Annotated in this window: 51 protein-coding genes, 1 other RNA gene, 1 pseudogene and 1 other annotated feature (1 of these 54 cut by a window edge); of the genes and pseudogenes, 26 read left to right on the top strand and 27 right to left on the bottom strand. The window is 49.7% G+C overall.

Annotation, left to right across the window (positions count from 1 at the left end):
* Positions 1–75: 75 nt before the first annotated feature.
* Positions 76–936 (bottom strand): acyl-CoA thioesterase II, encoded by an 861-nt coding sequence (tesB, locus tag LVQ76_RS02280; RefSeq protein WP_232920871.1) that lies wholly within the window; start codon positions 934–936, stop codon positions 76–78.
* A gap of 214 nt (positions 937–1,150) precedes the next feature.
* Between tesB and LVQ76_RS02275 the strand changes: the two genes are divergently transcribed.
* Positions 1,151–1,726, top strand: coding sequence for a YbaY family lipoprotein (locus LVQ76_RS02275; protein WP_232904163.1), 576 nt, complete (start codon positions 1,151–1,153; stop codon positions 1,724–1,726).
* A 34-nt stretch (positions 1,727–1,760) separates the two neighbouring features.
* Here LVQ76_RS02275 and LVQ76_RS02270 read toward each other — a convergent pair whose 3' ends face one another.
* Positions 1,761–2,069 (bottom strand): MGMT family protein, encoded by a 309-nt coding sequence (locus LVQ76_RS02270; RefSeq protein ID WP_232920870.1) that lies wholly within the window; start codon positions 2,067–2,069, stop codon positions 1,761–1,763.
* Between the two features lie 171 nt (positions 2,070–2,240).
* Here LVQ76_RS02270 and ffs point away from each other — a divergent pair.
* An RNA gene (gene ffs, locus LVQ76_RS02265) (signal recognition particle sRNA small type) lies at positions 2,241–2,337 on the top strand.
* A gap of 151 nt (positions 2,338–2,488) precedes the next feature.
* On the opposite strand, the gene LVQ76_RS02260 is transcribed toward ffs, so the two are convergent.
* Positions 2,489–4,465: an alkyl/aryl-sulfatase gene (locus tag LVQ76_RS02260; RefSeq protein WP_232864120.1), complete on the bottom strand. Its 1,977-nt coding sequence runs from the start codon at positions 4,463–4,465 to the stop codon at positions 2,489–2,491.
* Positions 4,466–4,699: 234 nt separating this feature from the next.
* On the opposite strand from LVQ76_RS02260, the gene LVQ76_RS02255 reads away from it, so the two are divergent.
* Complete coding sequence (locus tag LVQ76_RS02255) at positions 4,700–5,338, top strand: helix-turn-helix domain-containing protein (RefSeq protein WP_232904160.1); 639 nt, start codon at positions 4,700–4,702, stop codon at positions 5,336–5,338.
* Between the two features lie 59 nt (positions 5,339–5,397).
* Here LVQ76_RS02255 and yczR read toward each other — a convergent pair whose 3' ends face one another.
* Positions 5,398–6,828, bottom strand: coding sequence for a MocR-like transcription factor YczR (yczR, locus tag LVQ76_RS02250; RefSeq protein WP_232920869.1), 1,431 nt, complete (start codon positions 6,826–6,828; stop codon positions 5,398–5,400).
* Positions 6,829–6,918: 90 nt separating this feature from the next.
* Here yczR and yczE point away from each other — a divergent pair, with 90 nt between their 5' ends.
* The 3 genes from yczE to LVQ76_RS02235 all read left to right on the top strand — a co-directional run bounded on the left by yczE (position 6,919) and on the right by LVQ76_RS02235 (position 8,836).
* Positions 6,919–7,533 (top strand): membrane protein YczE, encoded by a 615-nt coding sequence (gene yczE / locus LVQ76_RS02245; protein WP_232920919.1) that lies wholly within the window; start codon positions 6,919–6,921, stop codon positions 7,531–7,533.
* Between the two features lie 34 nt (positions 7,534–7,567).
* Positions 7,568–8,386, top strand: coding sequence for a GNAT family N-acetyltransferase (locus LVQ76_RS02240; RefSeq protein WP_232904158.1), 819 nt, complete (start codon positions 7,568–7,570; stop codon positions 8,384–8,386).
* A gap of 96 nt (positions 8,387–8,482) precedes the next feature.
* The gene (locus LVQ76_RS02235) at positions 8,483–8,836 is read left to right on the top strand and encodes a DUF1428 domain-containing protein (protein ID WP_232864124.1); all 354 of its coding nucleotides are present in this window, start codon (positions 8,483–8,485) and stop codon (positions 8,834–8,836) included.
* 53 nt (positions 8,837–8,889) lie between these two features.
* Here the strand turns inward: LVQ76_RS02235 and norW are convergent, their stop codons facing one another.
* Both norW and norV read right to left on the bottom strand, forming a co-directional pair.
* A complete protein-coding gene (norW, locus tag LVQ76_RS02230; RefSeq protein WP_232864125.1) occupies positions 8,890–10,023 on the bottom strand; it encodes an NADH:flavorubredoxin reductase NorW in 1,134 nt (377 codons plus the stop codon).
* On the bottom strand, positions 10,020–11,459 hold the full coding sequence (gene norV, locus LVQ76_RS02225; protein ID WP_232864126.1) for an anaerobic nitric oxide reductase flavorubredoxin: 1,440 nt from the start codon (positions 11,457–11,459) through the stop codon (positions 10,020–10,022). Before norV ends, norW begins: the two co-directional genes overlap by 4 nt.
* A 218-nt stretch (positions 11,460–11,677) precedes the next feature.
* Here norV and norR point away from each other — a divergent pair, with 218 nt between their 5' ends.
* Complete coding sequence (gene norR, locus LVQ76_RS02220) at positions 11,678–13,192, top strand: nitric oxide reductase transcriptional regulator NorR (protein ID WP_232920868.1); 1,515 nt, start codon at positions 11,678–11,680, stop codon at positions 13,190–13,192.
* Between the two features lie 5 nt (positions 13,193–13,197).
* On the opposite strand, the gene pdeB is transcribed toward norR, so the two are convergent.
* Positions 13,198–14,769 carry a cyclic di-3',5'-guanosine monophosphate phosphodiesterase PdeB gene (gene pdeB, locus LVQ76_RS02215; RefSeq protein ID WP_232864128.1) on the bottom strand — a complete coding sequence of 524 codons (1,572 nt, stop codon included), beginning with the start codon at positions 14,767–14,769 and terminating at the stop codon, positions 13,198–13,200.
* 145 nt (positions 14,770–14,914) lie between these two features.
* Here pdeB and LVQ76_RS02210 point away from each other — a divergent pair, with 145 nt between their 5' ends.
* Positions 14,915–15,637, top strand: a complete 723-nt coding sequence (locus tag LVQ76_RS02210) for a GntR family transcriptional regulator (RefSeq protein WP_232904153.1) — start codon at positions 14,915–14,917, stop codon at positions 15,635–15,637.
* Here the strand turns inward: LVQ76_RS02210 and LVQ76_RS02205 are convergent.
* Positions 15,625–16,824: an enolase C-terminal domain-like protein gene (locus tag LVQ76_RS02205; protein ID WP_232904152.1), complete on the bottom strand. Its 1,200-nt coding sequence runs from the start codon at positions 16,822–16,824 to the stop codon at positions 15,625–15,627. The two genes, LVQ76_RS02210 and LVQ76_RS02205, sit on opposite strands and share 13 nt — an antisense overlap.
* Positions 16,825–17,128: 304 nt before the next feature.
* Here LVQ76_RS02205 and LVQ76_RS02200 point away from each other — a divergent pair, with 304 nt between their 5' ends.
* The gene (locus LVQ76_RS02200; RefSeq protein WP_151994764.1) at positions 17,129–18,499 is read left to right on the top strand and encodes a PTS transporter subunit EIIC; all 1,371 of its coding nucleotides are present in this window, start codon (positions 17,129–17,131) and stop codon (positions 18,497–18,499) included.
* 51 nt (positions 18,500–18,550) lie between these two features.
* On the opposite strand, the gene LVQ76_RS02195 is transcribed toward LVQ76_RS02200, so the two are convergent.
* From LVQ76_RS02195 to LVQ76_RS02180, 4 genes and pseudogenes are all read right to left on the bottom strand, one after another.
* A complete protein-coding gene (locus tag LVQ76_RS02195; RefSeq protein WP_232920867.1) occupies positions 18,551–19,222 on the bottom strand; it encodes a methionine ABC transporter permease in 672 nt (223 codons plus the stop codon).
* Complete coding sequence (locus LVQ76_RS02190) at positions 19,207–19,998, bottom strand: methionine ABC transporter ATP-binding protein (protein WP_232864131.1); 792 nt, start codon at positions 19,996–19,998, stop codon at positions 19,207–19,209. Before LVQ76_RS02190 ends, LVQ76_RS02195 begins: the two co-directional genes overlap by 16 nt.
* A complete protein-coding gene (locus tag LVQ76_RS02185) occupies positions 19,995–20,804 on the bottom strand; it encodes a MetQ/NlpA family ABC transporter substrate-binding protein (protein WP_232864132.1) in 810 nt (269 codons plus the stop codon). Before LVQ76_RS02185 ends, LVQ76_RS02190 begins: the two co-directional genes overlap by 4 nt.
* Before the next feature lie 18 nt (positions 20,805–20,822).
* A pseudogene (locus LVQ76_RS02180) lies at positions 20,823–21,859 on the bottom strand (isopenicillin N synthase family dioxygenase).
* Positions 21,860–22,171: 312 nt separating this feature from the next.
* Here LVQ76_RS02180 and LVQ76_RS02175 point away from each other — a divergent pair.
* Together LVQ76_RS02175 and ykgO are read left to right on the top strand one after the other, a co-directional pair.
* On the top strand, positions 22,172–22,429 hold the full coding sequence (locus LVQ76_RS02175) for a type B 50S ribosomal protein L31 (protein WP_064516693.1): 258 nt from the start codon (positions 22,172–22,174) through the stop codon (positions 22,427–22,429).
* Between the two features lie 3 nt (positions 22,430–22,432).
* Positions 22,433–22,573 carry a type B 50S ribosomal protein L36 gene (gene ykgO / locus LVQ76_RS02170; protein WP_232920866.1) on the top strand — a complete coding sequence of 47 codons (141 nt, stop codon included), beginning with the start codon at positions 22,433–22,435 and terminating at the stop codon, positions 22,571–22,573.
* Between the two features lie 43 nt (positions 22,574–22,616).
* Here the strand turns inward: ykgO and LVQ76_RS02165 are convergent, their stop codons facing one another.
* From LVQ76_RS02165 to acrA, 6 genes are all read right to left on the bottom strand, one after another.
* On the bottom strand, positions 22,617–23,075 hold the full coding sequence (locus LVQ76_RS02165; RefSeq protein WP_134183996.1) for a YlaC family protein: 459 nt from the start codon (positions 23,073–23,075) through the stop codon (positions 22,617–22,619).
* Positions 23,076–23,176: 101 nt separating this feature from the next.
* Positions 23,177–23,743: a maltose O-acetyltransferase gene (maa, locus tag LVQ76_RS02160; RefSeq protein WP_232864135.1), complete on the bottom strand. Its 567-nt coding sequence runs from the start codon at positions 23,741–23,743 to the stop codon at positions 23,177–23,179.
* Between the two features lie 322 nt (positions 23,744–24,065).
* Entirely contained in the window at positions 24,066–24,284 is a 219-nt protein-coding gene (gene hha, locus LVQ76_RS02155) for a hemolysin expression-modulating protein Hha (RefSeq protein ID WP_034458066.1), read from the bottom strand.
* Between the two features lie 30 nt (positions 24,285–24,314).
* The gene (tomB, locus tag LVQ76_RS02150; protein WP_034458068.1) at positions 24,315–24,689 is read right to left on the bottom strand and encodes an Hha toxicity modulator TomB; all 375 of its coding nucleotides are present in this window, start codon (positions 24,687–24,689) and stop codon (positions 24,315–24,317) included.
* A 554-nt stretch (positions 24,690–25,243) separates the two neighbouring features.
* Entirely contained in the window at positions 25,244–28,393 is a 3,150-nt protein-coding gene (gene acrB, locus LVQ76_RS02145; protein WP_232864136.1) for a multidrug efflux RND transporter permease subunit AcrB, read from the bottom strand.
* A 22-nt stretch (positions 28,394–28,415) separates the two neighbouring features.
* Positions 28,416–29,615, bottom strand: coding sequence for a multidrug efflux RND transporter periplasmic adaptor subunit AcrA (gene acrA, locus LVQ76_RS02140; protein ID WP_034458072.1), 1,200 nt, complete (start codon positions 29,613–29,615; stop codon positions 28,416–28,418).
* Between the two features lie 143 nt (positions 29,616–29,758).
* On the opposite strand from acrA, the gene acrR reads away from it, so the two are divergent.
* Both acrR and mscK read left to right on the top strand, forming a co-directional pair.
* On the top strand, positions 29,759–30,400 hold the full coding sequence (gene acrR / locus LVQ76_RS02135) for a multidrug efflux transporter transcriptional repressor AcrR (RefSeq protein ID WP_151994773.1): 642 nt from the start codon (positions 29,759–29,761) through the stop codon (positions 30,398–30,400).
* 129 nt (positions 30,401–30,529) lie between these two features.
* Positions 30,530–33,910, top strand: a complete 3,381-nt coding sequence (mscK, locus tag LVQ76_RS02130; protein WP_232864137.1) for a mechanosensitive channel MscK — start codon at positions 30,530–30,532, stop codon at positions 33,908–33,910.
* Positions 33,911–33,913: 3 nt separating this feature from the next.
* Here the strand turns inward: mscK and rsmS are convergent, their stop codons facing one another.
* Both rsmS and priC read right to left on the bottom strand, forming a co-directional pair.
* Positions 33,914–34,069 carry a pleiotropic regulatory protein RsmS gene (rsmS, locus tag LVQ76_RS02125; RefSeq protein WP_064516707.1) on the bottom strand — a complete coding sequence of 52 codons (156 nt, stop codon included), beginning with the start codon at positions 34,067–34,069 and terminating at the stop codon, positions 33,914–33,916.
* A gap of 38 nt (positions 34,070–34,107) precedes the next feature.
* Positions 34,108–34,644 (bottom strand): primosomal replication protein PriC, encoded by a 537-nt coding sequence (gene priC, locus LVQ76_RS02120; RefSeq protein WP_232920865.1) that lies wholly within the window; start codon positions 34,642–34,644, stop codon positions 34,108–34,110.
* 45 nt (positions 34,645–34,689) lie between these two features.
* On the opposite strand from priC, the gene LVQ76_RS02115 reads away from it, so the two are divergent.
* The 4 genes from LVQ76_RS02115 to LVQ76_RS02100 all read left to right on the top strand — a co-directional run bounded on the left by LVQ76_RS02115 (position 34,690) and on the right by LVQ76_RS02100 (position 38,393).
* A complete protein-coding gene (locus LVQ76_RS02115) occupies positions 34,690–35,067 on the top strand; it encodes a DUF454 family protein (protein WP_232864139.1) in 378 nt (125 codons plus the stop codon).
* A gap of 149 nt (positions 35,068–35,216) precedes the next feature.
* Positions 35,217–35,768, top strand: coding sequence for an adenine phosphoribosyltransferase (gene apt, locus LVQ76_RS02110; RefSeq protein WP_034458083.1), 552 nt, complete (start codon positions 35,217–35,219; stop codon positions 35,766–35,768).
* A 163-nt stretch (positions 35,769–35,931) separates the two neighbouring features.
* Entirely contained in the window at positions 35,932–37,851 is a 1,920-nt protein-coding gene (gene dnaX / locus LVQ76_RS02105) for a DNA polymerase III subunit gamma/tau (protein ID WP_232920864.1), read from the top strand.
* Positions 37,181–37,245, top strand: a sequence feature (DnaX frameshifting element). It overlaps the preceding gene by 65 nt.
* A 212-nt stretch (positions 37,852–38,063) precedes the next feature.
* Complete coding sequence (locus tag LVQ76_RS02100; protein WP_034458087.1) at positions 38,064–38,393, top strand: YbaB/EbfC family nucleoid-associated protein; 330 nt, start codon at positions 38,064–38,066, stop codon at positions 38,391–38,393.
* 287 nt (positions 38,394–38,680) lie between these two features.
* Here the strand turns inward: LVQ76_RS02100 and LVQ76_RS02095 are convergent, their stop codons facing one another.
* The gene (locus LVQ76_RS02095) at positions 38,681–39,592 is read right to left on the bottom strand and encodes a LysR family transcriptional regulator (protein ID WP_232920863.1); all 912 of its coding nucleotides are present in this window, start codon (positions 39,590–39,592) and stop codon (positions 38,681–38,683) included.
* A 104-nt stretch (positions 39,593–39,696) separates the two neighbouring features.
* Here LVQ76_RS02095 and LVQ76_RS02090 point away from each other — a divergent pair, with 104 nt between their 5' ends.
* The 8 genes from LVQ76_RS02090 to LVQ76_RS02055 all read left to right on the top strand — a co-directional run bounded on the left by LVQ76_RS02090 (position 39,697) and on the right by LVQ76_RS02055 (position 48,464).
* Positions 39,697–40,566 carry a pirin family protein gene (locus tag LVQ76_RS02090; protein WP_232904146.1) on the top strand — a complete coding sequence of 290 codons (870 nt, stop codon included), beginning with the start codon at positions 39,697–39,699 and terminating at the stop codon, positions 40,564–40,566.
* A gap of 107 nt (positions 40,567–40,673) precedes the next feature.
* On the top strand, positions 40,674–41,279 hold the full coding sequence (recR, locus tag LVQ76_RS02085) for a recombination mediator RecR (RefSeq protein WP_034458095.1): 606 nt from the start codon (positions 40,674–40,676) through the stop codon (positions 41,277–41,279).
* A gap of 117 nt (positions 41,280–41,396) precedes the next feature.
* Positions 41,397–43,271: a molecular chaperone HtpG gene (gene htpG, locus LVQ76_RS02080; RefSeq protein WP_232920862.1), complete on the top strand. Its 1,875-nt coding sequence runs from the start codon at positions 41,397–41,399 to the stop codon at positions 43,269–43,271.
* Positions 43,272–43,478: 207 nt separating this feature from the next.
* Entirely contained in the window at positions 43,479–44,123 is a 645-nt protein-coding gene (gene adk / locus LVQ76_RS02075; RefSeq protein ID WP_232920861.1) for an adenylate kinase, read from the top strand.
* A 183-nt stretch (positions 44,124–44,306) separates the two neighbouring features.
* Positions 44,307–45,269, top strand: coding sequence for a ferrochelatase (hemH, locus tag LVQ76_RS02070; protein ID WP_232904144.1), 963 nt, complete (start codon positions 44,307–44,309; stop codon positions 45,267–45,269).
* Positions 45,270–45,332: 63 nt separating this feature from the next.
* Positions 45,333–46,637 carry an inosine/guanosine kinase gene (locus tag LVQ76_RS02065; RefSeq protein WP_151994783.1) on the top strand — a complete coding sequence of 435 codons (1,305 nt, stop codon included), beginning with the start codon at positions 45,333–45,335 and terminating at the stop codon, positions 46,635–46,637.
* Between the two features lie 261 nt (positions 46,638–46,898).
* Positions 46,899–47,147, top strand: coding sequence for a helix-turn-helix domain-containing protein (locus LVQ76_RS02060; protein ID WP_232920860.1), 249 nt, complete (start codon positions 46,899–46,901; stop codon positions 47,145–47,147).
* A complete protein-coding gene (locus tag LVQ76_RS02055) occupies positions 47,148–48,464 on the top strand; it encodes a type II toxin-antitoxin system HipA family toxin (protein WP_232920859.1) in 1,317 nt (438 codons plus the stop codon).
* A 39-nt stretch (positions 48,465–48,503) separates the two neighbouring features.
* Here LVQ76_RS02055 and ybaL read toward each other — a convergent pair whose 3' ends face one another.
* Positions 48,504–50,165, bottom strand: a complete 1,662-nt coding sequence (gene ybaL / locus LVQ76_RS02050; protein WP_232920858.1) for a YbaL family putative K(+) efflux transporter — start codon at positions 50,163–50,165, stop codon at positions 48,504–48,506.
* Positions 50,166–50,380: 215 nt separating this feature from the next.
* Positions 50,381–51,589, bottom strand: a complete 1,209-nt coding sequence (locus LVQ76_RS02045; RefSeq protein ID WP_232920857.1) for an MFS transporter — start codon at positions 51,587–51,589, stop codon at positions 50,381–50,383.
* Between the two features lie 189 nt (positions 51,590–51,778).
* Here LVQ76_RS02045 and ushA point away from each other — a divergent pair, with 189 nt between their 5' ends.
* Positions 51,779–53,431: a bifunctional UDP-sugar hydrolase/5'-nucleotidase UshA gene (ushA, locus tag LVQ76_RS02040; RefSeq protein ID WP_232920856.1), complete on the top strand. Its 1,653-nt coding sequence runs from the start codon at positions 51,779–51,781 to the stop codon at positions 53,429–53,431.
* Positions 53,432–53,516: 85 nt separating this feature from the next.
* Here the strand turns inward: ushA and LVQ76_RS02035 are convergent, their stop codons facing one another.
* The 4 genes from LVQ76_RS02035 to copA form a co-directional block, all read right to left on the bottom strand.
* The gene (locus LVQ76_RS02035; protein WP_232920855.1) at positions 53,517–54,404 is read right to left on the bottom strand and encodes an AraC family transcriptional regulator; all 888 of its coding nucleotides are present in this window, start codon (positions 54,402–54,404) and stop codon (positions 53,517–53,519) included.
* Between the two features lie 82 nt (positions 54,405–54,486).
* Positions 54,487–54,966, bottom strand: a complete 480-nt coding sequence (gene ybaK / locus LVQ76_RS02030) for a Cys-tRNA(Pro)/Cys-tRNA(Cys) deacylase YbaK (RefSeq protein WP_232920854.1) — start codon at positions 54,964–54,966, stop codon at positions 54,487–54,489.
* A gap of 411 nt (positions 54,967–55,377) precedes the next feature.
* Positions 55,378–56,184, bottom strand: coding sequence for a TraB/GumN family protein (locus LVQ76_RS02025; protein WP_151994789.1), 807 nt, complete (start codon positions 56,182–56,184; stop codon positions 55,378–55,380).
* 90 nt (positions 56,185–56,274) lie between these two features.
* Positions 56,275–57,671, bottom strand: partial view of a copper-exporting P-type ATPase CopA gene (copA, locus tag LVQ76_RS02020; RefSeq protein ID WP_232920853.1) — the 3' portion only. Its footprint extends 1,111 nt past the window's final position; the window shows 1,397 of its 2,508 coding nt (coding positions 1,112–2,508); its start codon lies off the right edge, out of view — the gene reads right to left on this strand; its stop codon occupies positions 56,275–56,277.

The raw sequence follows: 57,671 nt of genomic DNA, 5'->3' as shown, positions 1-57,671 counted from the left end.
CGCTTTTTTTATGCTTTCAAGATTAACCCGGACAAAACCAAAAGTCGGTTCAGTTTCGCGTCAACTGGCACAATCTCAACCGCGCTTGCGCATCACGCCTTCCTGCACCGTTGACGCCACAAGAACGCCATCGCGTGAATAAAACTCACCGCGTACAAAACCACGTGCGCTCGAAGCTGACGTACTTTCCACGCTATACAGTAACCAGTCATTCATATCGAACGGACGATGGAACCACATTGAGTGATCGATGGTGGCAACCTGCATACCCGGCTCCAGGAAACCTACGCCGTGAGGCTGGAGGGCTACTGGTAGGAAGTTGAAGTCTGAGGCATAACCCAGTAAAGATTGTTGGATGCGCAAATCGGCTGGCATCTGACCATTTGCCCGCATCCATACCTGCCGTACAGGTTCATCGACGTGGCCCTGCATTGGGTTATGGAACACCACCGGGCGAATCTCCAGCGGCTTTTCACACAGAAACTTCTCTTTGAGCGTCTGAGGGAGAAGCTTTTCAAACACCATGGCGATTTCAGTTTCAGATTTCAGATTTTCCGGGGCAGGGGCTGTAGGCATGGTTTTTTGATGTTCAAACCCCGGCTCGGGCGCCTGGAAAGAAGCTGTCATGTAGAAAATCGGTTTGCCATTCTGAATCGCTGCCACGCGGCGAGCACTGAAACTATTGCCGTCGCGCAGAGTTTCCACATCATAAACAATCGGTTTTTGGCTATCGCCTGGGCGCAAAAAGTAACTGTGGAATGAGTGCACAAGACGGTCAACCGGCACGGTTTCTTTAGCGGCATATAACGCCTGGCCAACGACTTGTCCACCGAATACCTGACGTAAACCTAAGTCCTCGCTCTGGCCACGAAAAATACCTTCTTCAATCTTTTCCAGATTGAGTAATGCCAACAAATTGCTGAGCGCCTGACTCATAAAGTGTCCTCAGTAAAAAAATAAAATCGTGCAATTGGCCTGATTATAACAGGTTTCCAACATTCGCCACGTAGTGGCCCGACCTGATGATGTGTTTCGGTTTTGGGCAGAAATCAGTGATATGTGCCACACTTAGCATGATAAGCATGTTTAACCACTCATTACTTGTAGGCCCGTGGCCTGCTGGTGCATTGATAATAAGGAGAACAAATCAATGAAACTTGTGCACACGTTAAGTGGTTTAGCCATTGCCTTAGCAATGGCGGGATGCGCGCAGAAAAGCGCTGATATCCCAACGCCTGCACCTGCTGCAACGACCTCATCGGCAGCGGCAACGGCGCAGTCTGATATTAGACAGCCTAACGTTTCCGGTACGGTCTGGATTCGTCAAAAAGTTGCATTGCCGCCTGATGCGGTGCTCACTGTTACGTTGTCTGATGCCTCTTTGGCGGATGCTCCGTCAAAAGTGTTAGCGCAAAAAGCGGTGCGTACCGAAGGGAAGCAGTCGCCATTCAGTTTTGTGCTGCCGTATAACCCGGCTGATATACAGCCGAACGCGCGCATTATCCTGAGTGCGGCCATTACCGTGAACGATAAACTGATGTTTATCACCGATACCATTCAACCGGCTGTTAATCAGGGCGGGACAAAAGTGGATTTGACACTGGTTCCTGTTCAGCAAACCGCGGTTCCAGTTCAGACGAATGGCGGGGCGGTAACAACAGTGCCTTCAACATCACCGACTCAGGTGAACCCTTCTTCAGCGGTTCCTGCACCAACGCAGTTCTGATTGTGATGTTTAAGCGCCTCTGCGGAGGCGCTCTTTAGTAATTCCAGCGATAACGTTCCATATCTATATATCCATCTCCAGAAACCATAATGCCTTCTGAAAGCAGGGCTTGCCGTTGGCGTTGCAAATCCGGGCCAGTCAGAGATATCTGTCCATGACGATTGACCACTCGGTGCCAGGGCAGTTTACTGCCTTCGGGTAACCGTTTGAGTACGCCTCCCACTTGCCTTGCTGCACGCGGTGCTCCGGCCTGGCGTGCTACGTCACCGTACGTTGTGACAAACCCTTCCGGTATAGCAGCGATAATTTGGTAAACACGTTGCGGGAATGAATCGTTGTCCATAGCAAACTCCAAAACAGCCAGGGTTTAGGATAATCGGCGATGATCAAACAGGGAAGGAAAACAGCGGGTGCGCAAGAAAGCAACACCTGACCGCACCTTGCTTGCAATTGCATAGGGCAACGTGGATAATGCGCCAGCGCGTTAGGTAACTAGCGCTCTCAATGGGGGCCCTGTTGGTTCTCCCGCAACACTAATTTGTGAATTCGGTCAGGTCCGGAAGGAAGCAGCCGCAGCAGATGACGTGTGTGCCGGGATGTAGCTGGCAGGGCCCCCACCCAATTCTGGCGCATGTAAAATTTCAACATGCTTATGCCTGTCTCTGTTCTACTTCGCCACACTCAAAAAAAACACAAAACAAAAAAATGCCCTGCAACTTGCGTCACAGAGCATCAGGGATAAAGCGTAATTATGTATCTGGCTTATGGCGTAACGATATTGAACCAGAAGTTAAACTTGTCCATATAGCCCAGCACTTCATCTAGTTTGCCTGCATCACCCGTGATTTTCACATCACCTTTATCTTTCGCCTGCTGCAATGTTTCTTCTTTCAAAATAATACGGTTGAGCGTATCGCGGGAAAGATTGATCGTTGCGTCAGCGTTGCTGGCTTCTGAATTTGGCGTGTGGTTAAGCACCCCGTTTTCCAGTTCCAGTTTGTACTTCCCGCCCTGGTCGCCGAAGTTGAAGTTCAGCACCGCGTGGGCATTCGCCGCTTTCTCACCGTTGACATGGACAGCCATGTAATCGAAGAACATTTCTGGCGTCATCGCACGAACGGTATCCGGGCTGGCGGTATTTGGCGTAGGGCCTTTAATCACGCCATTACGCAATTCCTGCGCACCCGTCAGATAGAAGTTACGCCATGGGCCGGATTCTGCCTGATACCCCATCTGTTCCAGCGCATCGGCTTCGAGGTTGCGGGCCGTTTTGTTGGTTGGATCGGCAAACACCACTTTGCTTACGACCTGCGCCACCCAACGGTAATTCCCTTGGCTGTAATCAGATTTCGCTTTTTGCAGAATGCTGTCCGCACCGCCCATGTATTCAACGAATTTCTTCGCGGATTCTTCCGGCGGCAGTTCATCTAGGGTTGCCGGGTTGCCATCGAACCAGCCGAGATAGAACACGTAGGTGGCTTTCACATCGTGACTAACCGAACCGTAATAACCTCGACTCGCCCAGGTTTTCGCCAGTTTCGGTGGCAGTTTGAAGTTCGCGGCGATTTCATCGCGCGTCAGACCTTCGTTTGCCATGCGCAACGTCTGATCGTTGATGAAACGATACATATCGCGCTGACCTTTCATCAGGTTAACGACGTTATCCTGGCCCCAGGTCGGCCAGTGGTGCTGGGCGATAATAATTTCCGCATCGCTGCCCCAGCGGTCAATCGCGGCATTAATGTATTTAGACCAAGCCAGCGGGTCGCGGATTTTCGCGCCGCGCAGAGAATAGGTGTTATGCAGCGTGTGAGTTACATCCTCCGCCGCTTCGATCATTTTCTTCTCTTTGACATACCACAGCATTTCCGACGGCGCTTCAGAACCCGGAGCCATCATAAAGTCGTAAGTCAGACCATCGATCACTTCTTCCTGGCCGGTATGCGTGATGTAGTTGGTTGGTGCCAGCAGCGTCACGGTACCCGCAGAGGTTGTGGTGCCCAGACCCGCGCCCACCTGGCCTTTAGCATTGGCTGGCAGCAAGTTGCCGTACATGTAACTTGCGCGGCGGCTCATGGCGTTACCCGCCATAATGTTTTCGTCGACGGCAGAGCCCATAAAGCCTTGTGGAGCATACAGTTTCACTTTGCCCGCTTTGACATCGGCTTCATCAACCACGCCGCGCACGCCGCCGTAGTGGTCAACGTGGCTGTGGGTGAAAATCACCGCCACTACAGGTTTTTTGCCGCGATTTTTGTAATACAGTTCCAAGCCCGCTTTCGCGGTTTCAGCAGAAACCAGCGGGTCGACAACGGTAATCCCGGTTTTACCTTCAATGATGGTCATATTAGAAAGGTCGAGATTACGAATCTGATAAACACCGTCGGTCACTTCAAACAGACCGCTGATATTAATCAACTGGGACTGGCGCCACAGGCTTGGATTAACCGTCGCTGGCGCTTTGTCGCCCTCTTTAATAAAGGCGTATTGCTGTGGATTCCAGATAACATTGCCTTGCTCGCCCTTTATCACATCCTGTGGCAGTGCAGCGATAAAGCCTTTATGAGCATTCACGAAATCGGTGTGATCAGAAAACGGGAGCTGCTGATAAAGCGCTTCATTGGCTTGTTTTGTTGCAGGTGTCGCATCGTTAGTGGGCGCTGGAGTTGCTGCGTTAACTGACAGTGTCGTCAGTAACCCCGCGGCAATCAGGCTGTTGGCTATTAGATTCAATCTCATTAATTCAACCTCAGAAATTAATAAATTCTAAAAGATAGAAGATATGTTTCGATAATTTAAATAACCTGTGGATTAACACAGGCAATTTTAATGGATGAATTAACCTGGAAGTAGTGCCATATGGGACTACGATTTGTTTTGATATATTGACGAAATTACGCTCTTCATTTTGTACAGGCATTTTCTATTGATAGCGCTATACTATAATAATTAATGATATATCTTGGATGTGTTATGGGCGCCAGTTTTGAAAGTATTCATCTTTATTATAAATCTCTGAATATAGAGAGCCAGGTTAATGATGTCCGCAGCAATGGCAAAGAACTCCTTTTTGCCGCGACAGATAAATTAGCCATAACGCCCGGCTTTATTTACATTCCTGTTGAAGGTTCAGTGGCCATTTTACATGCAGAAAACGAACTCACTATTGGTAATGCTATTGACTATATGCCCATTGGTTTGATGGAGCGGTATTGCCCAATGTTGATTTTTCAATATAAGTGCATGACGTCCGTGAAAGTAGTTGAAATCTCTTATGAGAAATTTGATGAGATTTTCTTTCAGAACGCTGAGAGCATGCAGGCTCTCTCAAAAATTTTGATTTTTATGACTATTTTTTCACTAGATCTGCATGCGGAAAGAAAGCAACTGACCAGCTACCAAACCATTAAACCTATGCTTTACCGTTATCTCTATCGTTCCCTCGCTTTTCCAAATGAAACCGAAGGTTTGGCGAGTTTTATTATAAGTCGCACTAAGTTATCCCGTACTCATGTATTCCGGGTGTTGGCCGATTTAAAAGAAGGTGGATATATCACGATGAAAAGTGGCAAGCTGATATCCATTGATAAGGATCTGCCGGATGGTTATTAATCATCTTGAAAAGGGAATGAGGTTCACATTTTAATAATGTGAACCATTAATTTAAAAAATTAAACAACAGATCTTCTCAAACTCTCATTTCTAGTCTGCGCCATATTATCCCAAAGTGGTTTTAACCTTTCGAGAGCGACACGCATTTGTGCAGCTTCAAGTGTGAATGGCAAACGTAAATAGCGCTCAAATGCGCCTTCTGACCCAAAACGTGGCCCGGCACCAATACGAATGCCGATGGCCTCAGCACTGGCCGCAAAAACCGTAGCCAGTGGTTTTGGTAGTTCAATCCACCAGGATAAACCACCTTGTGGTATCACCGTCATTTTCCAGTCCGGGAATAATTCTTTAACGACTTCCGCACAGGCATCACGTTGCTGACGTAGCATTTCGCGGCGTTGCGGCTGGAAGTTTTCGGCCTCATTAAACAGATTGATGGCGGCAAGCTGTTCAAGAATGGGAGACCCTAAATCTAAGGAATCGCGAATTTGAATCAGCGAGGCAATCGTGCGTGACTCGGCGCGTATCCAGCCTAAACGCAGCCCGCCCCAAAAACTTTTCCCGGCAGAACCTAACGTGATAATCCTGTCAGCCTGATCAAATGCGGCCAGCGGTGGCGGTGGGGGAGCGTCATACCACAGGTCAACCATGGTTTCATCGGCCACAATAGTGGTGCGTGTTCGTGCGGCAATTTCTGCGATGGCCTCGCGGGTTTGCGCATCCATACAAAGCCCGCTGGGATTATGGAAATCCGCCAGCAAATAGGCCAGCCGTGGCGAGGTTTGTGCAATGGTGGCGGCTAATCCTTCGGTGTCCCAACCGTGTTCGGTCAGGCTCACAGGAACAGGGCGGCACGACGCACCTTTGATTGCGCTAAGTGCCATCGGATAAGTGGGATTATCGAGAACCACGCGATCGCCAGGCCCCGTCAGCAGCCGCAGAATCAGGCCAAAGCCGCTTAACGCGCCATTGACCACCATGATTTGCTCAGCGGTTGTCGGCAACCCTCTTTCGCCATAACGCTTTGCAATCACCTGACGTAATTCGGGCAAGCCTTGTTGATTGTATCCGGTGCTGCCGAGATGTTCCGGCAGCGCGATCAGGGCGTTCGCATAAGCCTGATGAATTTCCGGCCCGGCAGACAGTGCTGCGGTTGAAAGATCCAGTGTGGTGGTGCGTCCAGGTAATGGCGAAACGGTTTGCGTGCCTTCTGGCAACATAGTGACGGAACCCGAACCCTGGCGGCTTGCCAGATATCCCTCATCACGTAGTTGTGCCAGCGCAGTTGCCACTGTAGTTCGGCTAATGCCCAGAGCCGTTGCCAGCTCACGCTCGCCCGGCAGGCGGCTATCAAGTGGCAGTCGCCCATCCAGAATCAACAACCGTAATCCATCTGCCAGTTGCCGGTAAACCGCGGTACGCGGTAAATCCTGATGCCAGTTACCCAGCAATTTTACCAGTGATGATGAGCCTGTTCTGCGCTGTACCATAGCAATCCACTTTTTGATAACTGGACCTTAATATCATATCCATTTTGGTTGAAAGTAAAGCCACGAAAGAATTCTGAGGTGAATAACATGATCGCTCGTCGCTTGCTGCAACTTTATACCGGGCTGGTTTTATATGGGGTTTCCACGGCGATGTTTGTGCGGGCCAATTTAGGCGCCGATCCCTGGAACGTGTTTCACCTCGGCGTGGCGCGGATCTTCTCTTTGAATATTGGCATGGTGATGATCGTGGTGGGCGCACTGGTGTTGTTGCTGTGGATTCCGCTGCGCCAGAAACCTGGATTGGGCACGATAAGCAACGTGATTGTTTTGGGGCTTGCAGCTGATGCGGCATTAGCATTAATGCCGCCGATTGAGTCATTGGTGGCACGAAGCTTCTTGCTCTTTGCCGCTATTTTGGTGAATGCCATTGCGACCGGAATGTACATCGGTGCGGGTTTTGGCTCTGGCCCTCGTGATGGCTTGATGACTGGAATCAATGCCCGTACTGGCTGGTCTGTGCGTAGTGTGCGAACAGCGATTGAGTTGACGGTTTTACTGGCCGGTTGGCTGATGGGAGGCACATTTGGTGTGGGTACGGTGTTGTACGCGCTGGCAATCGGCCCGCTTATCCAGATCTGTTTACCATGGTTCCGTATTGTACCCAGAGCACAAAAAAACCTGGTTGAACCGACCGTCGTACCCTAATGTTGAAGCCAAACCCCCATTGGATGAGGTAGCGATGAATAGCAAGGTAATCAGCAACGCGGCGGCGCACTGGAATAGCCATCAGTTGGCTGAAATTCTTTCCCACTGTTTTGAAGGGTATTTGGTCCCTTTCACTATTGATGGTGAAACTTTTGCGTCACGTTTTAGCGCTGAAGATCTCAGTCTCAATGACAGCCGAGTCTGGACGCAAAATGGTGAGCCAAAAGCGCTGGCGCTCATCACGCGGCGTGGGCAGAGCTGTCGCCTTGCTGCATTCGCGATTCGTCCTGAATTGCGTGGGCAGGGGTTTGGCAAACAGTTCATGCAGGAGTTAATTGATCGTGCGCGAGCCCGTGGTGACCGTAACTTTTGGCTGGAAGTTATTGTTGGCAACGAGAATGGAGTGTCACTGTATGAACGTATGGGGTTTGTTCGCCAGCAGACATTGGTCGGGTTTGATACCATTCAGTCGCCGCAGTTTACAGAAACCGGCGAATTGCAGGAAATCGACCCGCTAGTGATGGCGAAAAAAATGATGATGGACGAAAGCCTGAATCTGCCGTGGTTAAGCGCACCTGAAACGCTATATAAATTACCGGGTAAAGCATTCGTTCTCAATGACACTGCATACGCAATGGTTGCCACAACCCCTAAGCCCAGATTACGGATGCTCTATGTTGACCCGATGGCACGTGGCAAAGGGCAGGCGAAAAAATTGCTTACGCTATTACGTGAGCGTTTTCCTGGATTATTTACCGCAACAGCTATCCCTGAGCAATTGGCACCTCTTTATCTGAGCAGCGGCTACCGTCAGGATCCCATTACCCAATATGAGATGCTGCTCAAATTATGAACAGGTAGTGTCCATTCTTAACGACTAAACTTATCAATCGTAATCATCACGGGTGGAAATTATCTACCCGTATTCCCCACTCCGTGGAGGTTCACAATGAGTTATGTTGATGGTTTCGTAGTTGCGGTACCCGCAGCCAATAAAGAAGCGTATAAGCAGTTAGCCGCAAAAGCGGCACCTTTGTTTAAAGAGTTTGGTGCGCTACGCGTCGTAGAGTGTTGGGCTGATGATGTGCCTGACGGCAAGCTCACTGATTTTCGCATGGCGGTGAAAGCCGAAGAGAGCGAAGAAGTGGTGTTTAGCTGGATTGAATATCCATCCAAAGAAGTACGCGATGCCGCCAACGCGAAGATGATGTCTGACCCAAGGATGAAAGAGTTTGGTGAGTCGATGCCATTTGATGGAAAACGTATGATCTATGGCGGCTTTGCGCCAATTCTTGACGAGTAACGTCACGCGGGCGGCGCCGACATCATATCGAGCGCCACCCGCATGAACATCCGCTAAACCTGCAATTCCCGTAACAATCCAAACGCCATTTTCATGTGCGCTTCGCTGACAATAAACGCCCGTAACTGCTGTGCTTCGTCATAGCCTTTGGCAATCAGACCCTGCGGCTCGGCGCTGATTTGCCAGGCCAAATCATGGCGTTGCGTTTCACCCGCCAGATGCAGCGGCAGCTCCGGGGTTTTTACTTTTACCAGCATCGCGGGGAGATTCAGACCGTCAGCGGCACCCAGCAAATTTTTGGCAAGCGTCATGGCGCTGAACTGAATCGGTTGCAGGAACGGCAGCACTTTGCCGTCGATTTCCGCGCAATCACCGAGGGCATAAATATTCGCGTCAGATGTCTGCAACTGGCGGTTCACCTGAATCCCACGGTTTACCGCCAGCCCGGCGTGCTGCGCCAGGTCGACGTTTGGACGCAGGCCAATCGCCGCTACCACGGCATCCACGGTGACTATTCGCCCGTTGCTCAATGCCGCATGAATTCCCTGTGGCGTTTGGCTGAGTGATTCAAGCCGCTGATTAAACAACAGTTCGACGCCCATTTGGTTCAGGCGCTGCTGCAAACGGCTGCTAACCTCCGCAGGCATCAACGAGGCGAGCAGGCTGGCGGCGTTATCCACCAGAATCACCTGTTTCTCGGCGCGGCAAAAATCCATCGCCAGTTCGGTGCCAATCAAACCACCGCCCAGAATCATCACGCGTTTAGCCTCGCGCAGCGTTGATTCACAGGCCAGATATTCCTGCTGGCTGTTGAGCGTCAGCATCAGCTCTTTGCCTTCAATTGGCGGCAGAAGGGCGCGGGAACCCGTTGCCAGCACCAGTTTGTCGTACTGCCATTGCTGGTCGCCACATTTCACCAGGCGTTCGCGAGCGTTAATTTCTGACACCCAACTGTTGGCGTTGAGCGTTACGTTAAACTGCTCGGCAAACTCCCCGGCACGCTGCCGGGTGAGGTCGTCCGCACGCTGATTCAGGCTGATAACATGGCTGAGATCGGGCTTGTTGTATTCGTCCATGCTGTCGGCGGCAATCATGCGCACCGGTACCTGCGCGTCATGTTTGCGGATATTTTTCACCAGCTGGCGGGCGGCAAAGCCCGAACCGATAATCACAATGCCATGCTTCATTTTGCCTCCGTTGCCAGCACGTCAAATACGTCTTTCCCAAGCGAGCATTCAGGGCACAGGAAGCTGTCCGGCACTTCGCTCCACGGCGTTCCTGGCGCGACATCCTGCATCGGTTCGCCGGTTTCTGGGTCGTAAATCCACTGGCAAACGCTGCATTGCATGCGTGGGCCAAAATCGGCGCAGCCTGGCTTTTCAACCACGCTTTCTTGCGGTGCTACAAAGGGCGCAGAAGCGAGCGGCGTTAACGCCCACTGGCGGGCGATTTCACGACCGTGTTCGCGGCAGATTTCCAGCGCGTCGATATCCGGACGCCACTTCGCTTTCAGGCTTAGCGACATTTCAAAACCGGCATCCTGCAAACGCGTGGACAAGCGATCAACCGCGCCGCCGCTCCAGCCGTGGGAGCCGAACGCGCTGCCGCGCTTATTGCGAAAACGCAGCCCAGTCATCTCCTCAACCAGCCCGGCAATTTTCGGCATCATCACGTTATTCATCGTTGATGTGCCGACCAGCACGCCCTTGGAGCGGAACACGTTGGTCAGAACTTCGTTTTTATCATGGCGGGCGACGTTAAAGATTTTCACCGCCACGCGGGGATCGACTTCGGTAATCCCTTGCGCAATTGCATCCGCCATCATGCGGGTGTTGTTGGACATGGTGTCGTAGAAAATGGTGATGCGATCTTCTTGATAATCAGCCGCCCACTTTAAGTACAACTCCACGATTTGTGTTGGGTTATCACGCCATACCACACCGTGAGATGTCGCAATCATATCTACCGGCAGATTGAAGCCGAGAATTTCGGTGATTTTGGGAGTTACCAGGCGGCTGAACGGCGTCAAAATGTTGGCGTAGTAACGCTGGCACTGCTCGAACAATTCAGCCTGGTCGACTTCATCGTTAAACAGATGTTCATCGCAATAGTGCTGACCAAATGCGTCGTTACTGAACAGCACCGCGTCACCGGTCATATACGTCATCATGCTGTCCGGCCAGTGCAGCATCGGCGTTTCAACGAAGATAAGCTGCTTGCCGTTGCCGATATCGAGGCTGTCGCCGGTTTTCACAACGTGGAAATTCCACTCCGGGTGATGGTGGTGGCCATTAATCGAATCGATGCCGTTGGCAGTGCAGTAAATTGGCGTGTTGGGAATGCGCGACATCAGCTCGGTCAGCGCGCCCGCGTGGTCTTCTTCCGCGTGGTTAATGATGATGTAATCAAGGCTATTCAGGTCAATTTCAGCCGCCAGGTTTTGCACAAATTCACGGCTAAACTTATGGTCGACAGTATCAATCAGCACCGTTTTTTCTTCACGGATCAGGTAACTGTTATAGCTGCTACCTTTCAGCGTTTTGTATTCGGTGCCGTGAAAATCACGCACTTCCCAGTCACGTTGACCAACCCATTGAATGTTGTTTTTAACCTGAATAGCCATTTGTCAGTACCTCAAAAAGAATGAAAAAACAGTGCTCGTATTAGATGTATTACAAACGGCGTGCCAACTTTTTATAATATTGATTAATATGAATATTTTTATTTTTGTTTAACTTTTGATTGTCAAAATGACAATGCCAGTGTTTGTCTTTTTGACAATTTAATTGTCTTTTTGACTACCAAGGGCTAAGTTAGCCGAATCGTCGTCTGGAGCCGCTTATGAGCCTTTCAATTATCTCCCTTGCCAACATTGCCATTGACCTGCAAAGCGGCATTTCTCATCAGGATCGTTTCGCGCGTTTGATTCGGACGCTGCGCCAGCTTTTGGGTGGTGATGCCACGGCGTTGTTGCGTTACGAAGCGCGGCAGTTTCGCCCGCTGGCGATTGATGGCCTGGCGCAGGATGTGCTCGGGCGGCGGTTTGATCTGGATGAACATCCACGTCTTGAAGCTATTGCGCGCGCAGGCGATGTGGTGCGTTTCCCGGCGGACAGCGAATTACCCGATCCTTACGATGGGCTCATTCCTGACCATACCGATTTAAAAGTCCATGCCTGTCTTGGGCTGCCACTATTTGCCGATCAGAACCTGATAGGTGCATTAACAGTGGATGGAATGGACCCTTTGCAGTTCGATCATTTCAGCGATGAAGAGTTGCGCTTAATTAGCGTATTGGCAGCAGGTGCTTTGAATAACGCCTTGCTGATGGAACAGCTTGAAAACCAAACGCCTGCGGTTGTCTCCACTCCCATTACGAGCAAAACCAGCAGCGCCGAGATGGTGGGCTTGTCTACTGGGATTATGCAGCTTAAGAAAGAGATAGAAATTGTCGCCGGTTCTGACCTGAATGTGCTGATAACGGGGGAGACGGGTGTTGGGAAAGAGCTAGTGGCGCGTGCTATCCACAGTGGGTCGGCACGTGCCGCAAATCCGCTGGTGTATCTCAACTGTGCGGCACTGCCGGAAAGCGTGGCGGAAAGTGAACTGTTCGGTCACGTAAAGGGGGCATTTACCGGGGCTATTCATCATCGAACCGGCAAATTTGAAATGGCGGATAACGGCACGCTATTCCTTGATGAAATAGGGGAACTGCCATTAACGTTACAGGCAAAATTATTGCGAGTTTTACAGTATGGCGATATTCAGCGTGTGGGCGATGACAGCAGCCAAAGGGTAAATGTGCGGGTGCTGGCAGCGACCAATCGCGACTTAAAGCAGCACGTACTGTCAGGTGATTTTCGTGCCGATCTATTCCATCGTTTAAGCGTCTTCCCACTGCATGTTCCACCGCTACGTGAGCGCGGAGATGACATCACTCTATTAGCTGGGTTTTTCTGCGAGCAAAGCCGCGTAAAAATGGGGCTGAAACAGGTCGCCTTGACGGATGGCGCTCGGGAATTACTGCGTCGATATGACTGGCCTGGAAATATTCGCGAGCTGGAGCATGCTCTTTATCGCGCCACTGTGCTTGCGCGCTCCGGTAAACCAGATGGCGAAATCTGGTTGGAACCGCAACATTTTCAACTAACAGATACTGAAGCTAAACCTGCTAGTACAGCTGTTGCCCGCGTGGCTGAGGTCGATAACTTGCGGACGGCGACTGATGATTTCCAGCGGCGGATTATTATCAGCACGCTGGAGGCTAATGTGGGGAATTGGGCTGCGAGTGCCCGGCAGTTGCAGTTAGATGTTGCTAATTTACACCGCCTGGCGAAACGTCTCGGTGTGAAGTAGTTTTTTCAGGGGATTTTTGATTTCCTGGCACAAGAGCTTGCTACCCACTCGATAAATTCATTTTTAGGCAGGGCTTTACTGAAGAACCAGCCCTGTCCGTACTGCACACCCTGTTTGCGTAGCCATGCCGCCTGGCTAGGGGTTTCAATGCCTTCGGCCACCATCAAAATCCCCAGAGCCTTTGCCATTTCAATAATATGCGGAGTGACATTTTTATATTCGAGGGCATCGACGAATGATTTATCTATTTTAAGGGTATCAACATCGAGATCTTGTAAATAACTCAGGCTGGAATAACCGGTTCCAAAATCATCAATATAGATGGCATGCCCGGCCTTTCGATATTTCGCGATAATCGGTGCCGTAATTTTCGGATCAGAAAATCCACGTTCAGTAATCTCAAATGCTATTTGTTTTGGATTAACTGAATAACGTGCCAGGTACGGACGAGTAATATCAAGAATATGCAGGCTACGGGCATCCTGAACACCCATGTTCACAGAAATATGATAGTGAGGGTGCTTGCTTAACCAGTCGCCCAACTCGAGGAAAATGCGCTTAATGACCAGCTCTGTTAATTGTGTTACCAACCCGGTTTGCTCCGCCAGTGGGATAAACACATCCGGGTTTAACATTGAGCCATCTTGTTGCTGCCAACGAATTAAGGCTTCCGCGCCGACAATTTCGCCGCTTTGAAGATGAACAATAGGTTGATAAACCACGCTAAATTCATTGTTTTTGATAGCATCCATCAGCCTGTTACGAGGCGATAACAACCGACGCAAAATACGAATTAAGAGTCCACCTGCAACGAGGCTTATAATTAAGCCTACTGGTAGCCAGATAAACAATTGCTTATACCAGGCGGTCGTCATGGGTTCCATTGACGCCCAGGCAATCATAGCCAGGCCAAGATTATTATCCCGGCGAATCACATAGAAATTGTCGTTGCTCTGAAATTCGTCCGTACCTTTTTCCAGCGCTTCGTGCCATGTCTCAGAAATATATCGACTGTTGCTGGCAATAAGCTGATTATTATGCAGCCCAATCATCGCAATATTTAGCGTGTGATTACCAAAGGGGAGAACATCAATAAATGACATTGGGTCAATTAATGCAAGGTGAGGTTTCTTGCCGATATATACCATCTTGCGTTGAAAATCGGGTATCGGTGGAGTGGTATACCAGGCGTTAAAACCATGAATACCCTGACGGTCTGGTTTACCTAATGTAGCACTATGAGTAATGGACTCCAGTGAAGTACACAAAATATGCTCATCTTCCTGGAACATCACTTCTTGCACGTAGCGATATTCAAGAGCGACACGATGCATGGCTTCCGCGTGTGCTTGCGAACATGTATTGTCATTAAAGCGGTTAATATCATTAATCGCAGAAACAGCCTGGTCGATGACCTTATCGGTGCGAAGCAAAGCGTGATCGGCAAACTCTACTAATTCATCGTGAAATGCGTGTTCGGCATTACGATGAGCAAGATAAATGCTTAACAGAATGGGTAGCAAAACTGCCAAAATAAGTACACCGCTTACCAGGCTGATGAGCTTTCGGGATGTCATTCTTTTAGACCCAGTTAAGAAGTTAGTTTTTATAATGGTTTTTCATAGACGAGAACAGTGTATCTCACATGAATAGGCGATGTTATGTTTTCCTCTGCCTATGCGGTGGGATAACCTGTGAAAGTGAGTGACTGGTGAGCAATAAATGAAGAAAAAAGAGTTTGTTATTCAGGATCTGTTGAGCAAAATTTATCAGCACAACGATAACCAAAGGCGAAAATTACCGCCTGAGCGCCAATTAGCATTGGAATATGATGTCTCGCGTTTCACGATTCGTAAAGCGCTGGAAAAGCTGGTCAGCATTGGGGTCATTGAGATTATTCAGGGCTCCGGGATTTGGATTAATCCGCAGGCCAGAAATAACCCATTGGTCTATAACTCCATCACCGAAAAGCATTTCGACCAGATAGCCTTTCGCATGGTTAATCTGCATAAGAAATTACCCAATCGCGAAGAGCAGCAAGTATTTGGTCTGGGTAAAGAGGACTACATTTGGCAATTTTGCCGCCTGCGTTATGTTGAAAATCAAAAGATACAAATTGAAATTTCGCGCATGCCAGTACAGGACTTTCCCGATCTGAATCAGCAGGTCATCGAGCGCTCGATTCAACAATATGTGCTGAGTAAAGGGTTGCGGATTTCGCACCTGTTAACCAGTTATCAGGCGGTAGCAGTCAGTAAAGAGCAGGCGGTATTGCTGGAGTGTAAAAAAGGTATCCCGGCGATGCACATCATCAACCGGGGAATTCTTGAAGGAGGACGGGTTTTTGAAATCAGCGATATCATTGATATCAATTATTCCTGTACCTACGTTACCCCCTATAACCACGATAATTTGGCCTGGCGGCAGGGCATTCAGGGAGTGTGAATGGCTCCGTTAGGTAAGCGGCTTTGCGTCCACTCATGTGGGCGATACTCCACCGGGAAGGTTTCCGCTCTTTGTTGGTCGAAACCTACGCCAATACCCGGTTTTTCAAGCGGATAAATATAGCCCTTCTCCGCAACCGGGCTACCTGGAAAGACCGATTCGGTATTTGGCTTATTGGGAATAAATTCCTGAATCGCTGCATTGTGCAGATGGATATTTAAATGGGTATTTACCGCTACGCCAATTGGCGTCATATCCGATGGGCCATGCCATGCCAGGCGTACACCGAATGCCTGACATAGAATAGCGAGCTTCAATGCAGGGGTGATTCCACCAATTTGCGAAACATGGCAGCGGATAAAATCGATGCGGCGATTAACAATCAAATCATGCCATTCGGCAGGGTTATTAAATAGCTCCCCCAAAGCAAGTGGAACCGAAGAATGCGCGCGAACCTGCTCAAGCCAGGCGCTTTGTTGCGGCGGTAAAATATCTTCGATAAACCATGGCTGGTATGGCTCAAGAGCTTTTGCCAATTGCACCGCTTGTTGTGGGAACAGACGCTCATGTACATCGTGAAGTATATGGAACTGGTTGCCGTACTTTTCGCGCAGAGCCTTAAACATTGCCACAGTATTGGCCATGTATTCGTCCTGATCGTAGTAGGCGCCGGGAGTAGGTGTCTTTGTGGCATGCAACCCCTGAGGTGTTCCGCCATAAAACCCTAACTGACAGCGAATGTAGCGATAACCTTGTGCCAAAAGTTTGTCGACTTCCAGATACAAACCTTCAAGCGTTTCACTGGCGGCGTGGCTATATGCTGCGATAGCGTCTTTCGATTTACCGCCAAGAAGTTGGTATAGCGGCATTCCTGCCAGCTGGCCTTTAATATCCCAAAGTGCCATATCGACACCTGCGATAGCGTTATTGATAACCGGTCCGTTGCGCCAGTAAGCGTTGACCATCATCAGCTGCCACAGATCTTCAATGTTATTGGCATCGCGCCCTATTAGCAGTGGTTTGAGATATTCATCGACCATCACTTTTACCGCCAGGGGGCGTTGCTGGAAGGTCGCACATCCATGACCTATTACACCCTTATTGGTGGTGACACGCACCGTAATCAGGTTGTGACGGTCAGGGCGGGTAATAAAACATTCAATATTTTCAATAATGGTTGGTTGCACGAGATTACTCCACAGACCTTGTCAATCGCGGTCATTTACTCATCAATTAAAGGCTTCTGTTATTTACTATCACCTTATTTTTATATGTGGGTAAACCATTATTTTTGCTTATTTTTATTGGTCCGTAAAATAGTTGAATGTGACCTAAATACCATACCAATTTGTTAGTTTGATGTGTTTGATGCCCTTTGTTAGGCGTAATTGTGATGTTGCTCAAAGTTTATTGGTTTGTTTTGGTTCTTTCGATTCTCTACCATCTCAGGCATTCAACACATAATAATTAGTAATTCTTTGGGAGCGACAGATGGGGACTCGTGATGCAATTAATAATATTATTCACCTTGTAGGTGGTGCGGATAATATTAACAAAGCCTGGCACTGTATGACGCGCTTGCGCTTCTCTCTGATTGATGAGAATAAAATTGATCAGTCCGAAATTAAAAAAATCCCCGGTGTATTAGGGGCGCAGATTCAGAGTGACCAATTCCAGATTATTATTGGCCCGCAGGTGAACAGTTGGTACGAACAGCTGAGCAGCGCGCTGGATACATCTGGTGAGCAAATTGCCCCCGCGACTCACAAGAAAGCCCGTAAAAGCCTGGTGTCGATGTTTATGGATACCGTATCGGGCGTGTTTGGGCCGATTGTTCCCGCTATCGCTGGCGCCGGGATGATCAAAGGTCTGTTAGCAGGCTTGATTGCACTTAAATTCGTTTCGGCAAAAAGCGATACGGTAATTGTCATCGATTTAATTGCCAGCGGCGTGTTCTATTTTTTACCGTTTTTCCTCGCTATCTCTGCGGCACGTATCTTTAAAACTAATGAATACCTGGCCGCAGCGGTGGCGGCCTGCCTGATGTATCCATCGCTTATCGAAGCAGCAAAGTTACTGGCAAGCCATGCGCCGAATGCTGTCGATACGTTCTATTTTCTGAACGTGGTACCGGTTTCGGTATTTAACTACGCCTCAAGCGTGATCCCTGTGATTTTCTCGGTTCTGGCCCTGAGCTACATCCATCGATGGGTGGACCGGTTTATGCCGGATGTATTGAAAACGGTATTTACTCCGACGCTCACTTTGTTCCTCGCCGCGTTAGTTGCGCTGGTGGTGATCGGGCCGTTGGGGATCTATCTGGGTAAAGCGTTGGCGTGGTTTATTGAGGGGCTGTTTGGTGTATCCGCAAGTTTTGCAGGATTGGTAGTGGGAGCCATTCGCCCGGTAGCGATTTTGACCGGAATGCACCATGCGATGACACCAATCGCACTGCAAAACTTTACCGACCGCGGCTACGACATGCTGATGCCAATGATGTTTATGGCTAATATGGCGATTGCCGGATCAACGTTTGCCATCTGGAAGCAAAGTAAATCTCGCGAAGAAAGATCGGTGGTTCTGCCCGCGGCTATTTCCGCATTACTGGGTATTACCGAACCTGCGCTGTTTGGTGTTCTGACGCGCTACAAGAAAGCGTTTATCGCCGCCACGGTTGCCAGCTCCATCGCCTCGGCATTTATTGCCTTCTTTGGTGTGCGTTTGTATGGCTATATTTTATCGAGTATTTTCAGCCTGCCGGCTTACATCGGGCCATACTTTATCTTTGCTTTGATGGGGGTGGCGCTGGCATTGGGATTGTCATTTACGCTGACTACTTTGCTAGTGCGCGAGAAAGCCTGAAAAACTGGCGGATGACGCTTGCGCTTATCCGCCCTAAGAAAGATTGCGAAATTAACGTCGGTGCGCCAGGCGGCGCACCAGACGGTCTCCAATACTTTGTACTAATTGCACCATCACCACCAGAATGACAACGGTGCCCACCATGACCTGGTCATTAAATCGCTGATAACCGTAGCGAATTGCAAGATCTCCCAGGCCGCCACCGCCAATCACACCAGCCATCGACGAAAAGCCGATTAGCATTACGATGGTAAGGGTGATCCCTGCCAGCAGAGCAGGCAGCGCTTCGGGCAGCAGTACTTTGCTGATGATATGCCAGACATTTCCTCCCATGGATAAAATGGCCTCAATGCGACCTTTATCGACCTCATCTAACGCGTTTTCTACTACCCGCGCAAAGAAGGGGAAGGCGCCAATTGTTATCGGAACCACTGCGGCTGTGCTGCCTAACGTGGTGCCGATAATTATGCGGGTAAAGGGGATCAGCGCAATTAATAGCACAATAAACGGCAGTGAACGACCGATATTCACGACACTACCAATGACCTGATTGAATAGCGGAGCGGGCAATACTCCATCACGGCGAGTGAGGAATAAAAGCACCCCCAACGGCAATCCAATCAGCACGGTAAAGAGTGCTGCGAGGCTGACCATGTACAGCGTATCCAGTGTGCCATCTAACAGTAATGGCCATAAATCATCCCAGTCTAGGCGACTTCGCATAATAGACTCCTTGTCACGCCGATACGGCGTAAGAATGCTTGTTCGGCCGCATCTCCAGGGAGTAACGCCTGGCGCAGACGGGAGCTGGGGATGAGCAGTAATTCAGACAACGAGCCGCTTTCTATAAGCCTGCCGTTTTCCAGCAATGCTGCGTGGTCGCAAATAGCTTTCACGACTTCAAGTTGATGGGTTATCAGCACAATGGTGACCCCCAGTTTATGGTTAATATTTTTTAGTAGTGCCAGCACGGACGCGGTAGTTTCACTATCTAATGCGCTGGTTGCTTCATCACACAGCAGAACATCAGGATGAGCAGCCAGCGCGCGAGCAATCCCCACACGCTGTTTTTGCCCACCGGAAAGCTGAGAAGGAAAAGCCTGTGCTTTATCGCTAAGGCCGACTAACTCGAGTAGCTCAGTGATGCGTTTTTGCCGCTCTTCACGGGGAAGTCCCGCAATTTCTAACGGTACGGCGATGTTGTCCGCCACATTTCGCGCATGAATCAGGTTGAAGTGTTGGAATACCATTCCGGTGCGTTGGCGGTGTACCCGCAACTCGCGGTTATTGAGAGTGGTGATATCGACACCTTGCATCAGAATGCGGCCCGAAGTGGGCCGCTCCAACAAATTAAGGCAGCGAATCAAGGTGCTTTTTCCAGCGCCGCTGCGCCCGAGAATGCCGTAGATTGCGCCGTCTGGCACAGTCAGTGAGACATCATCCAGTGCCGGTTGGCCTCCTCCGGCATACACTTTGCTCAGCCGCTCAAGGGTTATCATGACTGTGGCGTAGCAACCGGGATCACTGAGCCATTAAATTGCTTGCGAATAAAATCAGCAACCTGCGGTGATTGCAGATCTTTCGCCAGCTCCTTGATGCGTGGATCGTTTGCCAGATTTGGGTTGGTGACCAGAATATTGGCATACGGGTTATGAGTGGCACTTTCCAACCCCAGCGCATCTTTTGACGGAGTTAACCCAGCTTCCAATGCGTAGTTACCATTAATCACGGCTAAATCGACATCATCCAGCGAACGCGGCAGTTGCGGTGCTTCGATTTCAATTATCTTCAGCTTTTTAGGATTGCTGGCGATATCGCGCGGTGTCGCCTGGTTTTGCGCTGCATCTTTAAACTCAGGTTTCAGGGTGATAAGCCCTTTGTCCTGCAAAAGATAGAGTGCCCGACTTAGGTTGGTGACGTTATTTGGTAAGGCGATGGTGGCATTTTCCGGCACCGCTTTCAGGTCTTTATATTTGTGTGAGTAAATCCCCAGTGGCTCGATGTGAACAGTGGCCGCAACGGTGAATTTTTTACCTAACGCTTTCTCCTGGTCGCGTAAATACGGAACATGCTGGAAGTAGTTGGCGTCCACATCGCCGTTGGCCAGCAGTTCGTTGGCATTTACGCCGTTACTGAGCTCAATGACTTTGAGTTTTAAATTAGGATCGATTTTCTGCACAAAGGCCAGAATTTCTGCGTGTGGTACAGCATCTGCTGCAATACGTAAGGTATCTGCTGCTTGAGCACTGAAAGCCAGAGTCAAAGACAACGCGATCCCTGCCAGTTTAAAAGAGGCATATTTCATGGTGGTTTCCTTCAATATTTAAGCGATGAGTTCAGTGCTGCTACGCAAGACATCCGGATAATAACGTTCTGCCACGTCGGGATGAGATCGCAGGCGGCCTTTCAGGTAATTCCAGCCAACATCACGCAGTAACGGGTTGTGAGGATCGCTTTCCGGGCCATGAGCCTGGCTTGCAAGCTCAGGAGGCAATGTATAAACCGGAACCACGGCATCTAACTGTGCGCCGAGGAAAAATGCGATGGACTGGCGCTCCCGCCCTGGCGGTGGAGAAACCACTCGATGAACCGTGGCGCGCAAGTAGCCATTGGTTGCCAATTCAAGCAACTCACCAATATTTACCACAAAGCTACCGGGCAAGGGGCTGCATCTATCCAGTTATCGGGGTTGACTTCAACCTGTAAACCCTGCTGCCTGTCTTGTAGCAGAAAGCTTAGGAAGCCGGAGTCCTTGTGAGCGCCAACACCCTGATTGCTATCGGTAGCCTGTTGGCCAGGATAGCGAATCAGCTTGATATGCTCGTTGGGTTTGTTGCCATACAGGTCATCAAAGCTATTAGCCGGTAACTTCAACGCTAATGCAAAAGTGCGTAGTAATTTCAACGCCACAGCGGTCATTTCACGCTGAAATTGCAACAGAGTCGGCTTGAGAGTTGGCAACGATTCAGGCCACAGGTTGGGCCCTTGCAGACGCAGCCAGCCAGGCTGCGATGGACTGACGGAAAGTACCGGGCGTTCAGCGCCAATATCAAATTGCTCACGCCAGTCAGGTTTACCACGTGTTAATTCGCTGGCGGCGCGGTTATAACCGCGAAAATGCGGGGAGTGAATCATCGCGACCTTTTGTTTTTCTGCGTCAGGCAAAGAGAAAAACAGCTGGGCTTCATCCTGAACGGCCTGTTGCAGTTCCGGGCTGATGCCATGATTTATCAGATAAAAGAAGCCGATGTCACGAGCAGCATGGCGTAGTTGTTCAAGAAAGGCTGCGCGATCGGTATCGGTGCCATCAAGGGCTAAGAGATCGAGTATTGGCAATGCCTGGGTCGTTGTTTTGCTCATTTTGAACTCCACGTAATTCAGATGTTTTCCCGTCACGTATTGATGTTTTAGCCCAACAATAATTTTCACAACGACAGCGCTGACTCATTGTTTATCCCTTCTGGATTGATGTGTTGTTCGTGGAAATGACATTGCCGCAAGTGCGTCACGCCGCCCAATATTGTTATCTTCTAAGTTATTGCCGGGTGGGGTTCTAAGCATTTGCAGAATTTGGCAATCAACGGTTCTTAAGCTTTGTTGCCAAACAGGCTTGCTTTTTTTTCATTCATCTTTTACCTTGTTGTTATGTTATAACATATCTTGGAAAAGAAAATGAAACGTGACATCCATCCTTTCTATCGAACAGTCGTGTTCCACGACACCACCGCCAATGAGTTCTTCAAAGTGGGTTCGACTATCAAGACAGACCGGGAAATTGAGCTTGAGGGTGTGAAATATCCCTATATCACACTGGAGGTTTCATCGGCCTCTCATCCACATTACACCGGTAAACAAAGAACATTCACCAATGAAGGCAGTCCGGCTCGTTTCCAGCAGCGTTTCGGTCGTTTTTTTGGCAAGGGAGAGTAAGAGATGCAGGTTCTGAATTCATTACGTAGTGCAAAGCAGCGCCATCCAGATTGCCTGCTTGTGAAGCGTAAAGGGCGGCTGTATGTGATTTGCAAAAGTAACCCGCGTTTCAAAGCGGTGCAGGGCGGGAAGAAGCGGCGTTAAGACAAGGGGTACTTCGCCCCTTGGCTCTTATAAGCTGTGAACGTTACGGACGTCCGAGCGAGAAAATATCGTAAAATGAGAGCTCGCCTTTCGTCGCCACCATCTTATGCAGTAACGATTTTTGTTGTTCGTCAACACCAGGGGAATGCAGGATTTTATCGATCAATGTGGGTGGAACGTTACGCGTGTTGTACCACTCACCGTTATAGCAAACGCGTAAATCAAGCACATCAATATCGTCATAGCGGTAACGGGGATTCACATCAAAAAAGAAAAAGCCGTTTAGCAGCGCAAACAACACAACCAATAGCCAAACCGATCCCGACAGAGTATCCGATTCCAGCATCACCCATAGTGTTGCGAACCAACCTATCCACATGCCGATAAATAACCCCGGATGCTTGCGAATAAAGCTGATGCTAAAACGCGGGCGATTGTCGCGTTTTTCTTCCGCATTGAGTTGTTCGATTGTATCGGTGAGCAGACGCTGAATTTCAGTCATGATGGCCTTCTGAACAGGAACGCGACAGGCAGAGAACTGTTATTTTAAGAAGCCCTGCGAGGGTAAAAAAGTAACAGTTTCGCCATAAAAAACCATAACAGTTAATGTGGCGTGTCAGGCACCATTTTAATCAGCCGAGCTGGGTTTCCAGCAACTACCGAGTTCGCCGGAATATCTTTCGTGACGACGGAGCCGGCACCTATCACTACATTATCGCCAATAGTCACACCAGGGTTGATAACCGCGCGCCCGCCAATCCAGACATTATTGCCAATCGAGACAGGTTTACCAAATTCAACACCACTGTTGCGCGTTTCAGCATCCAGCGGATGAGTCGCAGTATAAATGTGAACACCTGGGGCTAACATACAATTCTCACCGATGTGGACAGGACAAACGTCGAGAATCACACAGTCAAAATTGGCGTAGAAGTTTTTGCCGAGGAAAATATTGTAGCCGTAATCACAACGAAACGATGGCTCAATATAAGCATCCAGACTTTGGCCTAATAGTTGTTCGAGCAGTTCACTACGAATGGCCTTTTCATCTGGAGCGGTGTGATTAAAACGGTGAATCAGATGGCGCGCTTTTACGCGGTCATCTCGAAGCTGTTGGTCTGCAGGGCGATAAAGTTCGCCTGCAATCATTTTCTTTTTTTCTTCACTCATGGTGATGCCTTTTAAAATAGACAGGACACCCGTTACCCTAAGCGATTAGTTTGTAATTAATGTGGCTATAGTTCCTTTTTGTGACGGTAATCACATGGTTAAATGTGCTATTAACAATCACAAATTAAGGGGAGCGACGGACAGAATGTAGTAAGCCTTACAAAAGAGCGATGAGCAGCTTGTATCTCGAAAGCTGAACAGCCCAGGATAAATATCTATTTAGCACTCTGTTAAGTGACTAAAAGAGTTTCTGAATCCAGTTGCGGCTGATTACAACAGCATGTCAGTCTGAAACCATAAAGGTAATAACAGTTAAGGGGTATTAGCGGATAAATTTCCATACGGATGGTGGTATTTTATCGTAAAGCTTATTCATGGTCAGTTCAGCCAAACGGTGGTCTGCTGCTGAATAAAATACAGCCAACTCATTATCTGGTAATTCGTATTTATTCTTTTCGATTACGCGCTCTAAAGTGTCAATTGTTTGGCAGCGTCGCAGGCGCATCAAATAATCGGTCTTAGTAAGTGGTTTTGTTGTCATGAAATCACCTTATTACATCTTGTAATAGTTCTAAAAGGAGAGGCTTACAGGGTTAGCGCGACTCTCTGTGACGAAACATCGGAATAACCGATTCCCGGACTTACGCCATTTCTGCAAGTCTTGGGCATTGATGCCATAGTTACTGAACAGCATAAATGTATCGTCTAAATATTCGTCAATTTGTTCAATCAATTTACTCTCATCATCGTACTTAATTTTGTAATTAAGTGCGAAAGCAGCAATATGCTCAATCAATTCATTCAACTGCAAGTTAATGGCCGACGTAGGATCATTAACCCAACCATGATTACTCTCGCCAAGGTTGGTAAGGCAGTCATGATACAGGTTTTCGCAGAGAAATTTAAGCTGCGCGATATCATGCCGTTTTGGTGAGTATTCGTCCATAATGCAGCCCCTTTTTATCGAAGAAAATTTGATAAACAAAACGCCTTGGGGTGGACACACCTGGATGAGGTGGGAATCAATTACAACGATTATTCCATATACGTTTACTATAAATCAATCCGTAGTAGATTTCCTTTCACTATTACGAAAAATTACATTTACAGCAAAGCTGTTTACTCTAACGTAATGTTTATTAAGACTTTCACTTTTTTTAAAAGCATCGTCTGATAAATTAACTTAAGTGAACGTTTGGGAAAGCAGTTTATATTCAATAGGTTAATATTGTGTTGCTGCAATGAACCTTAAACGGGGAGTAAATAAGGGGTTAATTAAGAATCATCCTAATATATAAGTATGAACCTTCTTGCCTTATCTGCCAGTGAATTTAAGAAATATCTTGTCATCATATTTAAGTCCAACTGAGTTCTTATTGCAACATTTAGTAACCTATCGTAGAAAAAGCCAGCAACTATCGTTATTTATTAATATGACAAATAGGAACCGCAGATATAAAAAAGGCCGCTTGCGCGGCCGTTAAATTGCAGATTTAAGACTTACTTGTGGTGCTCAACAGCGTGAGTGTGTTCAACATCTTCAGACTTACGGCTGAAGCGACGACGAACTACCACGAAGAACACTGGTACGAAGAAGATAGCCAGGACTGTTGCAGTAACCATCCCGCCCATAACCCCTGTACCTACGGCGTTCTGTGCACCAGAGCCTGCACCCGAGCTGATTACCAGCGGCATTACCCCGAGGATAAATGCCAGTGATGTCATCAGAATCGGACGCAGACGCATACGTACGGCTTCGAGCGTGGCTTCAATCAAGCCTTTGCCTTCTTTCTCCATCAAGTCTTTGGCGAATTCTACGATAAGTATCGCGTTCTTCGCCGACAAGCCAATGGTTGTCAGCAGGCCTACCTGGAAGTACACGTCGTTGGTCAGCCCACGCATCGTCGCGGCAAGCAGTGCACCGACAACCCCGAGTGGAACAACCAGCATGACCGAGAATGGAATCGACCAGCTCTCGTACAGTGCAGCCAGACACAGGAACACCACTATCAGGGAGATGGCATACAGGGCAGGGGCCTGGTTACCAGATAAACGTTCCTGATAGGACATACCCGTCCAGTCATAACCAATACCGGTTGGCAGTTTGCTGGCCAGCTGTTCCATCAGGTCCATTGCTTCACCGGTACTCTTACCCGGAGCTGCCTGACCAAGGATTTCCATGGACGGTAAACCGTTGTAACGTTCCAGACGCGGTGAGCCGTATTCCCAATGCGCAGAAGAGAACGCTGAGAATGGCACCATTTGTCCGGTAGAGCCGCGGACATACCAGTTGTTGATATCGCTAGGCAGCATACGGAATGGCGCATCCGCCATCAGGTAAACTTTCTTCACACGACCACGGTCGATGAAGTCGTTCACGTAACTACCACCCCATGCAGCACCCAGTGTGGTGTTGATGTCACTGATAGAAACGCCCAATGCTTGCGCTTTTTCCTGGTCGATATCGATTTTGAACTGCGGCGTATCTTCCAGGCCGTTTGGACGCACGCCCACTAACAGATCAGAGTGTTTAGCGACTTCACCAAACAATTGGTTACGCGCCTGAGTCAGTTTTTCGTGCCCAAGGTTTGCCTGGTCAATCAACTGGAAGTCGAAGCCCGTTGCTGTACCCAGTTCCACGATAGCTGGCAGGTTGAATGCGAACACGATGGCATCTTTGATTTTCGAGAACTCGGCGCTTGCGCGACCAGCAATCGCTGGAACCTTGTTCTCTTCACCAGGACGCTCATCCCAATCTTTCAATGATACGAATGCCAGACCTGTGTTCTGCCCCTGACCAGAGAAGCCAAAGCCGTTAACGGTAAATACGGAGTTAACGTTGTCTTTCTCTTTTTCGAGGTAGTACTTGGTCACATCATCAAGAACGGCTTGTGTACGTTCTTGCGTCGCACCTGCAGGCAGCTGTGCCATGGTCAGGAACACGCCCTGGTCTTCATCTGGCAAGAAGGAACTTGGCAGGCGAATAAACAGGAAGGCCATGCCAACCACTATCAGCAGATAAAGCACTAAGTAACGACCGGTGCTACGCAAAATATTACCGACGCTGTCGGTATAGTGATGCGTGCTCTTGTCGAACATGTTGTTAAACCAGCCGAAGAAACCTTTCTTCTCGTGGTGTTCGCCTTTCGCAATTGGCTTAAGCAGGGTGGCGCAAAGTGCTGGTGTCAAAATCATTGCTACCAGTACAGAAAGCACCATTGCCGATACGATGGTAATAGAGAACTGACGATAGATTGCACCTGTAGAACCGCCGAAGAATGCCATTGGTATAAATACCGCCGACAGTACCATCGCGATCCCGACCAGAGCGCCCTGAATCTGCTCCATTGATTTGCGTGTGGCTTCTTTTGGCGGCAATCCTTCTTCCACCATTACACGCTCAACGTTCTCTACTACCACGATGGCATCATCAACCAACAGGCCTATCGCAAGCACCATCCCGAACATCGTTAGGGTGTTTATCGAATAGCCAAAGACGGCAAGGATGGCAAACGTCCCCAACAGTACCACTGGTACCGCAATCGTTGGAATCAATGTGGCGCGGAAGTTCTGCAAGAACAGATACATTACCAGGAACACCAGCACGATTGCTTCAACGAGGGTTTTTACTACCTCTTTGATAGAGATTTTAACGAATGGAGTGGTGTCATATGGATAAACAACTTTCAGACCCGCAGGGAAGAATGGCTGTAGTTTTTCCACAGTGGCACGTACCGCATTGGCGGTATCCAGGGCGTTAGCACCGGTTGCCAGTTTGATACCTAAACCAGAGGCTGGTTGGCCGTTGAAACGTGCAACAACGTTATAGTTCTCGCCGCCCAACTCAACTTTTGCCACATCTTTAAGCAGAACACGTGAGCCATCCTGATTCACTTTCAGCAAAATTTTGCTGAACTCATCGGCAGATTTTAAACGGGTTTGAGCAATGATAGAGGCGTTAAGTTGTTGACCTTTAACTGGTGGAGTACCACCTAACTGACCTGCTGCTACCTGGGCGTTCTGCGCTTTGATAGCGGCAATAACATCAACCGGCGTGAGCTGATAATTGTTCAGTTTGTTCGGATCCATCCAGATACGCATCGCGTACTGAGCACCAAACAGCTGAACATCACCAACACCGCGAGTACGGCTGATCGGGTCTTTAATAGTTGCGCCAACGTAGTCCGAAATATCTTCCTGTGTCATGGAACCATCGGTGTTGATCATACCGAGAACCATCAGGAAGCTACTGGAAGACTTTTCAACGCTAACACCTTGCTGCTGTACTTCTTGAGGAAGCAATGGCATCGCAAGTTGCAGTTTGTTCTGAACCTGTACCTGTGCGATATCCGCGTCAGTACCAGAATCAAAGGTAATGGTGATGGTTACAGAACCAGAGGAATCACTGGATGAGGACATGTACAGCAGGTTGTCGATACCGTTCATGTTCTGTTCGATAACCTGTGTAACGGTATCCTGTACCGTTTTCGCATCTGCACCAGGGTAGTTTGCTGAGATCGAAATTGCCGGTGGCGCAATGGTTGGATATTGCGCGATCGGTAATTTCATGATCGCAAGCCCGCCCGCCAACATAATAATGATGGCGATTACCCAGGCAAAAATCGGGCGATCGATAAAAAACTTAGCCATGTCTTAACGGCTCCTGTTTAAGTTAAGACTTCGTTTGTTCAGACTGTGCGCCAGCGGCTGCTTGATCCTGGCCTTTATTTTCTGCCGCCACTTCCTGCGCTTTCACCTGAACACCGGGTTTCACTTTTTGCAAACCGGTCACAATAACGCGATCACCATCCTTCAACCCACTGGTTACCAGCCATTTGTCGCCGATAGCTTGAGTTGCGGTGATATTGCGTACTTCCACTTTGTCTTCTTTACCAATAACCATTGCTGAAGCATCACCACGCGGTGTACGAGTTACACCTTGTTGTGGAACTAACAGCGCGTTTGGATTGGTACCTTCTTCCAGTTGTGCACGAACAAACATGCCCGGCAGTAATGTTTTATCTGGGTTCGGGAAGATAGCTCGCAAAGTGATAGAGCCGGTGGTCTGGTCAACCGTCACATCAGAAAACTCTAAAGAGCCTTCCTGCGGGAAAGTGATACCGTCGTTGGTCACTAATTTGACTTTAGCTTTACCGTTTTCTTGTTTCAGTTTGCCTTCTGCCAGCTCTTGCTTAAGGCGCAAGAAATCATTGCTTGATTGGGTTACATCGACATAAATCGGGTCGAGCTGTTGTACGGTTGCCAGTGCAGAAGCCTGTCCGCTAGTCACCAGAGCGCCTTCTGTAACAGAAGACTTACCAATGCGACCGCTAATAGGTGAAGTCACTTTGGTATATGCAAGGTTAATGCGAGCAGTTTCAACGGCGGCTTTAGCAGCCACAACAGATGCGTTTGCCTGTTGAGAATCGGCAAGTGCAGTGTCGTAGTCTTGTTGACTGATGTACTTAGTACCTAACAGTTTCTGATAACGTTTAAGCGTCAGCTGAGCGATGTTTGCACTTGCTTGTGCTTTAGCGAGGTCGCCTTTGGCGCTGTCATATGCTGCCTGGTATGTTGCAGGGTCGATTTGGTACAGCGACACACCAGCCTTGATTTCACTTCCTTCTTCGAAGTTACGTTTCAGGATGATGCCACTGACTTGTGGGCGAACTTCTGCAATACGATAAGCGCTTGTACGGCCAGGAAGCTCTGTAGTTATCTGCAAAGGAGCACTTTTCAGAGTTACCACACCCACTTCTGGGGTATGCGGCGCACTCTGTTTTGTCTCTTTGTCATTACATCCTGTAAGTACTAAGCTGCCTGAGAGCATCAGAATGGCCGCCAGAGGCGTAAACCCTCTGTTTTTGTTCATATGTAAACCTCGAGTGTCCGATTTCAAAGTTGTTCAATGGATCAAATGTCCACAAACCCATTGCTGCGTTTATATTATCGTCGTGCTATGGTACATACATTCACAAATGTATGTAAATCTAACTACCGTTATTTCACCCACTTATGGCACGAAAAACCAAACAACAAGCGCTGGAAACACGCCAACACCTTTTGGATGTTGCAATCCGCTTGTTTTCACAACACGGAGTTTCCGCAACTTCGCTTGCAGATATCGCAAAAGCAGCGGGAGTAACCCGTGGTGCAATCTACTGGCATTTCAAAAATAAGTCGGATTTGTTTAATGAAATCTGGGAGCTAACTGAGTCCAGTATTGGCGATTTAGAAACTGAGTATCGGGCAAAATTTCCTGACGATCCACTTTCTGTTGTCAGAGAGTTACTTATTTACATATTACAAGCAACTGTCGCCGATGAACGCCGCCGCTTAATGACCGAAATCATCTTCCATAAGTGCGAGTTTGTAGGTGAACTGGCTGTTTTACAACAGGCCAGGCGCGAACTTTATATGGAAGGAAACGAGAGAATTGAGAGCAGTTTGCAGCGTTGTATTGATGCTGAAATGTTACCAAAAAACTTGCGACTTCCCCACGCCGTTATTTTACTGCGTAGTTATATTACCGGGCTGATTGAAAACTGGCTGGTTGCACCGGATAGTTTTGATCTCCACAGCCAGGCCGAGGACTACGTCGCCATTCTGCTGGAAATGTTTCAAACCTGCCCAACCCTGAGATCCATCCCACAATAAAAATATGCTTATTAGGGTAATTCCGAACATAGTTGACCAAGGTTTTTCCGAAAAGACGTGCTAATCTTGCGGCTCATATTTCGTCTTTAACTCGCCATCCTTCGGCCTGTTCTCAAACACTGTCAAACTATGCCGCAACTCTTGTGTTCACTGTATTCACGTCGCGTACCCGCACGTTTTTTGCTCATTGCATTCGTTAGCCTGTTTTGCGTGCTGGCGCAGCCAGTCTGGGCGCAAAAAAATGGTAGCGATCTCCCGAGCCGCGATGAGATTCAAAATCAGCTGTCTGCACTGAATAAGCAAAAGACACTGTCTCCAAATGACAAACTCACCCAACAAGATCTCAATGAGACTCTTGAGGTGCTGGATAAAATTGATCGGGTCAAGGATGAAACGGCAAAACTCCATCAGCAGGTGACGGAAGCACCGAAAGTGCTGCGTAAAGCCACTGATGCGCTCAACGAGATTAAAAACCAACACGCCAACCCGGCTGATGAAGAAGCGGAAATCGAAGCGCTCAGTTTGCGCCAACTTGAGTCTCGTCTGAATGATTTAATGACGGAGTTACAGAACGCGCAAAGCGATTTGGCGACCTGGAATAGCCAACTGATTTCGCTGCAAACGCAACCTGAGCGTGTTCAGAATGCCATGACCGCGGCATCGACTCAGCTTGAAGCGATTCGTAATCGTCTTAATGGTGTCACGCCAGGCGCTGTAGACTTACGACCAAGTCAGCAAACTTTATTACTGGCCCAACAAGCATTATTGAACGCGCAGTTAGATCAACAGCGTGACAGCCTCAAAGGCAACACCATCTTGCAAGATACGTTGCAAAAGCAACGTGACTACACCAACGCGCATATTAATCAAATGGAGGCGACCCTCCAGATCCTGCAAAAAGTGGCGAGCAGTAAGCGTTTAACTCTTACGCAGCAAACCGCGCAGGACGCCATAGACTCTGAAGATACCGTTAAGATTCAGCAAAATCCGCTGGTTAAGCAGGAGCTGGATATCAACCATCAGCTGAGTCAGCGTCTGATAGACGCCACTCAGCATGCCAATGAAATGGTGCCTTCGAGCATTCGCATTAAAAATACACTGGATCGTGCTCTGCAATCTGAACGTAACCTCAAAGAGCAGATCGCCGTTCTGAAAGGCAGCTTGTTGTTGTCGCGTATTCTTTACCAACAACAGCAACAGAACCTGCCGTCTGCGGAAGACACTGAAGATCTGACCAACCGCATTGCGGATATTCGTCTCGAACAGTTCGATGTGAACCAACAACGTGACGCGCTATTCCAGCCGGATGAGCTGGTCGCGAAAATCGAAGATGGACATAAAGCGGATGTCACGCCAGAAGTCCACGATGCGTTATTGCAGGTTCTGGATACTCGCCGCGAATTGCTTGATCAGTTGAATAAGCAGCTTGGCATGCAATTAATGCTGGCAATCAACTTGCAGAATAACCAGCAGCAGCTGCAAAACGTCACGAAATCACTCGACCAGATCCTGACTGAGCAAATTTTCTGGGTAACCAGTAATAAGCCGATGGATTGGGACTGGCTGAAATCATTGCCTTCTTCATTGCGCGATCAGTTTAAAAACGCCAATCTCAATTTTAAAGGGCCTGAGAACTCGCTTAAAATTCTCGCCATCCTGCTACTGATGATTCCTGCTTTGTTGCTGGCAGGCGTTATACGCTGGCGCTTTAAAGCGATAGACCGCTATCTGGAAAAGCAGGCGAGTCGTGTCGGGCAGTTGCGTAACGATAGCCAAATGCTGACCCCGAAAGCCATTGCTCTGACGCTGGTTAAAGTTTTGCCCGGCGCTTTGGTTATCTACTCAATCGGCCTGGTGTTTGCTGGCTTGCAAATGAACATCAGCGAATCGATGCTGGCATTTTGCAAACAGCTCTCCTTGTTCTGGTTAGTCTTCGGCTTAACTTACCAGGTGCTCTCTAAAAATGGTGTAGCTGTCAGCCACTTTAATATGCAACCGCAGCTGTGCAGCCATTATCGCCGCCAACTGGTGCGTATTGGTTGTGCGCTATTACCGTTGTTATTCTGGTCGGTGCTCGGTGAACGTTCGCCGCTACATCTGGTTGAAGATGCGTTGGGTCAACTGATCATCTTCTTCAACCTGTTGCTTATCACCGCGCTGGTCTTCCCAATGTGCCGTGAAAACTGGCGCAACAAAAACAACCACACCATGCAGTTGTTTACTGTCACGATGATGGGTGTGGTGCCCGCGGTGTTAATCGTGCTGACAGCGATGGGATATTTTTATACGACACTTCGCCTTGCCGGTCGCTGGATTGAAACTATCTATCTGATACTTATCTGGAACCTGGTTTATCAAACCGTCCTGCGCGGATTAAGTGTTGCCGCGCGTCGTATGGCTTATCGCCGTGCCGTTGCGCGCCGTGAGAATCTGGTGAAAGAGGGCGCAGAAGGGGGCGAGCCGGTAGAAGAGCCACCGTTAGCATTGGACCAAATCAACCAACAAACTATGCGTCTGGCTATCATTGCTCTGTTCGCCCTGTTTGCTCTGGTGTTCTACACCATTTGGTCTGATTTATTCGGGGTATTCGGTTACCTGGACAGCATCCAACTCTGGAGTTATAGCGCTTCGGAAGCGGGTGTAGCAGTAGTGAAAAACGTCACTATGGGCAGCCTGTTATTTGCCGCGATTGCTTTTGCTGTTGCCTGGGTGCTGATTCGCAACTTGCCGGGCTTGCTTGAAGTACTGGTGCTTTCGCGTCTGCAAATGCGTCAGGGTGCTTCATACGCCATCACGACCATTCTTAACTACGTCATTACTGCTGTCGGGGCGATGACCATCTTTGGTTCACTCGGCGTGTCGTGGGATAAGTTGCAATGGCTGGCGGCGGCGTTGTCGGTGGGCTTAGGTTTTGGTTTGCAGGAGATATTCGGTAACTTCGTTTCCGGCCTGATTATCCTCTTCGAGCGCCCGGTGCGTATCGGCGATACCGTCACGATTGGTGCTTATTCCGGTAGCGTGAGCAAAATTCGTATTCGTGCCACCACGATTACAGACTTTGACCGCAAAGAAGTGATCATTCCGAACAAAGCGTTTGTGACGGAACGACTGATCAACTGGTCGCTTACCGACACCATCACTCGTGTGGTTATCCGTCTGGGAGTGGCTTACGGCTCCGATTTGGATAAAGTACGTGAGATCTTACTGAAAGCGGCCCATGAGCATCCGAAAGTGATGCACGACCCTGAGCCTACGGTGTTCTTCACCACCTTCGGGGCCAGTACGTTGGATCATGAGCTGCGTCTGTATGTGCGTGAACTGCGTGATCGCAGCTACACCGTCGATGAGCTAAACCGGACTATCGATCGTCTGTGTCGAGAAAATGGCATTAATATCGCCTTCAACCAACTTGAAGTTCATCTGCGTAATGACAAAGGCGATGAATTGACAGAAGTGAAACGCGATCATAATGGCAAATCAAACGGTGGTGACATCGTTCCTGCTCAGTAAAAATTAGCGGGAGGTGTTCTCTTCCCGCTTACGCAAAAAATCCTGACGGACAATCTCAAGCGCTGCGAGCGCGGTTTCCGTCGGGATTTCATGTTGTTCTAGCAGCATTATCAAATCGACCGCCAGTTTGACTTCTTCTGGTGCGTTTTCCAGCGACATTACGTTTATCCGTTCAAGTAAATGGTTTGGTTTAAGCGTTAGCTTAGCCCACGTTCGCGGCGTTCGATGGCGCGTTCAATTCGCGTCAACGCCTGGCGGCAGCGCTGCAAACGCCCTTCGAGAGCTGCCAGTTCCTTCTGGAGTTTTTGCTGCCCGGCAAGCGTGACTTGTATCGAAAGTTGGCTTTCACGATCGCTAATCATAATCTGGATGCGGCGTTCGTAATCCTGATGCGTTGAGAGTTTCTCATACAGATTCTCGGCAACCACGGGCTGCGGATCATTTTTACGCATCTTCACGGTGGCGAGTTCACGCTGCAAGGCGGCAATTTGCGCCACGAGTTTTTCGGCGAGATACGCAACTTGCTCCGCTTTGCCGACTTTCACGCTAAGCTCTAACTGCGCGAGATTTGCCTGAACTTCGGTCAGATAATCTTTAAGTTGCGTGCTGTGAGTGGAAAACAGTTTACGATCGAAGCGTGCTTGCGATGCGCGTTGTAACGAGACAGGCGCAATGGCCTGTGCGAGTTCCGCGACGCGAGCATCCAAAGCTTGTAACAGCGCGGCGGTTTTCACAAAATGAATCTCCAGTGTTGCACGTGTTTAAGTACGGAATAATGAATGAAACGGATCATTTTAATCATCATTGGTTGGCTGGCGGTAGTCCTTGCGACGCTGGGTGTTGTCTTGCCTTTACTTCCCACAACCCCATTTTTGCTGCTGGCGGCCTGGTGCTTCGCCCATTCCTCGCCGCGCTTTCATCACTGGTTACTGTACCGCTCATGGTTTGGCAGTTATATCCGCCATTGGCAGGACCATCGTGCGCTGCCACCGGGTGCCAAACCCAGGGCGTTGATTTTCATCGTGTTAACTTTTGCCGTCTCTCTTTACCTGGTCAACATTCTTTGGGTCAGGCTACTATTATTGATGATGATGTGCGCACTGCTGTTCTTTATGTGGCGCATGCCGGTAATTGACGAAAAGCAACAAAAGCCATAAAGCGCATTTGCAGTGGTTGCAATTGTTGGTGCCAGCCAGTAAATTCGACCGTTTTCGAGCATGGTATGACTGATTAATGAATCATCAATACTTCATTAATTAACCTGTTCCGTGCTTTGTTAGAACCTTGTTTTTAGCAGGCATTAATTATGACCGCGACTGCGCAGCAGCTTGAATATCTGAAAAACAGCATCAAAAGCATTCCAGACTACCCAAAACCTGGGATCTTATTCCGTGACGTTACCAGCTTGCTTGAAGATCCGAAAGCTTACGCCACCAGCATCGAATTATTAGTCTCACGCTTTAAAGACGCCGGTATCACCAAAGTGGTGGGTACCGAAGCGCGTGGGTTCTTGTTTGGTGCACCGGTTGCGCTGGAGTTAGGTGTTGGCTTCGTGCCGGTTCGCAAGCCAGGCAAACTGCCACGCGAAACAATCGCTGAAAACTACGAGCTGGAATACGGCACCGATCAACTGGAAATCCACGTTGATGCAATCGAGCCTGGCGACAAAGTTCTGGTAGTGGACGATCTGCTGGCAACCGGCGGTACCATTGAAGCAACAGTGAAACTTATCCGCCGTCTGGGTGGGGAAGTGACTGACGCTGCGTTTATCATCAATCTGTTTGATATTGGTGGTGAACAGCGCCTGGAAAAAATGGGCGTGAAAAGCTACAGCCTCGTACTTTTCCCAGGTCACTGAGTTCAGCCTTCGTATTCCCCAAATTATACCCATTAGCATTCGAGTTGCAGCCAACACCCCTGCAGCTTGAAGGATGATGGGTATAGAAGCCTCGCCCATCAGGTGAGGCTTATGTTAGCATTACCCCCCTGAATTCACTCCCGCGATGTAGAGCCTATCTCGAATGAGCTACCAGGTCTTAGCCCGCAAATGGCGGCCACAAACTTTTGCTGATGTAGTCGGCCAGCAACACGTGTTGACTGCTCTGGCTAATGGCTTATCCATGGGCCGAATCCATCACGCCTATCTCTTTTCGGGGACGCGCGGCGTGGGTAAAACATCCATCGCTCGCCTGTTGGCGAAAGGGTTAAATTGTGAAACCGGCATTACCGCCACCCCTTGCGGTGTGTGCGACAATTGCCGCGAAATCGAACAAGGTCGCTTTGTTGATCTGATTGAAATTGATGCCGCCTCGCGTACCAAAGTCGAAGATACGCGTGATTTGCTGGATAACGTTCAGTACGCGCCAGCGCGTGGCCGCTTCAAAGTTTATCTTATCGATGAAGTGCACATGCTCTCCCGCCACAGCTTCAACGCATTGTTGAAGACGCTTGAAGAGCCGCCATCGCACGTCAAATTCCTGCTGGCGACGACTGATCCGCAAAAATTGCCGGTCACTATTCTTTCTCGCTGCCTGCAATTCCACCTGAAAGCGCTGGATGTCGAACAAATCCGCCATCAACTGGAATACATTCTTGGCGAAGAAAAAATCCCCAGCGAAACCCGTGCTCTGCAACTGTTGGCTCGCGCCGCAGATGGCAGCCTACGTGATGCACTAAGTCTTACCGACCAGGCGATTGCCAGCGGTGATGGGCAGGTAACAACTGCCGCTGTCAGCACGATGCTGGGTACGCTTGATGACGACCAGGCTCTTTCGCTAGTAGAGGCGATGGTGCAGGCTGATGGTGAGCGGGTGATGAACTTGCTTAATGAAGCCGCCGGGCGTGGTGTTGAGTGGGAAGCTTTGCTGGTGGAAATGCTGAGTTTGCTGCATCGCGTGGCGATGGTTCAGCTTTCGCCTGCTGCGTTAGGCAGCGACATGGCCGCGATTGAACAGCGTATGCGTGAGCTGGCGCGCGTCGTGCCGCCTGCTGAAGTTCAACTTTATTACCAAACCTTGCTGATTGGCCGCAAAGAGCTGTCCTGGGCGCCAGATCGACGTATGGGCATTGAAATGACTCTGCTGCGCGCACTGGCATTCCACCCGCGCAAGCCGCTACCAGAGCCAGAACAACCGCGTCAGGCGCCAAGTATTCCGGTGGTGAACCCTGTTCCGGTGCGCCAACAAATAGCCCCCGCGCCACGGCCAAATGAGACTGTGCTGCCAGACACCACCAGTCAGGTGTTGCAAGCGCGAACACAGCTCATGCGCCAGCAGGGAGCGAACAAAGCAAAAAAGAGTGAGCCGGCAGCGCCAAATCTAGCGCGGCCGGCAAAGAACAGCACTGCTCTGGAACGCTTAGCCTCGGTGAGCGAGCGTATCCAGTCCCGGCCCGCAGCGCAGACAGAGGAAAAGCCTGAGCCAAAGCCCGAGGCTTATCGCTGGAAGTCGCAAATTGTTTCTGATGTCGTCGAAGAACCGGTTGCGACACCAAAAGCATTAAAACGCGCGATGGAGCATGAGAAAACGCCTGAGCTTGCGCAGAAACTGGCTCTGGAGGCCATTGAGCGCGATAGCTGGTCGGCTGAAATTAGCCAACTGGTGCTGCCGAAATTAGTGCAGCAGCTTGCATTAAATGCCTGGAAAGAGCAGGACGGCAACCGAGTGTGTTTGCACTTGCGCCCGGCACTACGGCATTTGAATTCACCGTCGGCGCAGAAAACGCTGGCGGACGCATTGAGTACTTTTAGTGGTGAAACTGTTGAGCTGACTATTATTGAAGATGATAATCTTGCGCAACGTACCCCGCTTGAATGGCGCCAGGCTATCTATGAAGAGAAGCTGGCACAAGCGCGGGAAGCAATGAAAACTGACAACAACATTCAGACGCTGCGTCGTTTCTTTGATGCGGAACTGGATGACGATAGTATTCGACCAATTTGACAGACCGGTTATACCCTTCGCCCTTCAAGTTGCAGGGTTGTTGGCTGCTCTCGTTCACCCGAATCACTTACTCAAGTAAGCTCATCGGGATTCATTCGATTGCCGCCTACCTGCATCTTGAAGTAGCTTGGGTATATGCCGGTTTGTTGTAAACCCTGATAGCCGATAATCGTCACGTACGGTTAGTCGGCCCGAGCAAAAGAGAGAAGACTATGTTTGGAAAAGGCGGTCTGGGCAACATCATGAAGCAAGCCCAGCAGATGCAGGAAAAAATGGCCCAGGTTCAGGAAGAAATCGCCCAAATGGAAGTCACTGGCGAATCTGGCGCGGGTCTGGTTAAAGTGACCATCAACGGTGCTCACAACTGCCGTCGCGTGGAAATCGATCCAAGCCTGATGGAAGACGACAAAGAGATGGTTGAAGATCTGGTTGCTGCGGCCTTCAACGATGCGGCACGTCGTATCGGCGAAGCGCAGAAAGAGAAAATGGCTGGCGTGTCCAGCGGGATGCAGTTGCCACCAGGCTTCAAAATGCCATTCTGATTTTCCGTCATTCTTCGTGTTGCGGGGGCGTTGGCTACGTTATTCGGCTCATCCGTGAGCCTCACCCCTTCGGGGCCGCAGCAAGCAGCGTTCAAATCTGCTCCCGGCAGATTTGTCACAAACCCCAGTCACTTACTGATGTAAGCTCCTGGGGATTATGAGCCTCGTCCATGAGGCTCACCCTTTGGGCCAGCGCAAGCGCTGTTCAAATCTGTTCCAGACAGATTTGTTGCTCACTTGCCGCCTTCCCGCAACGCGAATTATTTTGGAAAATCAATTTTCCAGGTCTACTCCTCCTCAAACTCTGCATAACTCTCCACCAGAAAATCAATCAATGCCCTGACAGCCGGTAACTGGCCGCGCCGTGAAGGAAACACCAAATGAATAACCTCACGCCTTGCTCGCCACTCCGGTAACAAACGCACCAGGCTCCCGTCTGCCAGTTGCTTGTTGACCATCAATATCGGCAACTGAACCAACCCCACACCTGCCAGCGCAGCCGCTCGCAGCGCATCCATATCAGTGGTCACAAAACGTGGCTTGTGATGCAGCGTCACTTCCTGACTATCCGGGCCGAACAGGCACCAGCGGTAAATCTGCTGCGGTTTTGACAACGCAAGGCTTGGCCAGTGCTGAAGATCTGCCGGTGATGCAGGCGTTGTAAAGCGCTCAACCAGTTCCGGGCTGGCTACCAGGCACATGCCGCGATCCGCCAGTTTACGCATCACCAGATCGCTATCGTCCAACGGCAATGGACGTACCCGCACCGCTAAGTCGACATTTTCATTTAGTACATCAACCTGGCGATTTGTCTCTTCTAGCTGCACGGTGACTTGCGGATAAAGCGCCATAAACTTCGCCAGCATCTCCCCGATATGCACATGCAGCAGGGCAATCGGGCAGCTCAGGCGGATCAGCCCGCGAGGCTCTGCGCGCAAAGAGTTAATCGCTTCCTGAGCGGCTTCGGCTTCAATAATCATCGCCTTGCAGTGGCGATAAAAAATCTGCCCGGCTTCGGTCACTGTGAAACTGCGTGTTGAACGCTGAATCAGGCGTGTCTCAAGACTTTCTTCCAGTAGTGCAATTCGGCGACTCAAGCGTGATTTTGGAATACCGATAACGCGGCTCGCTGGAGAAAACCCTCCGTTATCGACCACTTGCACGAAATACCACAGATCGTTGAGGTCTTGCATTTTCATTGTCCTGTTTATGGAACACTGAGTTCATTTTCAGAGTCTACCGAGGAATTCGTCTTATGAGTAAGCTTTATCTCAACAGAAATCGACACTCAATGGAGATAACGATGAAATCAATTCTTGGCGTTTATTCAGCACCGGCTTCCCACTGGGTGGGCGATGGCTTCCCGGTTCGCTCACTGTTTTCTTACTCAAAGTTTGAAAAACAGCTCAGCCCGTTCCTGCTGCTCGATTACGCAGGACCTGCGGAATTTAAGCCGAGCAACAAAGGGCAGCGTGGCGTTGATGTACACCCGCACCGCGGTTTTGAAACCGTCACCATCGTCTACAAAGGCGAAGTGGCGCACCGCGACTCCACCGGCAGCGGCGGGGTGATTGGCCCGGGTGACGTGCAGTGGATGACCGCGGGTAGTGGCATTTTGCATGAAGAGTTCCACTCACCGGCGTTTAGCGAGAAGGGCGGTACGCTTGAAATGGTTCAGCTGTGGGTCAACTTGCCAGCCAAAGACAAGTCGACACCACCGAACTACCAGTCCATTACCGACGCCGATATTCCGGTCGTGACACTGCCGGATAACGCAGGACAGGTGCGAGTCATCGCAGGTGAAATGGATGGCGCAAAAGGCCCGGCACACACGTTTTCTCCACTGCGTGTGCTGGATATGCGGCTCAATGCGCACAGTTCTACACAACTGACGCTGCCAGATGGCTGGAACACGGCGCTGGTGGTTCTCAAAGGCACGGTACAGGTCAATGGGCAGGAAGTGGTTCGCGAAGCGCAACTGGTGGTGCTGGATGCTAAAGGCGAAACGGTGACGCTTGAAGCCAACAATGATGCCGTTGTGTTGGTGTTGAGCGGTGAGCCGCTTAATGAGCCAGTGGTCGGCTACGGACCGTTTGTGATGAACACTCGTGAGGAAATCAAAGAGGCCATTGACGATTTTAATCAGGGAAAATTTGGTCAGAAGATAGCGTAAATCATTCCCCCTGTGCGAGTCATCGCGCAGGGGGAATATCTTTTTCTATGTCCTTCAGCGGGGCTAATGTTAGGCTATGGCCCACTCTTTTTTCAGAAGTCTGAGCGATGCAAACCAGTCCTTTACTAACCGCCCTTATGGAATCCTTGCGCTGCCTGCCAGGCGTTGGCCCAAAGTCTGCCCAACGTATGGCGTTCGCGCTCCTGCAACGCGACCGCAGCGGTGGGATGCGTCTTGCTCAAGCGTTAACACGCGCGATGTCTGAAATCGGCCACTGTGCTGATTGCCGTACTTTTACTGAACAGGAAGTGTGCGCAATCTGCGCCAATCCGCGTCGTCAGGAAAATGGCCAGATTTGTGTGGTGGAAACTCCGGCAGATATTCACGCTATTGAAGCGACCGGCCAATTTTCCGGGCGCTATTTCGTACTGATGGGGCATTTATCTCCGATAGATGGTATTGGCCCGCAAGACATTGGCCTCGATAGGCTTGAACAGCGTCTTGAGCGCGAAACCATTAAAGAACTTATTCTTGCCACCAACCCAACCGTGGAAGGTGAAGCCACCGCCAACTACATTGCCGAGTTATGCGGGCAATATGGCGTGGACGCCAGCCGTATCGCGCATGGTGTGCCGGTCGGCGGCGAGCTGGAAATGGTCGATGGCACTACGCTTTCGCACTCTCTTGCTGGGCGTCACAAGATTAATTTCTAATCACTTGCGGGGAGGTTTTTAATCCTCCCGCTTGAAAACCCTCCTTTCTATCCTCATATCACCCTCAGCGTTTTAAAACCCCCTGCGTATTTTGATTTTGTTGAGGTATCAATGACCATGAAAGGACAAGAGACACGTGGCTTCCAGTCTGAAGTGAAACAACTTCTGCACCTGATGATCCACTCCCTCTACTCAAATAAAGAAATTTTCCTACGTGAGCTGATCTCCAACGCCTCTGATGCGGCAGACAAATTGCGCTTCCGCGCCCTGTCTCAAGCAGACCTCTACGAAGGTGACGGCGAGCTGCGCGTGCGCGTCTCTTTTGATAAAGAAAAACGCACCCTGACGATTGCCGATAACGGCATCGGTATGACCCGTGACGAAGCGATTGACCACCTCGGGACCATCGCAAAATCCGGCACCAAAGCTTTCCTCGAATCCATGGGTTCTGACCAGGCGAAAGACAGCCAGCTTATCGGCCAGTTTGGTGTGGGCTTCTACTCTGCGTTTATCGTGGCAGATAAAGTGACTGTGCGTACTCGCGCAGCAGGTGTGCCTGCAGATCAAGCTGTGTTCTGGGAATCAGAAGGTGCTGGCGAATATACCGTTGCGGATATCACTAAAGCCGATCGCGGGACTGAAATTACCCTGCACCTGCGTGAAGGTGAAGATGAGTTCTTAGACGATTGGCGAGTGCGTTCGACTATCAGCAAATACTCTGACCACATCGCCTTGCCGGTTGAGATTGAAACTCGCGAAGAGAAAGATGGCGAAACCATTCTCGGCTGGGAAAAGATCAACAAAGCCCAGGCGCTGTGGACCCGTAGCAAGTCTGAAATTAAAGACGAAGAGTACAACGAGTTCTACAAACATGTGGCTCATGACTTTACCGACCCGCTGACTTATAGCCATAACCGCGTGGAAGGGAAGCAAGAGTACACCAGCCTGCTGTACATCCCGTCTCAGGCGCCGTGGGATATGTGGAACCGTGACCATAAGCACGGCCTGAAACTGTACGTGCAGCGCGTGTTCATCATGGACGACGCTGAGCAGTTTATGCCGAACTACCTGCGTTTCGTGCGTGGTCTGATAGATTCCAACGATCTGCCGCTGAACGTGTCGCGTGAAATTCTACAAGACAGCCGTGTAACGCAGAATCTGCGTAGTGCGCTGACCAAACGCGTATTGCAGATGCTGGAAAAACTGGCGAAAGACGACAGCGAAAAATACCAGACCTTCTGGAAAAACTTCGGCCTGGTGCTGAAAGAAGGCCCTGCTGAAGACAACGCAAACCAGGAAGCTATCGCTAAACTGCTGCGCTTTGCGACCACGCATACCGATTCCGCTACACAAACTGTGTCGCTGGAAGAGTACGTGTCGCGCATGAAAGAAGGGCAGGAGAAGATTTACTACATCACTGCCGACAGCTATGCCGCCGCGAAGAGCAGCCCGCATCTGGAATTGCTGCGTAAGAAAGGCATCGAAGTATTGCTGCTTTCTGACCGCATCGATGAGTGGATGATGAGCTACCTGACCGAATTCGACGGCAAAATGTTCCAGTCAGTCAGCAAAACTGACGAGTCACTGGAAAAAATGGCTGACGAAGAGACTCCGGAAGCGAAAGAAGCTGAAAAAGCACTTGAGCCGTTTGTTGACCGTGTGAAAACCCTGCTGGGTGAGCGCGTGAAAGAAGTGCGTCTGACGCACCGTCTGACCGACACGCCAGCTATCGTGACCACCGACAGCAACGACATGAGCACGCAAATGGCCAAACTGTTTGCTGCTGCGGGCCAGGAAGTGCCGGAGGTGAAGTACATCTTCGAGCTGAACCCGGATCATGGTCTCGTGAAACGTGTTGCGGATACTCAGGATGAAGCACAGTTCGCTGAGTGGGTTGAGCTGCTGCTTGACCAGGCTCTGTTAGCTGAGCGCGGTACGCTGGAAGATCCAAACCAGTTTATCCGTCGTATGAACCAGTTGCTGGTTTCTTAATGACAGGGGCGGGTAGCGATTACGTTTACCCGCCATCCGCCATCAAGAAAAGATAAAAACCTGCCAAAACGGCAGGTTTTTTTTCATCTAAACGCCGCTAACGGCGCTCACAAGCCCCGCTATTCTTGAGGTGAATACGTCTTTAATGGTAAGGTCATCGCCTCTGCTTTAAATAATCAAAAATCCAAACGAATGGGGAATTACGCAATGCGTATTATTCTGCTTGGCGCTCCGGGCGCAGGTAAAGGAACTCAGGCTCAGTTCATCATGGAGAAATATGGCATTCCGCAAATCTCCACCGGTGACATGCTGCGTGCTGCAGTGAAATCTGGCTCAGAACTGGGCAAACAAGCAAAAGACATCATGGATGCCGGTAAACTGGTTACAGATGAACTGGTTATCGCTCTGGTTAAAGAACGCATTACCCAGGAAGATTGCCGTAACGGTTTCCTGCTTGATGGTTTCCCTCGCACTATTCCACAAGCTGATGCAATGAAAGAAGCGGGCATCAATGTGGACGTAGTTCTGGAGTTCGCCGTGCCGGATGAGCTGATTGTTGAGCGTATCGTTGGCCGTCGCGTACATGCGCCATCGGGCCGCGTTTATCACGTCACCTTCAATCCACCGAAAGTGGAAGGTAAAGACGACGCAACGGGTGAAGAACTGACTACCCGTAAAGACGATCAGGAAGAGACCGTGCGTAAGCGCCTGGTGGAATACCATCAGATGACCGCTCCGCTGATCTCTTACTACAGCAACGAAGCTGAAGCCGGTAACACCAAATACGTGAAAATCGACGGCACCCGTAAAGTGACCGAAGTGAGTGCTGAGCTGGCTAAAATCCTCGGCTAACCCCACCCGTAATCTTTCAAGTTGCAGATAACACACCTGCACCTCGAAATCTTTTGGGTAGATAAAAATACCAGGACCTGTTCCTGGTATTTTTTTACCCAAATTTTGCCCTTTCATTGTAATCGGTTCTCCTGAAGCGCTTTTACGTTACAATTATCAGCAATCTGTTGATAAGGAGTGGAAATGAATCAGGAAAAAGTGGGTATCTTACTGGCAAACCTTGGCACGCCTGACGCACCCACTCCGGCGGCGGTAAAACGCTATTTACGCCAGTTTTTGAGCGACAAACGCGTGGTTGATACACCGCGCCTGATTTGGTGGCCGCTATTGCGTGGCGTGATTCTCCCTCTGCGTTCTGCTCGTGTCGCCAAGCTTTATCAGTCGGTATGGATGGACGAAGGTTCTCCACTGTTGGTTTATAGCCGTCGCCAACAGGCCGCACTGGCCGCGCAATTACCTGATGTACCGGTCGCACTCGGTATGAGCTACGGCACGCCGTCGCTGAAAAGTGCGGTGGAAGAACTGATGACGCATCACGTTGACCATATCGTTGTGCTGCCGCTGTATCCGCAGTTTTCCTGCTCGACGGTCGCCGCCGTGTGGGACGAATTAGGGCGCATTTTTGCCGATTACCGTTCCTTGCCGTCGATTTCCCTGATTCGTGATTATGCTGACGACGAGTCCTACATCAACGCGCTGGTGGCGTCGGTCAGAGAATCTTTTGCAAAGCACGGCGAACCAGATTTGTTGCTGCTCTCCTATCACGGGATTCCCCAGCGTTACGCCAACGAAGGCGATGATTACCCGCAACGATGCCGAGACACGACCCGTGAATTGCTTTCGGCACTTGAGCTCCCGCCAGAAAAAGTGATGATGACGTACCAGTCGCGTTTTGGCCGTGAGCCGTGGTTGATGCCTTACACCGATGAAACGCTGAAAATGCTGGCGGAGAAAGGGGTGAAACACATTCAGGTTATGTGCCCAGGTTTTTCTGCCGATTGCCTCGAAACGCTTGAAGAAATGGCGGTACAAAACCGTGAAGTGTTCCTCGAAGCAGGCGGTACAAAGTATGAATATATTCCTGCGCTCAATGACGACCCAGCCCACATCGCAATGATGATGAATCTGGTGCAGAAATATCGCTGATCTCGCTTAGGGCCGTTAATGTGCTACCATTTCCGGCCTGATTAGCAACCTCCGAACAACATCATGAAATTTCCCGGCAAACGAAAATCCAAACACTACTTCCCTGTAAACGCACGTGACCCATTACTGCAACAGGTTCAGCCTGAAAGCGAAACAGGCACTTCCTGGATAGTCGGGATAGACCAAACGCTGGTGGATATCGAAGCCAAAGTGGACGATGCGTTCGTTCATCGTTACGGTCTGAGTTTCGGGCACTCACTGGTTATTGAAGATGATGTTGCGGAAGCGCTGTATCAGGAGTTGGTGAAAAAAGATCTGATTACCCACCAGTTTGCTGGTGGCACCATTGGCAACACCATGCACAACTATTCGGTTTTGGCCGATGACCGCTCTGTTTTGCTGGGCGTGATGTGCAGCAATATCGAAATTGGTAGCTACGCCTACCGCTACCTTTGCAACACCTCCAGCCGTACCGATCTCAACTATCTACAAGGTGTTAACGGCGCGATTGGCCGCTGCTTTACGCTGATTGGCGAGCAGGGCGAGCGTACTTTTGCGATAAGCCCTGGCCATATGAACCAGTTGCGTGCCGAAAATATCCCTGAAGAGGTGATTGCGGGTGCCTCTGCGTTGGTTCTGACTTCCTATCTGGTGCGTTGTAAAGATGGCGAACCAATGCCGGAAGCTACCATGCAGGCCATTGCGTATGCGAAAAAATACAACGTTCCTGTGGTGCTCACACTTGGCACCAAATACGTCATCGCAGAAAACCCGGAGTGGTGGCAGGCATTCTTGAAAGAACATGTCTCAATTCTTGCGATGAACGAAGAGGAAGGGTTGGCACTGACCGGTGAGAGCGATCCATTACTGGCGGCGGATAAGGCGTTGGATTGGGTCGATTTAGTGTTGTGTACCGCAGGGCCTGTTGGCCTGTACATGGCGGGCTTTACAGAAGAGTCTTCAAAACGCACGACACAACATCCGCTGCTGCCGGGTGCGATTGCTGAATTTAACCAGTACGAATTTAGCCGTGCAATGCGCCATAAAGACTGCCAGAACCCGATGCGTATTTTCTCGCATATCGCGCCATACATGGGCGGGCCTGAGAAAATCATGAACACCAATGGCGCGGGCGACGGTGCGTTGGCTGCGCTTCTGCATGATATAACGGCGAATAATTATCACCGTTCTAACGTGCCAAACTCCAGCAAACACCAGCATACCTGGCTGACTTATTCCTCTTTGGCGCAGGTGTGTAAATACGCAAACCGCGTAAGTTACCAGGTGTTGAACCAGCACTCTCCGCGCCTGACGCGTGGATTGCCAGAACGCGAAGACAGCTTAGAAGAGTCTTACTGGGCGCGTTAAAACTTTAGGTGCAGTAATGCTACAAAAGGCTGGTAAGCAAAGCTTACCGGCCTTTTTTACACGCTAGTGCCGGTAAAACAGATTTTACACGCTAGTGCCGGTAAAACAGATTTTACACGCTAGTGCCGGTAAAACAGATTTTACACGCTAGTGCCGGTAAAACAGATTTTACACGCTAGTGCCGGTAAAATTGATTTTACACGCTGGTGCCGGTAAAATTGATTTTACACGCTGGTGCCGGTAAAAGGGGTAAGTTACATAATGAAAATTACTTCTCCAGAACAGTTAGCCATTTTCCTGAAGGACACTCGCAAACAGGAAAAGCAAACGCAGGAAATGTTGTCTGCGAAAGTAGGTTTACGGCAGGATACGATCTCAAAATTCGAAAAAAATCCTGCTAAAACGCAAATCGAGACCCTGTTTAAAATTCTATCTTCCATGAATATGGAGCTTCATATTGAGCCGAAAACAACACAAGGTCGTGCTGAGACATGGAAAGAGGAGTGGTAGATGAAAAGTTTGTCGGTGTTTATGAATGGATATCTGGTTGGGAAGCTGAGGCAAGAGGATAACGGCGCTAATTTTTTTCAGTATGACGATAGCTGGCTAAACACCAGCGGTGCCCGTCCAATATCACTTTCCATGCCGCTGCGGGCGACAGAATATCTGGGTGAAGTTGTTTTTAACTTTTTTGATAATTTGTTACCTGATAGCCGCGAAATCCGCGAGCGGATTGCGAGCCGCTATCAGGCGAATTCGATTCAACCATTTGATTTATTATATGAAATTGGCAGGGATTGCGTAGGTGCATTAATACTGCAACCACCAGAAGAGGCTATTCAGAATATAGAAAAAATAGATGGCGAGGTACTTGATGGAGAAGACCTCGACAGCATTCTGACTGGCTATTTGAGTCACTCCCGTTACCTTCAACAAGAAATGCGTGATTTTCGTATTTCAATTGCGGGGGCACAAGAGAAGACGGCGTTACTTCGCTATCAGGATTGCTGGCAATTACCTAAAGGTATTACACCGACTACCCATATATTCAAATTGCCTGTTGGAGAAATCCAGGGGCATAGCTTTACATTGGATCTTCGTGATAGCGTCGAAAATGAATGGCTCAGTATGTTATTGGCAAGACTATACGGGTTGGAGGTCGCAGATTGTGACATCGTGATAACCCAGCATACTAAGGTGTTAGTGGTAAAACGCTTTGATCGTCGTTTTGTTAGTCATAATAGCTGGATTGCCCGTTTGCCGCAGGAAGATATTTGCCAGGCGCTAGGGATTCCGTCAACCAAGAAATACGAAAGCGACGGTGGTCCCGGGATTTCTGTGATCATGAGGTTTTTATTGGGCTCTGATCATGCTGAAAAAGATCGCGATAACTTTATGCGTAGCCATATTCTTTTCTGGTTATTGGCTGCGAGTGATGGCCACGCAAAAAACTATTCCGTCTCGATTATGCCGGGTGGGGGTTACTGCCTAACGCCGCTATACGACATTATGTCCTGTTATCCACTTATTGGTGGCCGTGGTCTTGCGAAGCAGGATATCAAAATGGCGATGGCGCTGGCTTCAACAGGGAAAGGAAAAAAATATGAATGGAATATGATCTTTCCACGCCATTTCCTGGCAACGGCTAAAAAATGTGGTTTTAGTGAGTCCCGCATGGCGGAGTTGATAGAGGAGTTTTACCTAAAGACACCAGAAGTACTCAGGCAGGCAAGAGAGTTGCTTCCTGCAACATTCCCTGAGCATATCAGTGATGCAATATTTAATGGTGTGGAAAACGCGGTCCGTCGCCTTGCTAAATTAAATTAGAGTGGGCTGGACCCACTCTAAAACATCACCAATGACTACTTACTGAACGGTTGAATGTTCCAGCATTCCCATCATGGTATTGGCTATCTCGCGCTCACCCATCACGACACGATTGGCACCACGTTCGGTGATGTAATCCACTTCATCGTCATAATGAGCACGGGCAATAATCTCGATATCTGGGCATTTCGCACGCGCTGCAGCAACAATTTCACCCGCCTCGTAGCCATTAGGAATCGTCAGTAATAACCAACGTGCGCAATCCAGGTGGGCGAGATTCATGATCTCTTCATTGGCCGCATTGCCGAGCACTGCGCGAATCCCACGTTCACGTAGCTCATCGACCCGGCTGCGAGACGTTTCAATCACCACCAGCGGAATGCCCTGAGCCAGCAATTTCTCACCCAGCAAGCTGCCTACACGCCCAAAACCAACCAGCAACGCGTGGTGGCAAATATCGACCGGAATTTGCTTCTCGTCTTCGATAGCTTCTTCCAGCGTCTGCTCTTCCAGCGTTTCGGTTTTTGCGAGATAACGCTCAAGCACTGCAAACAAAATCGGATTGAGCATAATCGACAAAATCGCCCCTGCCAGCACCAGATTTTGCCCGGTCTGCGGAAGCAGATTTAATGCCATACCAAGCCCTGCAAGGATAAAGGCGAACTCACCAATTTGTGCAAGGCTTGTGGCGATGGTTAATGCCGTGCGTTGCGAGTGACCAAACAGGCGCACCAGGAAGAAGGCGGCTAGCGACTTACCAAAGACGATGATCGCAACCGTACCCAGTACCGCGAGCGGTTCCTGAATCAAAATTAATGGGTCGAACAACATACCTACGGAGACAAAGAACAGCACGGCAAACGCATCACGCAGTGGCAGCGTGTCGTGTGCGGCGCGGTGGCTTAATTCAGATTCATTGAGCACCATTCCTGCGAAGAATGCCCCCAGGGCGAATGAAACATCAAACAGTTCGACCGCACCAAAAGCAATGCCCAGCGCCAGCGCGAGAACGGCTAGCGTGAAGAGTTCGCGCGAACCAGTTGCGGCACTTCGCGCCAGAATCCACGGCACCACGCGGCGGCCAACAATCAGCATAATGGCAATAAACGCCACCACTTTACCGATGGTCAAACCCAAATCCAACGTCAGAGTCGCAAAGCCAAGGTCGCCTTTTTCCATCATTCCGGCGACAGCTGGCAACAGAACCAGCGTTAACACCATCACCAGATCTTCAACTATCAGCCAGCCAATGGCGATTTGCCCGCGCTGGCTATCAATGAGTTGCCGTTCTTCAAGCGCGCGTAGCAGCACCACGGTGCTGGCGGTTGAAAGGCATAACCCAAATACGATACCGGTCATCAGCGACCAGCCCATCAATGATGAGAGCGCCATTCCCAGTAGCGTCGCCACACCAATCTGGGCGATAGCTCCGGGGATGGCGATGGCCTTTACCGCCATCAAATCCTTTAACGAAAAGTGCAAACCAACGCCAAACATCAGCAGAATCACGCCCAGCTCAGCTAATTCGGGGGCAAGTTTAGTGTCTGCGACAAAGCCTGGCGTAAAAGGGCCGGCCAATACCCCTGCTAGTAAGTAGCCCACCAGAGGTGAGATGCGAAGTTTGTTGGCGACCATACCGAGCAAAAAGGCCAATACGAGGCCGCCGACAATGGTGGTGATAAGCGGGGTGGCGTGATGCATTCCGTCTCCTTTCGTAACAAATAAGATCCAATAACCTACATTTAGTTTATGACAATTTTTTAATCGATGTGGGTGTTAAATAGATCGTTTTTTAATAAAAGGCGCATTTAGACAAAAATTGGCATCTGAATGGGGTTTTATACACTTAGTTTAAGAAAGGTATGGGTAAACGTGGGTAATATAAAGGGTCAGAGGCAATCTCTGACCCTTTATAACTATGACTTATGGCGATTATCAGGCAGGAATATGGTCAATATGCCGAGAAGTGGCAGGAAAGCACATATTTTATAGACTAACTCGATACTTGTATGGTCGGCTACCAGGCCGAGTATTGCAGCACCCAGCCCACCCATCCCAAAAGCAAAACCGAAAAATAGCCCGGAAACCATACCGATACGCCCAGGCATCAGCTCTTGCGCGTAAACCAGAATCGCTGAAAACGCGGAGGCAAGGATAAAGCCAATAATCACGGTCAGAATCCCGGTCCATTCTAGGGATACATATGGCAAGAACAGGGTAAATGGCGCGACGCCGAGGATTGAACCCCAGATAACGTATTTGCGACCGATTTTATCGCCCACCGGCCCACCAATTACTGTCCCGGCAGCGACTGCAAACAGGAAGGCAAATAGATGGAATTGGGCATTTTGCACCGATAAACCAAATTTGTGCATCAGGTAGAAGGTGTAATAGCTGCTGATACTCGCCATATAAAAATACTTGGAGAAAATCAGTACCAGCAATACAGACACCGCCTGAATCACTTGCTTGCGCGGTAGCGGGTTAACGACAGGTGCTGCGGTTTTACCTTTCGCCATACGATGTTGCGCCGCATACCAACGGCTAATTTGCAGCAATACGATAATTGCCAGTAGAGCGGCCAACACAAACCAGCCCACATTGCCTTTGCCGTAAGGCGCGATAATCAGCGCAGCCAGCAACGGCCCTAAAGAGCTACCAAAGTTGCCGCCAACCTGGAACAGCGACTGCGCAAGGCCGTGACGGCCACCGGATGCCATACGCGCTACGCGGGATGATTCCGGGTGGAAAACGGAAGAACCGGTTCCTACAAGCCCGGCTGCCAATAGCACCATTGGGAAACTGCCCGCCAATGCGAGGATAACTAACCCGCAAAGTGTGAAGCACATACCAATCGGCAACGACCACGGCATCGGGTATTTGTCGGTGTAGTATCCTACCACCGGCTGAAGGAGCGATGAGGTCACCTGGAAGGTGAGCGTTATCATCCCAATCTGCACAAAGCTCAGAGAGAACTCGCTCTGGAGTAGCGGGTAGAGCGCCAGAATAAGCGACTGAATCATATCGTTGAGCAAATGGGAGAGACTAATTGCCCCCAGAATGCCAAACGCGGTGCGAGCCTTTTTAGGCTCAGGCGATGCGAGAGTTTGTTCCGAGATTGCCATAAATACCTGCAAAGAATTGATTGTATTATTTTATATCGGTTCAGCGATGGAACCGTGGGAAACAGTTACCCTGCTAACATACCTGCAGGAACTTTCTGAAGAAAGTCACAATCGTGAAAAGTTATTTGTCTATGCTAGTAGCTGTCTGCTATTGGTGCGGAAGTATTTTTTTGAATATGGAGATTTGCAATGAAGTTCGTCGTGAAAGGGGTGACCGCAGCACTGCTTATCGCAGTCGGCTTGACCAGCGCATCTGCACTGGCCTGGGAAAAAGATAAAACTTATAACATCACCATTTTACACACCAATGATCACCACGGTCATTTCTGGCGCAATGAACACGCGGAATATGGCCTGGCTGCACAGAAAACTCTGGTGGATAGCATTCGTAAAGAGGTGGCAGAGAAGGGAGGCAGCGTACTGTTACTCTCTGGCGGCGACATCAACACCGGTGTACCTGAATCTGACTTGCAAGATGCAGAACCTGATTTTCGTGGCATGAACCTGATTGGTTATGACGCGATGGCAATCGGCAACCACGAATTCGACAAACCGCTGACCGTATTACGTCAGCAAGAAAAGTGGGCCAAATTCCCGCTGCTTTCGGCCAACATTTACCAGAAAAGCACCGGCGAGCGTCTATTTAAGCCTTGGGCCATCTTTAAGCCACAGGATATTAAAATCGCGGTTATCGGTTTAACCACAGACGACACCGCGAAAATTGGCAACCCGGAAAACTTCACCGATATCGAATTCCGCAAACCTGCTGAAGAAGCAAAGCTGGTGATTCAGGAGCTGCAAAGTACTGAAAAACCAGATGTGTTAATCGCGGCAACCCATATGGGCCACTATGACAACGGCGACCATGGCTCTAACGCGCCGGGCGACGTAGAAATGGCGCGCAGCCTCCCTGCTGGTGCGTTGACGATGATTGTTGGCGGGCACTCACAAGATCCGGTCTGCATGGCTTCGGAAAATAAAAAGCAGGTGGATTACGTGCCTGGCACGCCATGTGCGCCGGATCAGCAAAACGGTATCTGGATTGTGCAGGCCCATGAGTGGGGCAAATACGTAGGTCGTGCTGATTTTGAATTCCGTAATGGTGAAATGAAACTGGTGCATTACCAGCTGATCCCCATCAATCTGAAGAAAAAAATCACCTACGATAATGGTGAAAGTGAGCGCGTGCTTTACACGCCACAGATCCCGGAAAACCAGCAAATGCTCTCACTGCTGACGCCATTCCAGAATAAAGGCCAGGCGCAGTTGAATGTAAAAGTCGGCAGCGTTAACGGCCACTTGGAAGGCGATCGTAGCAAAGTACGTTTCGTGCAAACCAACCTGGCGCGTCTGCTGCTGGCGGCACAAATGGACCGTACCGGTGCTGATTTTGCTGTGATGAGCGGCGGTGGCATTCGTGATTCGATTGAAACCGGCGACATCACTTATAAAGATGTGCTGAAGGTTCAGCCGTTTGGTAACACAGTGGTTTATACCGATATGACGGGCAAAGAAGTCACCGAATATCTCAGTGCCGTAGCGCAGAAAAAACCCGACTCGGGTGCCTACCCGCAGTTTGCGAATGTCAGCTTTGTGGCAACCGCTACTGGCCTACAGGACCTGAAAATCAAAGGTGAGCCGGTTGACCCAGCGAAAACCTACCGTATGGCGACGTTAAACTTTAACGCCTCCGGTGGTGATGGCTATCCTGCTATCGATAAAAAACCGGGCTATGTGAACACCGGTTTTGTGGATGCAGAAGTGCTGAAGCAATATATCGAGAAGAACTCTCCGCTTGATGTTAATGCTTATGAGCCGAAAGGCGAGGTGAGCTGGCAGTAAGGCAATTTGTCGGATGTCGCTACGCTAATCCAACCTACAAGGTAACTTTTGTAAGGGGATTATCGGAAACGACATCCACCATTCTTTATTTCAATGGCAGTAAAATATCAGTCTGCTGCGCATGCTCGGGATGGTCTTTATCGAGTTCGAGGTAGCGGAAATAGACCGGAAAATCGCGTAACTCCTCACCGCTGTTTGGCAACCACTGGCGATAAAGATAATAAACGCTATCGCTGATGCGCTCATAAGCACCAACGTGACGCACCACGGCACAACGCCCACCGGGTAATGTTTTACTGATAACGCCCTGAGGATTTTCAGGAACCTGTCCGTTGGCCTTCGGGTTTAGCTCTCCACATACATCAAAACGAAATTCCGGGCCCGGTGTGGTCAGCGGGTCGTTCCACGGAACGCCGTAAGTCCCTTGAGTACTGTAATCCGAAAGCCCTGATGCTTTACGCCATTCAATAAACGCCGCGACCGTATTATTTACGTGCATAGGATCGCCAACATGCTCAAGCACCGCGACTTTCATCGGTTCGACAATAATGATTTTCACGTCCATATTTTTTAACCTCTGCTGATTTTCCCGTCCGGGAAATTGAAAATGCACATGCCAGTCAACCCAAACAGGATCTTTGCGAAACTCGCTGGGTGTCAGGCCGAAGGTATTTTTGAAGGCACGGGAAAATGATTCAGGGTTTTCAAACCCGGCATCGAGAGCAATGTTAATCACTCTTTCCTGCGGGTTGCTCACCAGTCGGAAAGAGGCCCGTTTTAGCCGCATTAGAGTGATGTAACGGCTGACGCTGATTCCGCAAAACTGGCTGAATTGCCGGTGAAAATGAAAACGCGAAAAACAGGCGACTTCACTTAGTTGCTCGACCGTTAACGCGCTATCAAGATGCTGTTCAATCCAGGCAAACACTTGCTCAAAACGTCGGGCATAAAGTTCGTGTCTTTCGCTATTCATTATTCCTCCCTCAAGCATTTACTTTGCCAGCGACTCTCTTTTACGTCCTGACTGAGATTGCTATTTTGGGAGGAAATAACGATCAGTCGCGGCGAGCAATCTCAGCAAACGTGGCTTTCAGCAGTTTTGCCAGATCCGCTGCGGCAAGTTCGATATCCAGCCCGCGTTTACCACCCGACACGTAAATCGACGGGAATTCCTGAGCGGGGGCATCGATAACCGTTGGCAGCAGCTTCTTTTGCCCCAGAGGGCTGATACCGCCCACCAGATAACCCGTAATGCGCTGCGCGACCATGGGATCGGCCATATCCACTTTTTTGGCACCCAATGCTTTTGCCACTTTTTTCAAGTCCAGTTGGCCTGAAACAGGCGTAACAGCAACCGCTAACTGTTTCATATCCCCGTTGATGGCAACAAGCAGCGTTTTGTAGACTTGCTCGGCATTCAGGCCGAGTTTACGTACCACTTCATCACCAAAGTTTGTTTCACTTGGGTCGTGGTCATAAGCATGTAACTGAAATGGAACACGGTTTTTTTCGAGAAGTTTTACGGCGGGTGTCATGGAGCCTTCTTAGTAAATTTGTATGGTATACGCACAAATTAATAAACAGGGTGATAAGTCTTTCAAATACTATAATGTCACGCAATAGTGTTGGCGTTAATCGTTACATTGAGCGACAATTCTGTATCTGGCCATTAATTTGGCCAGAATAATTAAAATAATATACAAATTCCTCTTTGACGGGCCGATAGCGATATTGGCCGTTTTTTTTCCCGGTCGTCATACTTCAAGCTGCTGGTGCGTTGGCTTTCCTCGTTCACCCCAGTCACTTACTGGAGTAAGCTCCCGGGGATTCACTGCGTCGCCGCGTTACTCGGCGTAGCCTCGCCCCGAAGGGGCCAGCGCAAGCGCTGTTCAAAAGGCTAAAGCCTTTTGTCCTGCAACTCGAATTATTTAGACCAGGCTTTCCGCTTATTTAGTGGGATTTTTCAATAGCCCTGGCAAGTTTCCCTCACCGTATAAATGCAGTGCTCCGACGGCCACAACGTAGCGTCCGGCAGGAAGTTGTTGCAAGAAATGCAGCCACTGAAGGTTACGTTGATGCATAAGAACATCGTATAACTCATCGCCGAATGTATTGGGCAATACCACTTTCCCACTCTGCGGTGGCGACTCCAGCCACCAGCTAATCATCGTTTGCAGCAAACGCGCATTGGTGTGCCAGTGGGTGAGCGTATCGGTCAATAACGGCATGCCGCCATCAGGAAGGCGGGTGAGAATATCCACCTGATGCTGTGCACCTTCCAGTTCAATAATCGGTACTGCCTGCGCCTTCGCGGCTTCCAGCAACTGAAAATCAATCCCGTAATCGGCTCTTAATCCTAGTCGCTGTGCCTGGTGGGCCTGTAGCACCAGCGCAATTTGCCAGGCGGGTTGATTATCAATTTGGCTCAGGGGGATTCCCAACTCCTGGATTAACGACACCACCTGCGCCCAATCATCAGCTGATAGTCGTTGCTCAAGCGGGAGTTCATCGGGATTATTCGGGAAGGGGGAACCGCCTTCGGATATATCGGCTTCAACAATCAGCGCATCGGAATTGTTGAGTTTATCGATAAGCTTACTCGACAGCGGCGCCATGTCACGCGTACCCATATGAATGCTGCCGACAAGGTGAAGATGGCGATCTCCGGGTAGAACAATATCCAGAGCAGGCCAGGGGTATTGGGGTTTAAAAAGGCTTGAAAACAATGAGGTAATTCGCGATAGCAGACCCATTTGCAGATTCCCTGGCTAAAAAGTCATGCTACCGCTGCGAGTGGCCTGGTGCAAATTTCCCCACGGTTTTTACGCCGTGGGGAAGGTCATTCAGTCCTTCGGTTTAAAGCGCAACAAACGGTTGGCGTTACTGACCACAGTAATAGATGACAGTGCCATTGCAGCACCTGCAACTACCGGGTTAAGCAGCGTTCCGGTTAGCGGATATAAAATCCCCGCAGCAATTGGGATACCCAGCGTATTGTAGATAAACGCCCCAACCAGGTTCTGCTTCATGTTACGCAAAGTCGCTTTAGATATTGCCAGCGCATCAGCGACACCCACCAGGCTATGTCGCATCAACGTAATCGCTGCCGTTTCGATAGCAACATCGCTACCACCTCCCATTGCAATACCCACTTCAGCCTGTGCTAACGCTGGCGCATCGTTGATACCATCGCCGACCATCGCAACTTGTCGCCCTTGTTGTTGCAGCTTTTTAATCGCTTCGGCTTTGCCATCCGGCAATACGCCCGCGATGACCTCATCAATACCCGCTTCTTTGGCGATGGCGTTAGCCGTAGTGGGGTTGTCGCCGGTCAACATCACCAGGCGGTAGCCGTTACGGTGTAAGCGTTGCAGTGCGTTAATACTGTCGGCACGCAGCGGGTCGCGGATGGCGAGCAGGGCGACCAGTTTACCGTCGACCGCCAGCAACACCGGAGTTGCACCACGGCTTGCCTGTGCTTCAATTTCAGCAGCCATAGGGCCGGTATCGACGTTTTGCTCATCAAGCAGTGCTTTGTTGCCAAGCAGTAATTGATGCCCTTCGGTTTCACCGCTAACCCCCAACCCACGTAGGGTGCGGAAGGCATTAACCTGCGGTAACTCAGCCCCTTCGGCTTTATCGAGAATAGCGCGAGCAAGTGGGTGGCTTGATCCTTGTTCAAGGGCCGCCGCAAGTCTTAATGCATCAGCTTCTGAACAGTCGTTGTAAGTCACGACGGCGACAACCTGCGGTTTGCCTTCGGTTAGCGTACCGGTTTTATCAAACACAATTGTATCGAGTGTGCTGGCGCGTTGCAGGGCATCGGCATCACGCACTAATACGCCAAACTCAGCGGCACGACCTACACCGGAAATAATCGACATTGGTGTTGCCAGACCCAGGGCACAAGGGCAGGCGATAATCAGTACAGTAGTGGCAATCACCAGTGTATAAACAATTTGCGGAGCCGGGCCGAAGAAGTACCAGATTGCGGCGCTAAACAAAGCAATCAGCACTACGACAGGCACAAATACCGCCGAGATTTTATCGGCAAGCTGGCCAATTTCAGGCTTGCTGCTTTGCGCCTGGCGCACCATACGAATAATGCGCGAAAGCGTGGTGTGGTTGCCGGTTGCGGTGGCACGGAATAATACGCTGCCGTCTTGTACCACGGTGCCTGCATGAATCGGTTCGTCGTTGGATTTTTGCTGCGGAACAGGTTCTCCGGTCAGCATCGCTT

The sequence above is a fragment of the Buttiauxella cochleicola genome (assembly GCF_021283185.1).
GTDB classification, from domain to species: domain Bacteria; phylum Pseudomonadota; class Gammaproteobacteria; order Enterobacterales; family Enterobacteriaceae; genus Buttiauxella; species Buttiauxella massiliensis.
The sequence above is the reverse complement of the archived record's forward strand: the minus strand, read 5'-3'. Positions and strand labels throughout refer to the sequence as shown.

Coding starts and splice junctions, on each gene's coding strand:
- tesB (WP_232920871.1), bottom strand. CDS start 936: ATGAGTCAGGCGCTCAGCAATTTGTTGGCATTACTCAATCTGGAAAAG.
- rsmS (WP_064516707.1), bottom strand. CDS start 34,069: ATGTCGCTGGAAAACGCACCAGAAGAAGTCAAACTGGCGGTCGATTTG.
- LVQ76_RS02195 (WP_232920867.1), bottom strand. CDS start 19,222: ATGCGAAGTCGCCTAGACTGGGATGATTTATGGCCATTACTGTTAGAT.
- LVQ76_RS02035 (WP_232920855.1), bottom strand. CDS start 54,404: ATGAATAGCGAAAGACACGAACTTTATGCCCGACGTTTTGAGCAAGTG.
- norV (WP_232864126.1), bottom strand. CDS start 11,459: ATGGCTATTCAGGTTAAAAACAACATTCAATGGGTTGGTCAACGTGAC.
- LVQ76_RS02095 (WP_232920863.1), bottom strand. CDS start 39,592: ATGAAAATGCAAGACCTCAACGATCTGTGGTATTTCGTGCAAGTGGTC.
- LVQ76_RS02235 (WP_232864124.1), top strand. CDS start 8,483: ATGAGTTATGTTGATGGTTTCGTAGTTGCGGTACCCGCAGCCAATAAA.
- LVQ76_RS02275 (WP_232904163.1), top strand. CDS start 1,151: ATGAAACTTGTGCACACGTTAAGTGGTTTAGCCATTGCCTTAGCAATG.
- tomB (WP_034458068.1), bottom strand. CDS start 24,689: ATGGACGAATACTCACCAAAACGGCATGATATCGCGCAGCTTAAATTT.
- LVQ76_RS02165 (WP_134183996.1), bottom strand. CDS start 23,075: ATGACTGAAATTCAGCGTCTGCTCACCGATACAATCGAACAACTCAAT.
- acrB (WP_232864136.1), bottom strand. CDS start 28,393: ATGGCTAAGTTTTTTATCGATCGCCCGATTTTTGCCTGGGTAATCGCC.
- norW (WP_232864125.1), bottom strand. CDS start 10,023: ATGAAGCATGGCATTGTGATTATCGGTTCGGGCTTTGCCGCCCGCCAG.
- acrA (WP_034458072.1), bottom strand. CDS start 29,615: ATGAACAAAAACAGAGGGTTTACGCCTCTGGCGGCCATTCTGATGCTC.
- hemH (WP_232904144.1), top strand. CDS start 44,307: ATGAATCAGGAAAAAGTGGGTATCTTACTGGCAAACCTTGGCACGCCT.
- LVQ76_RS02270 (WP_232920870.1), bottom strand. CDS start 2,069: ATGGACAACGATTCATTCCCGCAACGTGTTTACCAAATTATCGCTGCT.
- maa (WP_232864135.1), bottom strand. CDS start 23,743: ATGAGTGAAGAAAAAAAGAAAATGATTGCAGGCGAACTTTATCGCCCT.
- ushA (WP_232920856.1), top strand. CDS start 51,779: ATGAAGTTCGTCGTGAAAGGGGTGACCGCAGCACTGCTTATCGCAGTC.
- ybaK (WP_232920854.1), bottom strand. CDS start 54,966: ATGACACCCGCCGTAAAACTTCTCGAAAAAAACCGTGTTCCATTTCAG.
- pdeB (WP_232864128.1), bottom strand. CDS start 14,769: ATGACATCCCGAAAGCTCATCAGCCTGGTAAGCGGTGTACTTATTTTG.
- LVQ76_RS02190 (WP_232864131.1), bottom strand. CDS start 19,998: ATGATAACCCTTGAGCGGCTGAGCAAAGTGTATGCCGGAGGAGGCCAA.
- LVQ76_RS02210 (WP_232904153.1), top strand. CDS start 14,915: ATGAAGAAAAAAGAGTTTGTTATTCAGGATCTGTTGAGCAAAATTTAT.
- LVQ76_RS02240 (WP_232904158.1), top strand. CDS start 7,568: ATGAATAGCAAGGTAATCAGCAACGCGGCGGCGCACTGGAATAGCCAT.
- dnaX (WP_232920864.1), top strand. CDS start 35,932: ATGAGCTACCAGGTCTTAGCCCGCAAATGGCGGCCACAAACTTTTGCT.
- yczR (WP_232920869.1), bottom strand. CDS start 6,828: ATGGTACAGCGCAGAACAGGCTCATCATCACTGGTAAAATTGCTGGGT.
- adk (WP_232920861.1), top strand. CDS start 43,479: ATGCGTATTATTCTGCTTGGCGCTCCGGGCGCAGGTAAAGGAACTCAG.
- LVQ76_RS02025 (WP_151994789.1), bottom strand. CDS start 56,184: ATGGGTCTGCTATCGCGAATTACCTCATTGTTTTCAAGCCTTTTTAAA.
- LVQ76_RS02060 (WP_232920860.1), top strand. CDS start 46,899: ATGAAAATTACTTCTCCAGAACAGTTAGCCATTTTCCTGAAGGACACT.
- LVQ76_RS02065 (WP_151994783.1), top strand. CDS start 45,333: ATGAAATTTCCCGGCAAACGAAAATCCAAACACTACTTCCCTGTAAAC.
- mscK (WP_232864137.1), top strand. CDS start 30,530: ATGCCGCAACTCTTGTGTTCACTGTATTCACGTCGCGTACCCGCACGT.
- norR (WP_232920868.1), top strand. CDS start 11,678: ATGAGCCTTTCAATTATCTCCCTTGCCAACATTGCCATTGACCTGCAA.
- htpG (WP_232920862.1), top strand. CDS start 41,397: ATGAAAGGACAAGAGACACGTGGCTTCCAGTCTGAAGTGAAACAACTT.
- LVQ76_RS02185 (WP_232864132.1), bottom strand. CDS start 20,804: ATGAAATATGCCTCTTTTAAACTGGCAGGGATCGCGTTGTCTTTGACT.
- LVQ76_RS02175 (WP_064516693.1), top strand. CDS start 22,172: ATGAAACGTGACATCCATCCTTTCTATCGAACAGTCGTGTTCCACGAC.
- LVQ76_RS02100 (WP_034458087.1), top strand. CDS start 38,064: ATGTTTGGAAAAGGCGGTCTGGGCAACATCATGAAGCAAGCCCAGCAG.
- LVQ76_RS02255 (WP_232904160.1), top strand. CDS start 4,700: ATGGGCGCCAGTTTTGAAAGTATTCATCTTTATTATAAATCTCTGAAT.
- ybaL (WP_232920858.1), bottom strand. CDS start 50,165: ATGCATCACGCCACCCCGCTTATCACCACCATTGTCGGCGGCCTCGTA.
- LVQ76_RS02055 (WP_232920859.1), top strand. CDS start 47,148: ATGAAAAGTTTGTCGGTGTTTATGAATGGATATCTGGTTGGGAAGCTG.
- LVQ76_RS02045 (WP_232920857.1), bottom strand. CDS start 51,589: ATGGCAATCTCGGAACAAACTCTCGCATCGCCTGAGCCTAAAAAGGCT.
- LVQ76_RS02200 (WP_151994764.1), top strand. CDS start 17,129: ATGGGGACTCGTGATGCAATTAATAATATTATTCACCTTGTAGGTGGT.
- LVQ76_RS02115 (WP_232864139.1), top strand. CDS start 34,690: ATGAAACGGATCATTTTAATCATCATTGGTTGGCTGGCGGTAGTCCTT.
- recR (WP_034458095.1), top strand. CDS start 40,674: ATGCAAACCAGTCCTTTACTAACCGCCCTTATGGAATCCTTGCGCTGC.
- apt (WP_034458083.1), top strand. CDS start 35,217: ATGACCGCGACTGCGCAGCAGCTTGAATATCTGAAAAACAGCATCAAA.
- acrR (WP_151994773.1), top strand. CDS start 29,759: ATGGCACGAAAAACCAAACAACAAGCGCTGGAAACACGCCAACACCTT.
- hha (WP_034458066.1), bottom strand. CDS start 24,284: ATGACAACAAAACCACTTACTAAGACCGATTATTTGATGCGCCTGCGA.
- LVQ76_RS02090 (WP_232904146.1), top strand. CDS start 39,697: ATGAAATCAATTCTTGGCGTTTATTCAGCACCGGCTTCCCACTGGGTG.
- ykgO (WP_232920866.1), top strand. CDS start 22,433: ATGCAGGTTCTGAATTCATTACGTAGTGCAAAGCAGCGCCATCCAGAT.
- LVQ76_RS02260 (WP_232864120.1), bottom strand. CDS start 4,465: ATGAGATTGAATCTAATAGCCAACAGCCTGATTGCCGCGGGGTTACTG.